Genomic DNA, 49,496 nt, shown 5'->3' with positions numbered 1-49,496 from the left:
GAAGACCCGACCATGCCTCAGACCCCGTCGACAGTCGCCCTAGCGGCTTGACGAAAACCATAGAGGCACCCTCCCCTCCCCTGACGCCGAGTAGGCCGTTTGATCGCCCCTGCCTGACTCAGCAGCGATCAAACGGCCTATTCGGCGGAGAAGGTAAGGAGAGGGCAGCACAAAGCCCGGGGCACCAAGGCTCCCGGGCTGTGTGCTGAACGGCTGAGCCGATCAGATAGAGGAGGCTGCTCAGATGATGGAGGCGGCTCCGTTGCGGGCCTTCTCCAGGCGCTGGGCAACGTCCTCCCAGCTGACAACGTTCCACCAGGCCTTGACGTAGTCCGGCTTGACGTTCTGGTAGTCCAGGTAGAAGGCGTGCTCCCACATGTCCAGCTGCAGCAGCGGGATAGTGGCCACGGGGACACCGTTCTGCTGGTCGTACATCTGCTCGATCACCAGGTTGCCGGCAATGGGCTCGTAGGCCAGGATTGCCCAGCCGGAGCCCTGAATGGTGGTGGCAACGGCGGTGAACTGAGCCTGGAAGGCGTCAAAGGAGCCGAAGGCGTCGTCGATGGCGGAGGCCAGCTCGCCCTCGGGCTTGCCGCCACCGTCCGGGGACATGTTCTTCCAGAACACGGAGTGGTTGATGTGGCCACCCAGGTTGAACTGGAGGTCCTTGGAGAGCTTGGCGGCACCGGCGGAATCGCCGTTGGCGCGAGCCTCCTCCATCTTCTCCAGCGCGGTGTTGGCACCGGTCACGTAGGTGTTGTGGTGCTTGGAGTGGTGAAGCTCCATGATGCGCGCGGAGATGTGGGGCTCAAGAGCGGCGTAGTCGTAATCGAGCTCGGGGAGAACAAACTTCTCAGCCATAACAAAGCCTTCCTGTCTGAATCTGACTGTTCAATCCAAACGACTAGGGCCCCCGTAGGTCAAGGCCGTTCCGCCACCAGCGGAGGTTGCGTCACACAGGGTCAGAGCCGAGGAGCCCGCCGGGGGATGCACCGGATCCACGCCCATCCGTGGGCTTCCAGCAGCACGCCGTTGCGGAGGTCGATCTGGGTGTCCTCCTGCAGCAAGGTGGCCTTGGACTGGAAACCGGAGAGGGTTTCACCGGTCACGTACTGGCCCCAGTCGGAGAAGTTGGCCAGGCACAGCACCACGCTGCCGTCGGAGGAGGGGCGCTGGTAGCCCACCACGGGTTCGTTGCGGGTATCGAAGTCGATCACGGACTGACCGTCGAACTCCGGGGCTGCCGCGCGGACCTGGAGCATGCGGCGGATGGCCCCGTAGAGCCGCCCGGAAACGGAGAACAAGTCATGCCGGGAATCGATCAGGGCCTGCTCGACCCGCGGGCGGTGTGCCCATCGGGGGTCAAGCTCATGACCTGCCTCCAGGGACCATAGGGGGTCATCCAGAACCCCGAGTTCATCACCCAGCCACAGTTCCGGAACTCCACCCAGGGAGAAGGCCACGGCGTGGGCCAGCAGCACTCGGTCAGCACCTGGCCCGGGTTCGTGGCGGATCCCGGCCAGGGAGGCTGCCGTGCCGCACACGGCCGCACCGATCCGCCCGGAGCGTGACGGCACCGCCGGGTTGGTTGCAAAGGACCCCTGGTACCTACCCGAATAGAACTCCCCCAGGAACCGGCGGTGGGCATCCGGGTTCAGCCCGGCAGCGGTCACCACCTCATCGGAGAAGGACCACTGGAGAGCATCGTGGTTGCGCACCGGCTGCAGGTATCCCTTGCCGGCCAGTGGCGCTCCGTGGTTGCGGATCTCCTGCGCCAGCAAGGTGGCATCACGGGTGGCGATCGAACTCCAGATCAGAGCAGCCCGGTCCAGTCCCTCGGCCACCTGGATCCCGCCGTCCGTCACGCGGAGTTCAACGGGGTCATTGGATTCCAGGACCACGGACGGCGCCACGATCTGCAGGACGGTACCCAAGGTGCGCAGCACCTGCCGGCCCGCGGCCAGCACGTCCGGGGTCCCGGGCACGCCGCGCCACAGATGCCAGGGGGAGCCCACCCGCAGCACCTGGGCGCCCAGCCCTGCCACGTGCAGCATCTCCCCGGCCATGGCCACAAACACCCGCGGGTTGGTCCAGTCCAGGTCCCACTGGTGGGCGTGTTCGGAGGTCCGCACACGACGACGGTCGTGGGGATCCCCCGGCACCACACGTTCCCATGCCGGCCCTTGAGCCCACACGGAACGCTGAGCGGCGTCTCCCGTGGGGCCATCCGGCTGGATCCGGTAGAACTCCTCGAAGAACGAGTTGTGGCGGGCAGCGGCATTGGCCCACGGGTGATCCGGAGCAGTCCTGGAGAGCACCACGTCCAGCATCAGGGAGATGCCGTTCTCCTGCAGGCGTTGGCCCAGATCAGCCAGTTGCCCAATGCTTCCCATCTTGGGATTGGTTGAACGGTAGGAGGCCACGGAGAATCCGCCGTCGTCAAAGGACTCGGAGGCCAGGAACGGCGGCAGCAGACGCAAGTGGGTGACGCCCAAATCCTTGAGATACGGGATCCGCTGCTCAACACCCTGGAAGCCACCGGCCCACCGGTCCGCGTAGCAGGCACCCACCACCGCGTGGCGCGAGTCCCACCAGGGCGCCTGGTGCTCCCGGTCAGAGTCCATGCCGCGCAGGAAATCTGACCGCGCCAACCAGGAGCTGGCCAGCAGGGACCCCAGATCACCCACCACCAAAGCCAGTTCATCCGGGGCGATGTGCTGCCCGTAGAGCTGGAGCATGGAGCGAATAAGGGGCTCCAGATGCCGTTCCAAACGCCGATCGAATTCCGCGTGCTGAGCCTGTTGCCCCAACTCGATCTGCTGCATCCGCGCACGTGCCATGGAGATCAGGTCGTCCACGGAAGCGTGGTCGGAAGTCCCGGAGTCCACGGCGGACAACTGCGGGGCAAGAGAAGGCAGGGCGTGAATCGAATGCGGTCCGGACGGCAAGTCAGCACCGTCGGCCCCCGAGGCAGGCAGGAGGTGACCGAGGCTGAGCGGATCAGCTGTGGCCTCGAACTGCGCGTTCTGAGTGATGGTGACTCCCTGGATTCGGCCTGAAGCAGTCAAGAACTTCACGGCAAACCGAGCTCAGGATCGTCATTGACTCCGAGGAAAATTGCGTCTGGCAACACCGCCGCGCGTGAGTGGAGCAAATCGTGCCGGTCAGCAGCCAGTACCGAGGCTCATGATAGTGAAGCTCCCTGATTTTTGCAGGTCCTGGTCAAGGAGCCTTGTGGGACGGGTCTGTGGGTGGGGATTCTGTGGACTCAACAGCCCACGGAATCCTCACCCACAGATGATCCACAACCATCCACAGCCGTCTCCACAGAGTTCTCCACAGGCTGTGGGAAATGCTCAGGCGTCGGTGTACCCGTTGGCCTCCAGCCAGTCACGGGCAGCCTGCTGCGGATTGACCGAACCATCACCGGAAACGGACTGGTTGAGCTCAATCAGGTCCCGCGTGGTGAGCTTGGAGGAGAACTCGTTGAGGGCATCGGCTGCACCGTCAGGCAAGCGGTCCTCAGCAGCCAGGGGCAGAACCTGCTGAGCAATGAAGTTGTTCTCCGGATCCTCCAGAACCACCAGATCCTGCTGCTTGATGGCGGGGGTGGTGGTGAAGATGTTGGCCACGTCCACATCCCCACGGGTGAGAGCATCCACGGTCAGGGAGCCGCCGCCGTCGTTGATGGGTTCAAAGGACTGGGGCGTGCAGCCGTACTTGGACTCCAAACCGGGCAGACCGTAAGCACGTTCCTGGAACTCCGGCGGTCCGGCGATCACCAGCTGATCACAGACCTCGGCCATGTCCGCAATGCTGGTCAGGGAATACTCGTCCGCGGTCTGGCGGGTGACCACCATGGCGTCCTTGTTCTCTGCCTCAGAAGCCTCCAGTACGGTCAGCCCGTCCGGAAGGGCATCAGGGAGCGCATCCAGGATCTCCTCCCCGGAAGCTGCATCCGATTCCGGATCCACGTAGAGCAGCAGGTTCCCGGAGTAGTCCGGAACCAGGTCAATGGAACCGTCCTCCACCGCGCCGATGTATGCCTCACGCGCACCGATACCGGGCTCTGTGGAGGCCTCGATCCCGGCATCCCGCAGCACCCCTGCGTAGAGCTCCGCAATGATCTGCGATTCAGGGAAATCAGCTGACCCCACGGTCACGGTGCCGTCACCACCGCCGGAGGAATCGCCGTTCAAGGGGTCCGAACTGCCGCAGGCGCTCAAGGTCAAGACGCCCACTGCGGCAAGGGGCAGGGCCGCGCGGCGCCACACGGAGAGTCGGGGGCGGGAGGAGTTCTGGAGGGTGGCTTTCATGTTGTGCTCCTGAGGTGATTGCTGTGTGGTCAGTGTGCGGTGGTTCGCAGTCCAGGGGAGGTGACAGCGCGTTGCAGCGCCGCCAGAACGGCATCCGTGGCCAGTGCCAGAACGGCAACCAGCAGCACGGAACCGAGCATGCGGGAGTAGTCACGAACGGCCAGCCCGTCAATCAGATAACGGCCCAGCCCGCCCAGATTGATGTAGGCGGCAACAGTGGCAGTGGCAATCACCTGCAAGGCAGCATTGCGGATTCCGCCCATGGCCACAGGCAGGGCCAGCGGGACCTCCACACGGGTCAGGACCTGCGTGGGGGTCATGCCCTGGGCCTTGGCGGCATCCCGTACGGCCGGGGAAACCTCTGCCACACCGGCGTATGTTGCCGTCAGGATGGGCGGCACCGCCAGGATCACCAGGGCCAGAAGCGGCGGCACCAGGCCCAGTCCCATCAGCAGGGAGAACAGCGTCAGCAGACCCAGGGTGGGCAGCGCACGCAAGGCACCGGCCACCCCGATCACAGCCCCGGACCCGCGGCCCGTGTGCCCCACCAACATCCCCAACGGCACAGCGACGACGATCGCCACCACCATCACAATGCCCGAATACGCCATGTGTTCCAGGGCGCGCGCTGGAATGGCACCTGATCCGGACCAGTTGGTGGGATCCGTCAGCCATTGCCACATTCCGCTCAGCAGGTTCATGCCCCACCTCCCGTTGCAGCAATCCGCCGGGCGGATTCATCCGGATCCGGTGCAGTAGACGGCTGAGGGCCAGATGACGAGGTTCGCCGGGCGTCGTCGTGAGATGAATCCGCGGTGAGGCGCCCGGGGCGCTGCCACCGCGTGAGGTAGAGGCCCAGCAGCCGCAGCAACTGGTCCAGGCCAACGGCCAAGATCACCGTGAGCACCACACCCACCAGGATCTCCTCGGCAATGCTGCGGCGCAGACCGTCCGTGAACAACGTGCCCAAGGACTGAATGCCGATCACAGCGCCCACGGAGACCATGGAAATGTTGGCCACCAGCGCGGTCCGCACACCAGCCAACATGACGGGCACGGCCAGGGGAAGTTCCACGGCCCAGAAGCGCTGCCACTTGGTGTAACCCACCGCGGTGGCCGCCTGCAGAACGGAGCGGTCCACGGCGGCAAAGGCATCCGTGCAGGACCGGACCAGAATCGCGATCACGTAAATGGTGAGAGCCACGATCACGTTGATGATGGAGGTGATCCGAGTGCCCAGAACCACCGGAAGCAGCACAAAGAGTGTCAGGGAGGGGATCGTGTAGAGCAGAGCGGCGCCGTTGACCATCAGCGGGCGGATCAGACGTGAACCAGCCGCCAGACGGGCCAACGGAACCGAGATCAGCAGACCCAACACCACCGGCACCACGGACTGCATCAGATGGGTCCCGGTCAGACGCAGGACCAAATCCAGATTCTCCGGCAGCCACGTCATGAGCGGGACTCCCGTGCGGCCTCAATGGCGGTCATGATCTCCTGAGGCCGCAGCACCCCGCGCAATCTGCCGCGTTCATCCACTGCAACGGCCAGCCCGGACGGTGAGGACAGCGCCGCATCCAGAGCTTGGCGCAGGGAACCACCGGGACGGTACAAGGAGCCACCCACCCGGTGTGTGACCTGACCACCGGCAGGTTCTCCCCCTGAGGGCGGAATCCACCCCACGGGAGCTCCTGCCGCATCCACCTCCAAGGTCCACCCGTTGGCAACGGCGGCACTGGGACCTGTCTGGTGTGCAGCGGTGGAGCCACGGGAACCGCCGGAGCCGCCCGAGCCCATGGTTGGGGTGCCCAGCTCGGCAACCCGGCCCTGCGGGTCCAGGGTGAGCACGCCGGAGAGCGGGATGTCGCGGGAATCAAAGGACAGCGCCCGGAAGCCACGGTCCCGGCCCACAAAGTCGGAGACGAACTGATCGGCCGGTTCCCGCAGAACTTCCTCCGGAGTCGCGTACTGCGCCAACCGGCCACCGGTGGCAAACACGGCCACCCGGTCCCCCAGCAGAACGGCCTCATCCATGTCATGGGTGACAAAAACAATGGTCTTGTTCAAACGCTGCTTGAGATCCAGCAACTCGTTCTGCAGATCGGCACGCACCACGGGATCCACCGCGGAGAACGGTTCATCCATCAGAAGGATGGGCGGATCCGCTGCGAGCGCCCGGGCCACTCCCACGCGCTGCTGCTGGCCCCCGGACAGTTGCGCGGGGTAGCGCGAGCCCAGGGAGCGGTCCAGGCCAATAGTCTCCAGCAGCTCCTCAGCCCGCCGTTTGGAGTCACGTTTGGACTCCCCCAGCAACCGCGGAACAGTGCTGATGTTCTCCAGCACCGTGCGGTGTGGCATCAGTCCGGAAGCCTGCATGACGTAACCCATGGACCGGCGCAGCGCGGCCTCAGGCACGGAGGTGACATCCTGCCCGTTGACCTGGATCTGACCGCTGGTGGGCTCCACCATCCGGTTGATCATCCGCAGTGACGTTGTCTTGCCGCATCCTGATGGGCCCACGAACACCGTGAGGGACCCAACTGGTACGTCAAGATTGAGGTCATCCACGGCGGTGGTGCCGTCCGGGTAGACCTTGCGTACGTCGCGGAAGCTGATGGCGTTTTTGCCCATGGCAGGTTTTCCTGACCTCGATTGACTGGATCAGCCTATGCCATGCCTCGGACACCATCAGGTCACTTAACATTCGGCCCGGCTTGGGAGACGTATTCTTAGCGCATGATTTTGCACCACATGGAACTTTGCCACGGGGAGTTGGCCCTGTGAGCGGCGGTTTGATCGCCCTGCTCGACGACGTCGCAGCACTCGCCCGGGCATCTGCTGCCTCCCTTGACGACATCGGCGCCGCAGCTGGACGTGCCAGCGCCAAGGCGGCGGGCGTCGTCGTTGATGACACCGCGGTCACCCCGCAGTACGTCCGCGATGTGGACCCCCAACGCGAGCTGCCGATCATCTGGCGGATCGCCAAGGGATCCCTGTTCAACAAGCTGGTGATCATCCTCCCGATCGCCCTGCTGCTGAGCCAGTTCGCGCCGTGGGCGCTGACCCCCATCCTGATGCTGGGCGGTACTTACCTGTGCTTTGAGGGTGCGGAGAAGATCTGGGGTGCCATCTCCGGGCACGACAAACACATTGAGCCCGTGGTGGCGACCGACGACGCCGAGGCCGACGGCAAATCTGCCGAGGACAAAATGGTGGGCGGTGCCATCCGCACCGACCTGATCCTCTCAGCGGAAATCATGGTCATCTCCCTGAACGAGGTGGCCTCCGAGCCGATCTTCAACCGTGCCATCATTTTGGTGGTGGTGGCCATCGGCATCACCATCCTGGTGTACGGCGTGGTGGCTGCTCTGATCCGCATGGATGACATCGGCCTCAAGCTCGCCTCACGGAAGTCGGCCGGGGCCCAGAAGTTCGGGGAGTTCCTGGTGGCGGCCATGCCCAAGGTGCTGCAGGTCATTTCCGTGGTCGGCACCGTGGCCATGCTGTGGGTGGGTGGCCACATCATCCTGGTGGGCCTGCACGAACTCGGCTGGCACCCCATCTACAACTTTGTGCATCACGCCGCTGAGGCCGCCGCCCACGCCGTTCCGGTGTTGGCGGGGGCTGTGGCGTGGATCGTCAACACCTTCTTCTCCGCAGTGTTGGGTCTGGTGTGGGGCGCCGCCGTGGTGCTGGTGCTGGAAGGCGTGAAGGCACTGACCGGCCGCGGCAAGGACAAGTTGACCACCCGCCACCCGGCCTCCGGTCCTACCGGACGCCATGAGGCCACGGAACCGCAACCCCACCGCCACTGATCCCCCCACCTTCTCCGCCGAGTAGGCCGTTTGATCGCTGCTGACTGGGTCAGGGGCGATCAAAAGGCCTACTCGGCGGGGGAGGTCACCCATGGGCTGGGGAGGAGGTCACGCTCGGACGGAGGGGTGAGTCACTCCTGCTCGGCGAACTGCGTCTGGTAGAGCTCTGCGTAACGGCCGCCAGCGGCCAACAGCTCGGCGTGCGGGCCACGTTCCACCACCCGGCCACCTTCAATCACCAGGATCTGGTCCGCCTTGCGCACCGTGGACAGGCGGTGGGCAATCACCAGCGCGGTGCGCCCACTCATGGCCTCATCCAAGGCGGCTTGCACATGGGCCTCGTTGGTGGAGTCCAGCGCGGAGGTGGCCTCGTCCAGGATCACCACACGCGGGGCTGCCAGCAGCAGACGCGCGATGGTCAACCGCTGCCGTTCACCACCGGAGAGTCGGTAGCCACGTTCACCGATCACGGTGTCCAGGCCATCCGGCAGCTCCCCCACCACGTGGTCCATGCGGGCGCGGCGCAACGCGGACCACATGTGGTCGTCGGTGGCCTGCGGGTTGACCAGCGCCATGTTGGCTCTGATGGACTCGTGGAACAGGTGCCCGTCCTGGGTGACCATGCCCACGGTGTGGCGCAGCTGCTCGAAGGAGACGTCCCGCAGATCCACCCCACCCAGGCGCACGGCACCGGTGGTGGCGTCGTAGAGCCTGGGCACCAGGGAGGCGATGGTGGACTTGCCGGCACCGGAGGATCCCACCAGCGCCACGGTCTGACCCGGCTCCACGGTGAAGTCCACTCCGTGCAGAACCTGCTCGTTGGCGCGGTTGTCCAACACGGAAACATCCTCCAGGGAGGCCAGGGAGACGTCTTCGGCTGAGGGGTAGGTGAAGGCGACGTCGTCGAACTGCAGGGAGAGCGGGCCGCCCGGAATCGGGGCGGGATCCGCGCGTTCGGTGAGCAGGGGTTTGAGGTCCAGGACCTCGAACACACGCTCAAAACTGACCAGGGCGCTCATGATGTCCAGGCGGGCGTTGGCCAGCATGGTCAGCGGCGTGTAGAGCTGGCTGAGCAGCATGGCCAGGGTGACCACCTGACCGGCATCCAGGTTGCCCAGGATCGCCTGCACACCACCCACGCCGTACACCAGGGCCAGGGCGAGTGCGGACACCAAGGTCAAGGCCGTGACAAAAGTGGCCTGGAGCATGGCCACCCGCACGCCGATGGTCTTGACCCGGCCGGCGCGGGAGGCGAACTCGCCGGACTCGGAGCGGGGGTCACCAAAGAGCTTGACCAGGGTGGCGCCACCGGCGGAAAACCGCTCGGTCATCTGCGTGGACATGTCCGCGTTGTACTGGGCGGCTTCCCGCTGCAAATTGGCCAGTCGACCACCCACCAGGCGGGCAGGCACCAGGAAGATGGGCAAGAGCAGCAGGGACAACAACGTGACCTGCCAGGAGATGGTGAGCATCACACCGATGGTCAGCAGCACGGAGACCAGGTTGGAGACCACACCGGAGAGCGTGTTGGAAAAGGCTCGCTGAGCGCCGATGACGTCGTTGTTCAGCCTGGAGACCAGAGCGCCGGTCCGGGTGCGCGTGAAGAAGGCGATCGGCAAGGTCTGCACATGGTTGTAGACCGCCGTGCGCAGATCCAGGATCAAACCCTCACCAATGGTGGAGGACAACCAGCGGTTCAGAATCCCGAGTCCCGCGGTGGCAATGGCCACGACGGCAATGAGCACCGCGAGCCACACCACCAGATCCACCGGCCCGCCACCGGTGATGGCGTTGACCACGTCACCGGCCAGGATGGGGGTGATCACCCCCAGACCGGAGACCCCGATGGAGACCACCAGGAAAATCAACATCATCCGCCGGTGCGGGGCAGCAAAACGGAAGATTCGCGCCACGGTTTCCCGGGACACTCGACTGCCTTTGAATTCTTGTCCCCGGGTGGCGTTGTAGAGCAACGCCATGGGGGAATTGTGCATACTCACGCAGCCACTCTAGGGCTGCCCACAGGGGTCATCAGCCCGCTTTCGCAGTCGGCCGGGGAGGAAGTGGGGTGAGAATGATTACGGCAGGACTCAGCCGTTTTGAGGCTCGCCTGAGGTGGTGGCCTCCGCCAGGGACCGGCAGATTGCAGCCAGATGGCCCACCTGTTCGGCGGAGAGCTTGTCAAAGATGACCTTGCGGACGTGAGCCACGTGCGCCGGTGTCGCTTGTTCAACACACTCCATGCCGGCGTCCGTGAGGGTGGCCACCACAACACGCTTGTCACCGCCGTCGCCGTAGCGCTCCACCAGGTCGCGCGCCTCCAAACGGGTCACGATCCTGGACAGGCGGGACTGCGCGGTGAAGGTGGCAGCAGCCAGATCGGACATCCGGCGCTTGCGGTCGGGGGCCTCGGAAAGAATGGCCAGCACAAGGTATTCGGCAAAGCTCAATGATGAGTCTTCGATGAGCTGGCGCTCAATGGTTCCCGGCGTTTTGAACATGACTGAGATGAGACCCAACCATGCCTCACGCTCTTCTGGACTCAGCCACTGGGTTTCTGACATGAATGTAATCATACTGCCGAATATCTGTGTTCGACACGTCAACCAAGGCCCCCATCGGTACTTGCAGGAGCAATTGACAGCCTACTTCCCTTACCTGGCGGGGAACTCGATTCTGCGCACACCGCACGCGGGTATTGCCAGCTCCGGCGTGTCGCGGCGTGGCGCATCTCTGCCAGAATGTGGCCCATGGACGATCAGGGAACCTGGCCCACACCCCTGCCCCCGGAAGGCAGCACGGCCGAACGCGATTTCGACCGGCAGGTCATGGACGAATTGCGCTCCGACCCTCAAGCCCTCCGGCAAATCGGCGGCGTCAAGGGCAACGTGTGGATCGTCCTGGCACCTGTGATCGCCGTGATTTTACTGATTCCGGCGTGGATGCAGTGGCGTGCCACAGGCTCAGGGCTGTGGCTTGCGGTGATCGCCGCAATTCTGGTGGTGGCCACACTGGTTTGGGTCTCCCGCGTCAAGACCGTCATGGGCCAGGCCCGGCAGGTCCTGGGCTCACACCTGGTGGGTTCGGTGGGTTACGGGATCGGCGTGGTGCGCAGCATCCACTTCCCGGACTCCACCAACGACGACGACGCTGCAGCCGACCTCAGCTCAGACACTGATCTGGCCCAGGATGCCAGCCCACGCCCTGATGCCGAGCCGGATCCGCTGGTCTCCCGTGACGTGCACGCCTCCCAGGAAGAAGACCTTCCCGCAGACGTGCCCACCGTTGAGGTGGAACTGACCATGGCGGTCTCCCCCGTTCAGGGCAAGGGCTTCACGGCCACCCTGATCCAGCGCTACGCCACGGTGGATGCCCTCCGACTGGAAGCCGGCCAACACGGACCGGTGCGCTATCTGCGTAGGGATCCGGAGAACACCACGGCTGTGGAGACGCGCCTGGAGCCGGAAGCCGTGCAGAAGATCTACCGCGCAGCCGCCTTGAACTGACCTTGACCTGAACCAGCCTCAGGGCCGGGCCAGCGCCTGTTCCACCCGACGCCGCAGTTCCGGATGCAGATAGGGCTCCGCGGCCACCATCTCCGGCAGCAAAGACTGCTGCGTGGTGGCAGCACGGAAGGACTGGGACACGGTGATCCCGTGATCAGGGCGGAACTCCACGGTCAGATCCATCCCGGCCTTGACCTCACCGGCCTCCAGAACCCGCAGGTAGGCGCCGGTACGGGCACGCTGCGTGAAGGTCTTGACCCAACCCTGATGTTGCATCACGGCCGCAAACGTTCGGCATGGCGTGCGAGCGCCCGTGACCTGCAACCGGACCTCCCCAATGCGCCAGATCTCCCCCAGCAGGGCGGAGTCGACGTCGTAATCACCGATGGTGAGGTTCTCCCCAAAGGTGCCGGGAGGGATGGTGAGCCCCAGCTCCGATTCCCAGTGGTCCAACTCTTCCCGAGCGAAGGCATACACGGCTTGGTGTTCACCGCCGTGGTGGCGGTCATCCCCGATGTAGTCGCCAATCACACCCGATCCGGGGCCATCCCCGCGCATTCCGGGGTCACGGATCTCCACGGCGTGGTCCACCGGCCCCTTGTGAATGCCCGTGTCCAGACTGTTGGGCGCGGGATTCTGCTGCCTGCTGCCGGTGTTGACGCTCATGACCGTGCCGGATGACATCAGAGCCTCTTGGTGATCTTGGGGGAATCGCTGACCTTGACGGAATCACCCGACTGATCTGAGTCAGTGGGATCGGTGGCAGCGGAATCAACAGGCCGGGAGGCCCCGGAGTCTTTGCCGCCGGCCGCGGTGGAGGCGGAGCCCTGAGAACTGCGCCCACCCCGCGAGGCCGAGTTGCGCAACGCAGCCCGGGCGTTCTTGGCCTTGTCAGCAAAGGGATTCGACTTGACCGGCCCTTGTGCAGGGGCAGCCTCCGCATGACCTGAAGCGCTCACTGCAGCAGGCTGCTTGCCGCCAACCTTGCCCCGGTTGCGCTCAGCGACGGCGGAGGAGGAGGCTGCGGCGTCGTCGATCTGAACCACCGCAATGCCCACCACGTTCAGTGCCAAGCCCAGCAGACCCACCAGCCAGGCAAAAACCGTCCAGCCGATGCTGGCACACAGCAGGGCAAAGAAGATCAGGGCAAGTGAGGTCACCAGTGCGGGGGTCAGGCGGCGGAAGTCGAACTTCATGAATCCATTCCACCACACCCATGTGGACCAGATCCGGTGAAGGGCCGTGACTGGCCGGGAGGTTCGCCCTGGGCAGTACCGTGGAGGGCATGACCCTGGATGACCGTGTGCTTGACCTTGCCCGCTCCGCACGCACGGTGGCTGTGCTCTCCGGTGCCGGTGTTTCCGCGGAGTCAGGTGTTCCCACCTTCCGCACCCCGGAGACCGGGCTGTGGGCACGCTACTCCCCGCAGGAGCTGGCCACCCCGGAAGCTTGGGAGGCAGATCCAGAGGTGGTGTGGTCCTGGTACGTCCAGCGCGCCCGCATGGTGCGCGGCGTTCAACCCAACCCGGGGCATGTGGCCCTGACCACCTGGGCTCAGCGGGCCGCCGTGACCATCAGCACCCAGAACGTGGACGATCTCCACGAGCGCGCTGGTTCCCCGGTGTTGGCCCACCTGCATGGCTCCCTGTTCGACTTCCGGTGTGAACACTGTGGGCGGCCCGCGGATCAGTGGCAGATTGCGCAGTTGCGTCTGGATGCGCCGGTGGACCCGGACCCACAGCCGCTGGCACCACCTGAATGCCTGGAGTGTGACTCCCGGATCCGCCCCGGTGTGGTGTGGTTCGGGGAGGCGCTTCCCATGGATGCCTTCCAAGCTGCCGAGGAAGCCATGGCCGGGGCTGATCTGGTGCTGGTGGTGGGCACCTCCGGAATCGTGCAGCCGGCTGCCTCCCTCCCCCTGACCGCCCTGGGACTCGGGGTTCCGGTGGTGGAGATCAACCCGGAGCCCACCGAGTTCTCTGCCTACGCCGATTACGAGGTGCGGTTGCCCTCCGGCCAGGCACTGCCCCGGATGGTTGCCGCACTGTGAGGCCGTAGCTGCACTGTGAGGCCGTAGCTGCACTGTGTGAGACGGTTGCCGCACTGTGTGAGGCGGCTGCCGCTGCGTGAACACCCAGCCAGCTTGTGAACCTCATCAGGTAACGGTTGACTGGGTGCAAGGTTCACAACCTGCGGCTCAACCTGCCGCCTGATAGGAGCATTCATGACCGCCTCACCCGTTTCGACCATGAACGATGACCACACCATTCCCCAGCTGGGTTTCGGCACGTGGCAGGTGGAACCGGACGTGGCGCAGGCTTCCGTGGCCGCAGCTCTGGAAACGGGGTACCGGCACATTGACACCGCCGCGATCTACGGCAACGAGGAAGGCGTGGGTCGCGCTCTTGCTGAGTCCGGCCTGGACCGGCAGGAGATCTTCCTGACCACCAAGCTGTGGAACCAGGACCAGGGTTACGACTCCGCCTTGAAGGCCATGGACCAGTCCTTGCAGCGGCTGGGAACCGATTACGTGGACCTCTACCTGATTCACTGGCCCTGCCCCGCCAACGGTCTCTACCGGGACAGCTGGGAAGCCCTGGTTGAACTGCGCAACAGTGGGCGGGCCCGGTCCATCGGAGTCTCCAACTTCCCGGCCCACCTGGTGGAGGAGCTGGTGAACAGCGGCGTGACCCCTGCCGTCAACCAGATCGAGCTGCACCCCTACTTCCCGCAGGTGGAGTTGCGCGCTGCCAATGCTTCCCACGGTGTGCTCACGGAGGCATGGTCGCCGCTGGGCCAGGGTGGGGAGGTCCTCACGGATCCCACGGTCACGGAGATTGCTGAGGAAGTGGGTGCCACCCCCGCTCAGACCGTGCTGGCGTGGCAGTTGGCCATCGGCAACATCGTGTTCCCCAAGTCCGTCACCCCGGAGCGCATCCGGGAGAACTGGGGTGCGTTGCAGGTGACCCTGGACGAGGAACAGTTGGAGCGTCTGACCGAGCTCGGGCGTGACAACGGCCGCCTGGGCCCGGATCCCATGGAGTTCAACTGAGTCGGTGTCCACTGACAGGGTCTTTCACGCTTCGGTACTACGAAACGTGAACCACTCGTAAGCTGTCGGGGGTGGTGTCTTCACGGCACCACCCCCTCCGCATCCCATTTCCAGGACCCGCCATCCGGGGCCCACACCACATCGGAGCGCCCCTCATGGCACCCAGCACCACCTCCTCCTCCGCTTCAACACCGGAGCCCACGACGCCGCACGAACCGGCCACCGAGCACACGGAGTTGCCCTGGGACAGCAGTTCCACGGGTCGTCGTCGTGCAGCTCCGGAGCAGGAGAACGGGCGGCGCGGCCCCACGTGGCTGCGCATCCTGTTGCCCGCCTTCGCCTTGCTGGCCTGGGTTGTGGTGATTGGTTTGGGTGGCCCGTTCTTTGGCCGCATCAGCGAGGTGGTGGAGTCCAGCCAGTCCTCGTTCCTGCCGGAGACGGCGGAGTCCACCCAGGTTTCCAACCGGGCGGACGACTTTGTGGAGGACCCCTTTGTCCCGGGTGTTGCCGTGATGCAGCGCGACGGCGGTCTGACGGAGGATGACCGGGACTGGGCTGAGAACCTCAGCGAATCCCTGGTGGATGCAGGACTCGCGGAGGAGACCGCCTCCCCGCCGGTGGAGTCCGAGGACGGCAAGGCCCTGCAAGTCTTTGTCCCCATGAATGAGAACACCTATGACGAGCAGGTTTCCGACCTCCGTACGGAAATGCAGGACACCGCACCGGAGGGCCTGAACACGTACGTCACCGGCCCGGCGGGATTCGCCACTGAGCTGGCCGAGGGCTTTGCGGGCATTGACGGGATCTTGCTGCTGGTGGCACTGGCTGTGGTGTTCGTGATCCTGGTGATCGTCTACCGCTCCCCGCTGCTGCCGGTGATTGTGCTGATCACGGCCATGGCGGCCCTGTGCGCAGCCATCATTGTGGTCTACCTAACGGCGCAGGCCGGGCTGATCCAGATTGACGGCCAGGTCCAGGGCATTCTGTTCATCCTGGTGGTGGGTGCCGCCACGGACTACTGCCTGCTCTACACGGCCCGGTACCGGGAAGCGTTGAGGGAGGACCGCAGCAAGGCCACCGCCACCCGCACTGCCATTCGCGGCACCATTGAACCGGTCCTGGCCTCCGGCTCCACCGTGATCGCCGGGTTGTTGTGCCTGCTGTTCTCCGACCTGGGCTCCACCAAGGCGCTGGGACCGGCGGCCGCCACGGGCATTGCGTTCTCCATGCTGGCGGCACTGACGTTCCTCCCGGCCGTGCTCTACGTACTGGGGCGGGCAGGGTTCTGGCCCTCGCGCCCCAAGTACGATCCCAACCGGCCCGACGCCGTGCGCGTGGTGGACCCCGGTGGTGTGGACGGCCTTCCCACGGTCACGGGCAAGGGCCTGTGGGCCGGCATCGGCCGGTTTGTGGCCCGCCGGTTCCGGGTGGTGTGGATTGTTGCCACCATTGCTCTGGTGGCCATGGCGGCCTTTGCCCCAACCCTGCAGGCCTCCGGCCTCAAGCAGTCAGAAACCTTGATCGGGGACTCCCCTGCCTCCGATGGCCAGGACGCCCTGTCCGCGCACTTCCCGGGTGGCACGGGCTCACCCATCACCGTGATCGCACCGGATGGCACCCAGGACCAGGTGGCTGAACGGGCCGAAGAGCTGGAGGTGACCGACTCCGTGGCGGTGACCGCCAACGATTCGCCGTCCGGCTCCCTGCCTCTGGGCACTGCTGCTGAAGAGCAGGCGCAGCAGTTCCAGGGTGCACCTGATGGCGCCAACCCGTTTGCCGGCGTGGAGCCCACAGTTTCTGACGGTGACGTCCAGATTCAGATCACCACCACGGTGGCACCTGACGCGGATGAAGCCCAGGAAGCCGTGACTCAGTTGCGCACGGAGCTCAAGGACGTGGATTCCAGCATCATTGTGGGCGGGGAAACGGCCAGCAGCATGGACACCCAGGCCGCTTCCATCCACGACCGCAACCTGATCATCCCCATCATCCTGGTGGTGGTGACCATCATCCTGATGCTGTTGCTGCGCTCCGTTCTGGCACCGGTACTGCTGATCATCCTGACGGTGATCTCCTTTGCCTCCGCCCTGGGTGTTTCAGCACTGCTGTTCAACCATGTGTTCAACTTCCCCGGATCTGACGCCTCCGTACCCCTGTACGCCTTCGTGTTCCTGGTGGCCTTGGGCATCGACTACAACATCTTCCTGATGTCGCGGGTGCGGGAAGAGTCCTTGGAGCACGGAACACGGGCCGGGATCCTGCGGGGCCTGGTGCTCACCGGTGGTGTAATCACCTCGGCGGGTGTGGTGTTGGCCGCCACCTTTGCCGCCCTGGCCGTGATCCCCATTGTGTTCATGGTCCAGCTGGCGTTCATCGTGGCCTTTGGCGTGCTGCTGGATGCGTTGCTGGTCCGCTCCCTGCTGGTGCCGGCCCTGACCTACGACATGGGCCGGATCATCTGGTGGCCCTTCCACCGTAGGATCGACCGCTGAGACCCCCCTCCCCCTCATACGCCGAGTAGGCCTTTTGATCGCCCCTGGGTCAGTCAGCAGCGATCAAAAGGCCTACTCGGCGTATGAGGGTGGGATCAGGCGGCGTTGTGCCGGATGACGGGGATCTCCTCGGTGACGGGGCCGTCGTCGTAATCCCTGGCGGTGACGGAAAGGTCCGCGGTGGTCTGGGGCGCCGGCTGGTGGGTTTGCGCGTAGGCCACGCTGCGGTCGGGGCTGCGGTAGTTGAGCTTGCGTTCGCTCTGGTTCAGGTCCCACCCGAAGGTCTGCGCCATGGCGGGCACGGCCCGGTTGGCCACACCGCACCCCAACGCGATGCCTGCCCAAGCCACGGGTGCTGCGGCCAGAACATCCAGCAGGTAGGCCGAGGAACCGACCAATGTGGCAGCGGCAACCAGCAGCGTCACGCCGCCACCAATGGCCAACAGCAGAGTGGCCTTGGCGTGATGACGTGCAGTCACCAGCAGGGCCAAGGTGATCACCACCGCGCCGCACACCGCACCGGCGGGCATGGACGACGCCGTCTCAGCAGCAGTCAACGTTTCCCCCGGGATCACCGGCGCCGGCCGGGACACGATCTGCTGGGTCATGAAGCACACCGTGGAAGCGACGACGGCGATCACCGCAAAACCGGCAGCATCCCGAGCGGACCGGCGGATGACCACCAACCAGGCGGTCAAAGCGGCGATCACGGCAAAAATCATGGGTGCACTGAACGCGCCGTGCACAAAGTTGGCAGCGGCCAACATCATGGAAGAACGCACGGGTTCGAGTGCTGCGAGGACCTGCGATTCAGCGGCACCGACCTGCGGGGTGAAGCTGATGATCCGTCCCACCGTTCCGATTGCCAGGATGACAATCAGCGGGATGATGACCCAGTGCTCCAGCTGCGGCAGTCGCCACGTCGTGCGGTCCGGCGAGGGGGAAGTGTTCTGCGCCGGGGAAGACATTCTTCGATTGTGGCATCAGTTGCGAAAATCTCTAAACGCCACGTCGAAGTTGAACAACAAACGGGAATATTTTCAGGCAGCTTCCAGGGTCACTCACCGGCGGGAGGCTGGGCCGAGGGCTCCACGGATGGCTCACCGGTGCCCACATGTGGTGGTGACACGGTCTCTGACGTGGCTTCTTGTGGGATCTCAAGGGAAGCAGGATCCGTTGGGACGGCAGGTTCGGCCGGGGCTTCTGGTGGTGCCGGGACGACTGACTGTGCCGGGGCAGCTGATTCGTCCGGGACTGCCAGACGTGAATCCAACGGCACCCAGGCACTGGGCTCGGCTTGTGGTGGGGGCTGCGGGGCAGGCACCCACTGGAGACCGTCGCTGAGGATGAGCTCATCCGGGTCCAACGACGACGTCTCCGGATGGGTGGGCCACGGCATGGTCGAGTTCCCCACCGGCTCGGAGAACTCCGGTTGCGAGTTCTCCGGCTGCGGGGTCTCGAAATGCGCGCTCGGCATCTGCGGAATCAGGGGCTGGGGAACATGCGCCTGGGGAAACTCCACCGGTTGCGGATCTTCCGGTTGCGGGACCACGGATTGAAGCACCTGGGGCTGCGGCAAGACAGGCTGCGGCACACCGAGCGGGGGCACGTCGGACTGAGGCAACGCTGACGGCGGCTCCACCAGGAATTCACCCAGCACCGGGGATGCGTGGTCATCCTGTGCCACTGCAGAGAACGGCATGGCCCGCGGCGTCAGCAGCTCGGTACTGAGTTCAGTCCCTCCCACCGATGACTCCTGCGCAAGCACCACGCCATCCTCAGATGGTGTGGGAGACGTGACATCCGAAGTGGCTGGATCAGGCACCAGACCACCCGGGACCTGCAGGGGGACGCGGGGTACCTCCACCACCGTGGCAGGCACCACCACCAGATCACCCACCGCAAGGCTCACCGGTGTCGCGCTGGAGACGGCCAAGGGGGCCAACGGAGGTTGACCCACCAACCGCGTGGGATCCACCACCGCCACCGGATCCCGCAGCGGGGGAAAGGCCACCGCCCGGTCCATGCCGGCCAGCTCGAGCTGCGGCAGGTCCAGCTGCCCGGCCTGGAAGGCGGCCACAGCCCCCGAGGGCATGGCGACCTGAACAGTTCCCACCACCACGGCGTCGGGAAGTACCGGTCCTGCAAGCGGCACCGCAGGGTGGGCGGACCATCCGGGCTTGCTCTGGTTGGAGAATGCAGATCCCACGCCGCGGCCCATCTGCCGAACGGCAGACCCGGCCCGCAGGACTCCGGCGGGGCTGGGCAACACATAGGTGCGTGTCCCGGCCTTGCCGGGTTCAGGCGGTGCCGGGGCAGCAACCCACCCGCTGTCCCCAGCTGCAGGGTTCTGCCCCTGTGTGACGCCGGTGCTCGGCCACGCAGTGACGGTGGGTTGAGATGTGGATCCAAGCGCGGCCACCAGGGCGTCCCGCGAAGAGGAGTCCTGGGAACCCACAGGGTCGGTGCGCGTGGTTTCTGCGGTGGTGCTGGGGGCAACGGTTGTGATCATGCCAGCCACCACGGCGCCGGCTGCCGCCGTGACGTAAACGGGAACTCCTGTGGAGGAAACCGGCATGCGGGGTCGCCAGATGGTGGTTGCCTGCGGATCACGGTGACGTCCGCGACCCCTGATCAACCCACGCGTCCGGCCGTTGCCGTTCACATCGCCCCCTCAAGCTCATGCCCCGGTGGCGCGTGATGTGGCGTGAGATCCATCCACAGCCCCGTGGCACCCCCATGAATCCGCTCCCAGCGGACCCGAATCCCCATGTTGACCGGATCGACTCTCATCCCGCATCAGCATCCGTGACGGATCCGGTCAATCACCGGGATGGGGGACAGGTTGCCGAAACAACATGTTGTCTGTCCACCATTTTAGTGACGCATCACCTCACAACACAAGGGTGATGGCCACTGAACGGTGGTTGCCCGACCGACGGATTCACCCCGGCGTCACCGTGACGTCATCGTGTGGACACTCAGGAGGCTGCGCTTTAGCCTAGCGAGACACTCAGACCGTGATCCACGTCATGAACTTGGCGCGGCCCCGGGCAGCCAAGGAGCAGCGCATGTCCACCTACACCTCCCCCACCTCCGTGGCAGGCCACACGGCCAACACCAGCGCGGTGGTTCGTATCACCATCGTGGCAGCCATCGGCGGATTCCTGTTCGGTTACGACTCCGCGGTCATCAACGGTGCCACGGGCGCCATGCGGGAATACTTTGGCGTGGGCCCCACCGCCCTGGGCAGTGCCGTGGCCTCCGCGCTGTTGGGCGCGGCAGCCGGCGCGGCCTTGGGCGGGCGCCTGGCGGACAAGTTGGGGCGCGTGCGCGTGATGCGCATTGCCGCGATCCTGTTCCTGCTCTCCTCCATCTTCTGCGCCATCGATCCATTCTTCGGCCCAGACATGGGTGGCTTCTACTGGTTGGTCTTCTGGCGCGTGGTGGGCGGTGTGGGTGTGGGTGTGGCCTCCATCATTGCCCCGGCCTACATTGCAGAAATCGCCCCGGCGGACATCCGTGGCCGCTTGGGCTCCCTGCAGCAGATGGGCATTGTGCTGGGCATCTTTGCCTCCCAGATCACCAACCGCATCATCGTTGGTTTTGCCGGTTCGGCCGAATCCTCCTGGTTGTTCGGTCTGGACGCCTGGCGCTGGATGTTCCTGCTGGAAGCCGTACCGGCCATCATTTACCTGGTGGGCGCCTACACCATCCCCGAGTCCCCCCGGTGGTTGGTCCAACAGGGACGCCGGGACGAGGCCATGACGGTGATGGTCCGCCTCCAGGGGCAGGCCCCCGCGGAGCACCGCATGTCCGTGATCGAGCGGACCCTGGACAAGGAGCACAACCCCCGCCTGTCCGATCTTGCGGGCAAAGCTTTTGGGCTCAAACCGATTGTGTGGATCGGCATCGGCCTGGCCGCCTTGCAGCAACTGGTGGGCATCAACGTGATCTTCTACTACTCCAACCAGCTCTGGCAGTCGGTGGGGTTCCAGGAAGGCGATGCCTTCACCATTTCCACCATCACCTCCGTGACCAACGTGGTGGTGACCATTGTGGCGATCCTGCTGGTGGACAAGATCGGGCGCAAACGCCTGTTGTTGATCGGTTCCATCGGCATGGCACTGACCCTGGGCACCATGGCTGCAGTGTTCGCCACGGCCACGGTCACTGATGCCGGGCCGGTCCTGGGTGACACCGCCGGGTTGATCGCCCTGGTTGCCGCCAACCTCTACGTGGTGTTCTTCGGTATCTCCTGGGGACCCGTGATGTGGGTCCTGTTGGGGGAGATGTTCCCCAACAAGATCCGCGGCGCCGCCCTGGCCGTGGCCGGTTTCATCCAGTGGATCGCCAACTGGTTGGTGACCGTGACCTTCCCCATCATCTCGGAAGCGTCCCTGGTGTTCGCCTACGGCCTCTACGCGTTCTTTGCCCTGGTCTCCGTGTTCTTTGTGGTCAAGGCCGTGCGAGAAACCAAGGGTGTGGAGCTGGAGGACATGCACGACTGAGCCGGGAATCACGCACCAGGTGGAGCCTCTACCATGGACGCATGACCTCGCATCCAGACCGCATGGGGGCTTGCCTGGAAACCCCGGCACTGAGCCAGTTTTCACGGCGCGGCTTGCTCAAAGGCCTGGGGCTGGGCGTGGGTGCGGCAGCCGGTGCCACCTTGAGTGCATGTGCGTCGTCGAACTCCGACGGCGCCGCGGGTGCCTCCCCCGGACAATCCTCCCCCTCCCCTCAACCCGTTGCCGTGGCCACCACGGACACGTACACCGTGGGGGACCCCGTTGTGGTCAAGTACGGCACGGAGTCACAGCGCCAGTACGGGCAACTGTGGATCCCACAACCGCTGCCCACATCAGCCCCGGTGGCCGTGGTGATGATGATCCACGGAGGTGGCTGGATGGCCACCTCCAATCTCAACTACATGTAATCGCTGTCAAAGTCCTTGGCCGCGCACGGTGCTGTTGCGTGGAACGTGGAGTACCGGGGCGTGGACGGCGGCGGTGGCTGGCCGCAGACCTTCGAGGACATCGCCGCCGCCATGGACCTGGTCCCCACCTGGGGGAAAAGATCGGCAACCCCGTGGACACCGGGCGGTTCTTCATCAGGGGCACAGCGCAGGCGGCAACTTGGCGGCGTGGGCGGCCTCCCGGGGCACCAACAACACTGGAGAACCCGGCGGGGCCCCGGCGCTGGGCGTCAAGGCATGTTTCCCCATGGCCGGGGTTTATGACCTCACTCTGGCGGAGGACAACAAGGACCGGTACATGATTCCGCTGATGGGCGGGGAGCCGGAGACCTACCCGGACCGCTACGCCATGGCCTCCCCGATCAAGCACCTGCCCACGCACCATCACTTTGTGTGTTTCCACGGGCAGAACGATTCCGTGGTGCCGGTGGCGCAGGCGCAGACTTATCTGAGTGCCGCTCAAAGTGCCGGCGACAATGCCGAGGGCGTCATTCTCCCGGATGCCTCCCACAACTCCTGGACCACGGAGAAGTCCCACCCGTGGCAGGTGGCCCATGACCGCATCCTGGCCACCATGGCAGGACAGTGACCGCTCTCCACCCCGCGACCTGAGCGCGGTGCTCAGGCACCCGCCGTCATGACGGCGTCCAGCAATTTCTGCTGACCCACCGCATAGGCGTAGGTCTCCGGTTTGGTCCACGCAAGATGATCCGTGTCCAGCAGAATCAGTGTCTCCGCAGGGTTCCCCTTGCTCTTCCCCATGGCGGCGTAGTTGTACGTCTGGGCAATGGGGACCACGGAATCCGTGGTGCCGTGGCAGCAGGTGAACTTGACCTGGTCCGGAATGTTGTCGATCGGGGATGCAAGGTCGTAGTTCACGGGAACCTGAGCCGGTGTGCCACCCATCAGATTGACCATTTGACGGTGCCCGCTCTGTTGCGCGTAGACCAGGTCATACACCCCGGCGAAAGCCACACAAGCTGATGGACGCAGCACGGGCCAGCCGCCGGGTTGCTGGGAGCCCCTGACGTGCCGTGAGGCAGCCCATGCGGCCAGATGCCCACCGGCACTGTGCCCGCTGAGAACGAACCGTTTGCGATCAATCTCCCGCCCAATGTGTTGGGCCAGGCGCGGTACGTGGTCCATGGCTGCCGCGACGTCGGTGAACGTGTTGGGCCACCCTCCCCCGCCGCCGATCCCGCGGTACTCGACGTTCCAGGCGACCACCCCGTAGGAGGCCATGTTCCGTGCGATCGCGCGCATGTAGTTCAGCGTGGAACTGTTCTTCCAACTGCCCCCGTGCAGCAGCATGACCACGGGAACTTTGACGTTCTTGGGCAGCTCCTGCGGCACGTACAGTTCGCCGTACTGCCGAGCAGCGTCCTGGCCGTAGGGCAGCATGACTGCCTCAGCGACGTCGTACCTGGTCCCCGTTTGGATCTTCAGCGGCGGGTCAGTGGGCTGAACCGTGGGTTTGGGTGACGACGACGCCGTGGGTGACTCCGCTGTCTCCTGGCCATCCGCTGCGGGGGAACCACAACCCACCAGCGCCATGCTGGCGGCCATTCCCACCCCGCTGAGCAGGTCACGGCGTCGGAAGGCATGCGAAGACGGGTTGTTGGGCGGGGAGACGGTGCGGGGCGCACGAGGGGACATTCACGTACCTGGCTTTGGTGACTTGGGGAACCCCAGTGTCCTCAGCTGCGCAGGGGATTGTCCACTTCATCCCTAGCCATGCCCGCAATCCACCACACCATGACGGCGGCGACCGCTGGAACTATGGCCGCGATCACAAAAATGACCGGGATGGGCATGACCGTGGCCAGGGGGCCGACCAAGGCCATGGAGACCGGCAGCAACAACAGGGAGACGAAAAAGTCCAAGCTGGAGACCCGGCCCAACATCCGGCCGGGAACGCGCCGCTGCAGCAGGGTCCCCCACAGCACCTGGCCGATGCCATCGGATGCGCCCACAATCACCAGGATGACCACCATGACGGCCCAGGAGTGGGTGTAGCCCACGATCGCCAGCGGCAGGGTGCCGAAACCCCAGACCAGCACGATCAACGTCAGATACCGCCGCGGGTAGGACAATCCGGCAGTGATCATGGCTCCGATGGCGGAGGAGACACCGGTGACGGCCAGCAGCAAACCGAACTCCGCTTCACCGGCCCCAAAATTGTCCCGAACCACAAACGGCAGCAGAACTTCCAGAGGACCCAGGAAGAAGAAGATGGCCACCACCGCAAACACCAAGGTGCCCAGCAACCAGGGTGTGCGCACCGTGTAGTGCACACCCTCCATCAGGTCGGCCACCACCTTGGCGAACGGTCCCCGGGGTGCTGCCGCAGGCTCCACCGGAGCACCGGAGCCGGCCACCTCCACGCCGATTCCCGTGATGTTGATGGGCCCGGTGTGAACAGGCGGTTCCGTGGAATCGGTGTGGGGCGCCTTGTCCGCATCAGCAGCTTCCCCGGCTTCAGCAACTTCAGTTCGACGCCGTTTCTCCACCTGCTCCAGGGACGGCACCTCGAGCCCCAGAAGGGCGGCCACGGAGAACACCCCGCACAGTGCCACGGCGGCGAATCCGGCCCATGGACCCCAGGCGGCCACCAACAGGCCTGCCATGGCGGGCCCGGCAGCCGTTTGCAGCAGGGGACGCGCGGATCCTTCCACCCCGTTGGCGGCCAGCAGTTTCTCCGCGGGCAACAACCGGGGCAGGGAGGCTGAATAGGACGGGTAGAACATGCCCACCCCGGCAAAAATGATGAACGCGGCAGCCGCCAACTGCCACAGCGCCAACTGTTGGGTGGCACTGAGATAGGTCACCAGGCAGACCACCACCGTGTTGGTTGCGCACACCGCCAAGAGCACACGATGTGGTGGCAGACTGTCCGCTGCCACCCCGCCCACCAGGGCAAACACCACCAGACCACCAGCGCCCACAGCAGTGACACCGGACAGGGCGGCGGGGCCGCCGTCGTTGGCCATGACTTGGAAAATGATGGTGACGGCCCAGGTCCCCTGGCCCAACACCATGGCCAACATGGCCAGGGCCAGCCGCGGATACCCGGCGTGAGAAAAGGGAGCCACGGCGCGCCCGGCAGCACGAGCAGTTGCTGCCCCCGCTGCTGAGATCCTGCGTTTTCCGTGACTCACGGCTAGGCAGTCTATGGGTCAGACACAGCACCCACGCAAACCGTTGAAGCTCACACCGCGGGCCGTTGCCCTCAGCTGCGCCATTGCTCTTAACCGCAGGGTTGCTTGCAGCTACAGGGTTGCCATCAGCTACGGGGTTGCTCCGGGCGCACGAACGGGAAGGCCAGGACATCGCGAATGGTGGTGCCCGTGAGCACCATGACCAACCGATCCAAGCCGATCCCCAGACCACCTGTGGGTGGCATGCCGAGTTCCAGGGCGTTGAGGAAATCGTGGTCGATCTCCATGGCCTCCGGGTCCCCCGCGGCTGCCTTGAGGGACTGTTGGGTGATCCTGCGCCGCTGCTCCACGGGGTCGGTCATCTCCGAATAGGCCGTGCCGAGCTCCATGCCGCCCACCACCAGGTCCCAGCGCTCCACCAGCCCGGGTTTGGTGCGGTGAGGAGCGGTCAGCGGGGAGGTTTCCTCCGGGAAGTCACAGTAGAAGGTGGGTTCCAAGGTGTTGGGCTCCACCAGTTCCCCATAGAGCTCCTCCAGCACGGCCCCGGCGCCCATGCCCGGGCCCACGGGCACGTTGTGCTGGCGGGCCAGGTTCAGAAGAACGTCAATGTCCGTGTCCACGGAGACTTCCTGCCCCACGGCCTCGGACACAGCTTCTGTGACGGTACGCACCCGCCAGGTGCCGGAGATGTCGATGGTGCGTGGGGCGTCGTCGTCGTGTCCGGCAGAAGCCTGTCCGGAGGAGGCGTGAACGTCCACCAGGGGCAGTTCGGGGCGACCGTAGAGGGCGGTGGCGGCGGCCTTGACCATGGCCTCCGTCAGATGCCGCATGGTGGTGTAGTCCGCCCACGGAATGTAGGCCTCCAGGGCCGTGAACTCGGGGTTAAGGGTGGCATCGGCACCCTCGTTGCGGAAGTTGCGGGCCACCTCGAACAACGGCCCGTAACCACCCACCAGGAGTCACTTGAGGTAGAGCTCGGGCGCGATCCGCAAGCTCAGGCCCATGCCGTAGGCGTTGATCCAGGTGCGGAACGGGCGGACCGACGCCCCACCGTGCACCGTGTTGAGCACAGGGGTCTCCACCTCCCGCAGTCCGGCATCCAGCGGGAACTGGCGCACGGTTTGAATCACGGTGGTGCGTTGATGCAGCAACTCGAGCCGGTCCGGGTGGACCACCAGATCCATGGAGCGGTGCCGCAACCGGGATTCGGGGTCCTCAAAGCCGGTGAACGGGACGGGTCGCAGGGACTTTGCGGCCACGGTCACGCCGTGAGCCATCACTGACGGCGTGCCGTTGCGGGAATGCCCCACCACGCCGTCCACCACAACAATGTCCCCCAGATCCAGGGCGTGGGTGAGCAGGTTGAAGTGGTGCTCCCCCATGGCCTCACGCTCCATGACCACCTGGAGTTGCTGACCGGCCTCGGTCAACGTCAGGAACTGGACCCCGCCGTGATCACGGCGGCTGCGAACACGGCCGGAAAACCGCAACTGCCTGCCCGGACCCCCCAGCGCGTCCTGCGCCACGGACAACGGTTGGACCTCCAACAGACCCACCGGCCACGGCGGCGCACCGGCCTGGGCCAGCGCCTGGGCGTGCTCCCTGCGGTGCAGCTCCTCCGGGGTGCGGCGGGGTCCGAGTTCGTTCAGCAGCTCGTGGTCAGCCTGTGGGTCCAGGGCACGCTGCTCGATCAGGCGCACTTGTTCCTGCTGCTGCGCTGTGAGCCGGTGGCCGTCATGGCCGTGGACGCCACGGGCTCCGGCCGGCCACAGGCTCGGCACGAATCCTTCGGCCACACCCGCAGCCAGCGCCACGCAGGGCAGTGTCAACAGGTTCTCGTACACGGCATAACGGGGCACCCAGTCCGGGCGGAACTTGTCATTGAACCGGTAGAGCTTCTCCATCTGGAAGAACCTGTCCACCCACCCCAGCAGCCCGGAGTTGAACCGGGTCATCACCCCGGCACCCAGGCGGTCCGCATCCGCAAACACACTGCGGAACATGGCAAAGTTCAGGGACACCTTGGACACGCCCAGCTGCTCGGCCTGGCGCATGAGCTCCGCAATCATGAACTCGGAAACTCCGTTGGGGGCCTGCGGGCTGCGCCGCATCACGTCCAGAGACAGCCCGCGCCGCCCCCACGGCACAGAGGACAACAACCCCCACCGGCTCCCCACCGGCATCACGGGCCACGACGACGACGCAGCGCCCGTCCCCCGGGTCTCCCCACCTGTTCAGCGCCATGGAGAACCCACGGTCAGGTTCCCCGCCACGCTAGCGGTCCGCCAACACACCAAGGTGCGCCAGTTCGCCAGATTCCAGGTCCCGATGGTGCTCCACGGTGGCTGTCAAGCCATCCCGGCGAGCACGCCGCACGGCCCGGCGCACTTCCGTCATGTCCGTTGAACCCAGGGTGAAACGGTCCGCGTGCAGCACGGCTTCATCCTCCATAGAGGTCACCGCCAGACCCGCACCTTCGGCGTCCCGGTTGGCGTAAGCGCGTGCACCGGCTTCACTGGCTGAAACCACACCCAGCAGATATCCGTAGGTCCGGGCGTGGGCCTTCCACTCGGCAATGGCATGGGGCCACGCAGCATGATCACCCACAGGGTCCCCTGAGGCCAGGCTCACGGAGCCGATGGTCCGAAACGTCACCGCGGCACGCCCGTCCGGGGAAAACACAGCCTCCTTGTCCCGGCGGGTGGCAAACCATCCCAAGGAGTCCAGATCTCCGTGCCCGGCCAGCAGTTCACGGAGCTTGATCTCACCGTCACCGGTCCACTGCGCAGAACGTCGGCCTGCACGCAACAGAGTCCATACGGTGATCACCAGTACCAGGGCCAACAAGATGGCAATGATCTCCTGCACCCAAGGTGGGACGGCGTCGATGTGGCGCCACCCTCCCTGATGCGACCCCATGGCCGCCCAGAAGACCCGCCCCAGCTCATTGAACTGCGTCCATCCGGCTTGTGTGGTGGCCACGATCAAGGCCTGTGTGAGCACCAGCGCCACGGCCAACCCTGCCGTACCGATCACGGCAGCCACCCAGATGGCCCCGGGTCTTGTGCGCGCGGGGAAGGCCTTCCAGGAGCGGACGGCTGCCACCAGGGTCAGACCACCCACCACAATGCCGGTGGCCTCAATGATCATGTGCACGGCGTACGGGAACATGCCGTGGGTACTGGCGTTCCAGATCCAGTTGTCCGTCAGGATCAGCAAGGACACGGTCGTGCCGAACACGCTGAAGACCATCACAGCCACCAGAGCCAGGCGCATGCGTCGCATCAGGGCGGCAGCCACCAGGGCCACCAGGATCACGGACACCAGGGACGGTGTGACCGGAATGTTGAGAGCTCCGAACACAATCACCGGCACCACGGTCAGGGGTCCTGTGATGCGCAGGATCCACAGCGCCACGGCCACCACGGCGGCAAGGGTCCAGACCCATGTCAGAACACGCGCCAGGCGTTCCCCCGCAGGGTCGTACCCACCTGGGGATTTGGGTCGGGACGCAAGTGGCACGGGAGTCCTTCCGATCAGGGTGCCTTGATGCCCAAGCAGGTGTTTGTGGGTTCACAAACACTGGTCAATATTGTCCTATCCGCGGAAACCGAGAAAACCCGAGACGCTTTCCGGAAGTTCGCAGATCAAGTGCTCCGTAGTACCTGGAGGTGCCTGGTTTGTTGCCGAGCGTCAACCAACCCCGGCAAACTGGGTACATAATTTTGGGGGCCGATCGGCAAACGTGCCGGGCCGCTGCTTGCTTTCACTCCGGGACCATCCAGCCCCCCAGACATCTAGGACCTCATGTTCACCATCACCGGGTTGCCAATTCTGATCACCTCTGCGGTGCTGTTTGGGGTGTTTCTCCTGGTGGCATTGCTGGTGCTGCCCCGCAGACGTGGTCCCGGCATTCGCAAGTACCTGGAGCAAGCTGTGGTGCTGATGCTGGTGATGTTCCTGGCCCTGTCCACCGTCTTCCTGTACCTGAACCGGGACAACAACTGGTACGGGGCGTGGGGTGATCTGTGGGCCAACAACGACATCGGCCACATCACCTCCAATGATTACGGGGCAACGCTGGCCCAAAGCGCCAATTTCCAGGAAAAGACCGGAGGGAATCTGACCAATCTCCAGCGCAATCCCCAATCCAACCCGGCACTGGGGACCGTGAATTCCCAGGATGATTCCGGGCAGTGGTTGTCCGTGAAGATCTCCCCCACCTCAGGCAGCAAAACCCAACTGACAGTGGATGCTCTGGTGTGGGTTGCCCCCCAAATACGTGGAAACACCGGACCGTTCCTATCCGGTGGTGGTGGGGTTCCCCGGAGTGCCGGGATCCACCAGCACCTACCGGGATGAGATGAAGATCAATGAACTGGTCATGCACGACGTGAAGAACAACGCCATGCAGGCCCCCATCATGGTCTTCCCCCAGGTGTTCCCCAACAACGCTGACACCGAGTGCGTGGATGGCAAGTCCGGACAGTGGGAAACCTGGATCACCACGGACCTGCGCAGCTGGATCACCACCAATTTGCGCACCATCAGCGACCGCAAAGCCTGGGCCACCACCGGTTACAGTGCCGGCGGTTGGTGCTCAGCCATGGTTTCCATGCGCCACCCGGACCAGTACGGCTGGGGCATTTCCCTGGCCGGGTATTTTGCCCCCGAATACTCCAAGGACCAGCAGCAGGACGATCCCAAGGATCCCAAGTACCAGCTGGACAAGGTGGCTCAGGAGCAGAAGCCTGACATCGGCCTGTGGGCTTTTGCCGCCGGTCAGGACCAGCCCGCCGTGGATGCTTTGAACAAATTCAAGCCGTCCGTGGCCGCCCCCACCTCCCTGGTGACCAGTTTCTCCCAGACCGGTGGGCACCGCACCCCGGTGTGGATTCAACCCCAGCAGGACTCCTTGGCCTGGTTGGGGCAGGTCTCCCCCTGGTTCGCCCCTGAGTCCGCGTGACCTCCTTCCTGCCGGCCAGTGCCGCAGCTGGTCTGGCGGGTTTTGATCCCGCCACGTTCCTGATCGCACTGGGAGCATTGGGGGCCGGAGTACGGCGACGCTCCGTGCTCACGTTCACCGGGATCGTGGTGGGTGGCACCGCCCTGTGGGGTTTGCTGCTCTCCGGAGTGCTCGGGCCACGGATCCGAGACGTCCACTGGCTCCATCTGGCCCGCTCCGGGGACCTGGCCGCCTGGATCGAGCTGGCGCTGGCCGCAGTGATCCTGGCCTGGGGCCTGTTGCGGCTGCGTAAGTCACACCGCCGACGTCGTGCCCGTGGTCAACTCCCCCAGGAAACCTCTGAGACCGAGGGCGGCATGAACCGAGGTCTTGCGGTGATCGGCCTGGGGTTCGTGGCTGTTGTGGTGGGCGATCCTGCCTTTGACGTGCAGGTGGTCCAGGCCGGTCATGCGCCTCTGGCCCTGAATGTGGCCGGGTGGTTGATCTGGGCCGCACTCTCCCAGTTTCCGCTGGTGATCCTGGCCGCGGCGGTGGGTCTGGGACGCTACCGCCGCCTGGCTGAGATCATGCGTGCCGGGTGGCTGCGGGCAGCTCCGACAGCCAGTGCCCTGGCCACCGCGTTGATCCTGGCTGCTGCCCTGGTGCTGGCCGTGGATGCACTCGACCGGCTGTTGTTCGGGCATTTCCTGTGGAACCCGTGAGGTTCCACAACTGCCGCAAGCCCACGTCAGCTTGGTACGCCATCAGCACGTGATGGCGTACCAAACTGTCACCGGCTTTCACACTCAGCGGTTGCCCGTGCCCACACTGGCCAGGCACACCTCACGGGCCACGGCCCATGCGCGGTGATGGATGTCCACCCAGTCGTTGTGCTCCACCCCGTCCATCAGCACCACTCGTCCTGCGTTGCCAGTGTTTGCGTGCTTGCTGATGTAGTCCCGCAGCGTGGAAACCGGCACCACTGTGTCTGCCTTGCCGTGCAGCACGTTGACCGGGATGTCCATGGGCAACCGGTCAATCGGTGACAGTGCCCTGTAAAGCTCGGGTAGCTCCTCCGGACGACCACCCATCACGTCCACCACCCATTGGTCGTTGTCCTCGTTCACGGCTTTCTCAAAGTCCAGGACCCCCGCCAACGGGGTGGTGCTGCGGACACTCAGGCGGGCGTCGTCGTGCGTGTTGCGGCCACCAGGCATGGAGGCGGGAAGCTGGTCACGGGCCGCCACCCAGGCGGCCAGGTGCCCACCGGCACTGTGGCCCGTCAGATGCACCCGGTCCAGGTCAGGGCGGAAATCTGCGTGTTCCCCCAGCCTGGCCACATGGTCCAGGGCATCGGAGACGTCCTGGAAGGTCATGGGCCAACCACCCGGTGACGGGATCCCGCGGTAGGTGGGTAGCCACACCGCCACCCCGTAACGGGCAAGGTCACGGGCGGCGGCCTCACAGTAAAGGGGCCCTGACTTGTCCGTCCATCCTCCGCCGTGGATGAACATGATCACGGGGTAGGTGGGTTGCGGATCTGCACCACTCCAATGCTGTGGGTCCGGCAGGAACAGCTGCCCGGTCTGACGTTCTGGGTCCGCACCCCATTGGATCCAGGTTTCAGCGGGCGTACCGGCGCGCGGACGCCCGGCCACCACACGGGCATTGGCGGAACCGGTGCCCATGACCGAGCTGCCGGCCAACCCGGTTCCGGCCAGGCCCACCAGGGCGCCGAGTGTGATCAGGGTGCGCCGCGTCAGCCTCATCAGCGGTTGCCCACACAGTCCAGGAAAGCCATGCGTGCCTGCGCCCACGGTTCCCCCAGGACGTCAGACCAGTCGTCGTGGCCGATCCCTGGCAGCACCTCCACCATTCCGGGGTTTCCCGTGGCCTCCAAGTCGTCCAAGAAGCCTTGGACCGCTTCCAGCGGTATGACCTCATCGGCTGAACCGTGCAGGGCATTGACCGGGATCTCCAGGGGTAGGCGGTCGGCGGGGGAGGCCCAGTCGTAACGCTGTGGATCCTCCTGCGGTGTGACCCCACCCATCAGGTCGCGCACAAGGTTTCCACCATCCAGTTCCTCCGCCAGGGCAAGGTCGTAGAGTCCCGCCATGGAGGTCACGCTGCGGGCGTTGATGCCGGGATCCGCCCCCGGGGCACCGCTGGGCAGCTTGTTACGAGTGGCCGCCCACGTGGCCAAATGACCCCCGGCACTGTGTCCCAGCAGGTGAACCTGCTCCAGATCCGGGGTGAAGCGCCCAAGATCGGCCAGTTGCGGTACGTAGTCCACGGCATCGGAGACGTCCTGGAACGTCTCCGGCCAGCCACCGGGACCTTGCAGCCCGCGGTAGGTGGGGACCCACACGGCCAGGCCATAGCGCGCAAGGTCAATGGCAATATCAGCCATGTAGCTGGGGTCTGAGGTGTCACTCCACGATCCTCCGTGGATCACCACGGCCACCGGGTAGGTGGGGGTCAAGGACCCACCGGACCAGGCAGCAGGGTCCGGTACAAAAAGCCATCCCGTCTGACGTTGATCGTCCTGGCCCCAGGTCACCCGACCCCGATCCACGGGTTCCCCTGCACGCCGGTGGCCGGCCACCACACGCGCCACGGCACTTCTGCTGGGCACCGGGGTGGTCACCGTCAGTGCCACGGCCCCGCCCACCACAAGGCTGCCCGCACCCCGCAGGAGGTTTCGGCGTGTGACTGTCATGGGCCGGTGATCACGGGGCGCTGAGCGGGATCGCGGTCCTCACGCCCCCAGTCAGACCATGAGCCGTCGTAGACCGTGACGTCCTTGGCCCCTGCCACCACAGCGGCCAGTGCGCCCACACAGGCTGTGATCCCGGAACCGCAGCTGAAGGCCATGCGCTCACGGTTGGCCCCGGCCTCCGTGAACTTGCCCTGGAGCTCTTCGCGGCTCAGCAGGTGCCCGTCCGGCGCCAGATCCGTGAACGGCACGTTGACCGAACCAGGCATGTGCCCACCGCGCATTCCCTCCCGGGGCTCAGGTGCCGTGCCCTGGAACCGGCCGGCACTGCGCACATCAACGACGACGTCCGTGGGGTTCTGCAGCCGGGCCGCCACCTCGGCGTCGTCAATGAATGCGCCGTCGGCAATGGAGACAACCGGTGCCGGCACGGACTGAGGTGTCAGATCCAGTGGCCCCTCCGGGTGACCGGCGGCCAACCACGCGGGGAGACCACCGTCCAGGACGTACGGAAATCCCACTCCGGCGGCCCGCAGCATCCACCAGGCACGGGCGGAGGAAAACATTCCGGCACGGTCATATGCCACCACCACGGAGTCCTGGCCGATGCCCAAGGCCCCGAGCCGCTGCGCAAAGTCACCGGCGGCCGGCATGGTGTGGGGCAGCTGCGCGTCTGCGGACATCTCCCCGTCAAGGTCGAATCGGCGAGCGCCAGGGATCCCTGTGTCCGCTCCGCGGTGGTCCATGGCGGAGGCGTCAACCACCACCACACGGTCCAGATTGGCGGCCAACCAGTTGACGTCAACGGTGGGACCGGCCGGAAGATCCAGGGACGTGGTGTGCTCAGAGACGGTGGTCATGGCACCGATCATTCCATCAGCACAGGTCTGGTGCCATGCGCCATTGCTGCGGTGGTGGGTTCTCAGAGGTGTTGCCGTGCATGTTCCCGGATGCTGTGCTCCAGCCGGTCCAGGGCGGGCAACGGGGTTTTCCAGCGTTGCAGGTACAACGTCACGGTTTCATCCGTCAGCCCGGGCACGCGGGCGAATGCGGAATCCACTGCGGCAAACGGTGAATCGGCCATCTGCAGTTGCGGGACCATGCCCCAGCCCAGGCCGTCAGCCACCGCGCGGATGAATGCTTCTGAGGACGGCACCCGGTGTTGGGGTGCGTTGCTGCCGCCGGGAACATTGCGCAGTTGGGAGTCCTGGAGGTCGTCCTTGTGGTTGAACACCACCACAGGCGTGCGGCTCGAATCCATGTGGGAGCCCAAACTCTCCAGCAGGACCGGGCTGATGCAGGGCTCGTAGACCATCCGGCCCAGTGGGATGCTGCGGCATCCGGTCACGGTGCGCTCCGAGGTCGTGATGGCCGCAGCCACTGCCCCTGCCTGGAGCAGCTTGCGGGAATGGTCCTGGTCCTCCACGCTCAAGCGCATCAGCACTGGTGGCCGGCCGGTCACGGTGGACGGTCCACCCAACTGGGCCATGACCGGGCGGAACCAGGTGGCCAGGGAGTCCGCATTCACCGCCACGGGCAATTGCCACGGGGCGGTCTGCGGGTCGTCACCGCCCTCCGTGACTCCCAAGTGCTCCAAGGTGTCTGCGTGCAGAGCCAGGACCTGCCGGGCCAATCGCAGGACTTCTTGACCCGGCTCCGTCAACTGCACGGGCACCACCCGCTGCACCAGGACGTGACCGGTCTGGGCCTCCAGCGCCTTGATGCGCTGGCTCACCGCGGGTGCCGTGATGTGCAACTGGGCAGCCGCGCGGTCAAAAGTCCCCAGGTCCACCACCGCGGCCAGGGTGCGCAGTTGTTCCATGTCCACCGTGAACTCCCTCCGTGTTGCCTGGAGAACTGGACGAAGCCCCGCAACAGTCGCACACTACTACCGCCACTGCAGGCCACCGGCGGAGTCGCAAGCTCAACCGGTGGTCACCGCAGCGCACCAGGACCAACAACCGCTTGGCCCACAAGACACAAAGAGGGCCACAGGTAGCCGAGACCTGGGCTGCCGTCTGGGCGGATCTGATGACAATTCAGATTCCAGCCGCGGACAAAATCATCCGCACAGTGGTGGTTTACCTGTTCATCGCTCTGTTGATCCGGGTGGCCGGCAAGCGCCGCATGGCCCAGATGAACTCCCTGGACCTGGTGGTTGTCCTGTTGCTCTCCAACGTGGTCCAGAACGCGATCATCGGCCCGGACAATTCACTGCTGGGTGGACTGGTGGGCGCAGTTGTCCTGGTGCTGACCAACTTCCTGCTGGAACGTGCCACTCACCGATCGCCTGCCCTGAGCCGCCTCCTGGAGGGGCCGTCCACGCAGTTGGTCACGGACGGGAGCCTGGACCGCGGGGCCATGCTCCGCCTTGGTCTCAGCCGCCAGGAGGTCGATGCCGCACTGCGCCATCAAGGTGCAGACACCCTCACGGAGGTGCAATCGGCCACCCTCTCCCCTGGAGGTGGCGTGGTGGTGACCCTGCGGCCTGAAGACCAGAACGCCAGCATCGGCGACCTTGAACGTGCCGTGGCTCAGCTGAACAGCAAACTGCACCAGCTGCTCATCCAGCAGGGGCGTGCATCATGACCACCGCGCGCAGTGCCCGCGCAGCATCCTGGTTCCTGGAGGGCAGCCGACCGTCGGCCGCCTACGTGGGGCCGCACCAACGCCCTGACCGCACGGAACAAACGCATCCGTGGTGGAAGGTCATGTGCCTGACCGGCGTGGACTACTTCTCCACCCTGGGCTACCAGCCAAGCATCGCCATCCTGGCAGCAGGTCTGATCTCCCCCTTGGCCACGCTGGTCCTGGTGGCGGTGACCCTGCTGGGGGCGCTGCCCGTCTACCGGTGGGTGGCCGCGGTCTCCCCACGCGGGGCCGGCTCCATCCACATGCTGGAACGCCTGCTGCCACGGTGGACGGTCAAGATCACGGTGTTGGTGCTGCTGGGCTTCACCTGCACGGACTTCATCATCACCATCACTTTGTCCTCCGCAGATGCGGCCGTTCACATGGTGGAGAATCCGTATCTGCCGGACACGGCTTCCCAGTGGCAGTTCTGGATCACCATTGGGTTGTTGCTGCTGCTGGCGGCGGTGTTCCTGGGCGGGTTCTCGGAAGCCATCCGCGTTGCCCTGTTCCTGGTTCCCCTCTACCTGGCCGTCAACCTGGTGGTGATCGTGGCCGGTGGAGTGCAGCTGTTCCAGCACCCGGACCTGCTGGGTTCCTGGTGGTCTGCGGCCATGGCCTCGCATGCCTCACCGTGGGCCGCAGTCGTCGTCGCACTGCTGGTGTTCCCCAAGCTGGCCCTGGGGCTGTCCGGTTTTGAAACCGGGGTGACCGTGATGCCGCAGCTCAGCGGCTCGGCCGGGCACCGCACAGGAAACCGGGGCAAGCACCCGGGCCGTCGGCTGCCGGGTGCCATGTCAACCGGCACCCGCGCCAAGGTGGTGGGCTCCCACCGTCTGCTGACGGTTCCGGCAGGCATCATGGCGTTCTTCCTGATGACCTCCTCCGTGGTGTGCACGGTGCTGATCCCGCAGGACGCTTTTGCAGAAGGTGGCCCCGCCAACGGACGCGCACTGGCCTATCTGGCCCACCAGATGTTGGGTGAAGGTTTTGGCACGGTCTATGACATCTCCACGGTGCTGATCCTCTGGTTTGCAGGTGCCTCCGCCATGGCCGGCATGCTCAACCTGATTCCCCGCTATCTGCCGCGCTACAGCATGGCCCCGGAATGGACCCGTGCCACCCGCCCCCTGGTGGTGGCGGTGCTGCTGGCTGGCTTGGTGGTGCCCTGGATCTTTGACGCCAACGTGGATGCCCAGGGCAATGCTTATGCCACAGGTGTGCTGGCCCTGATCACCTCAGCCGCGGTGGCGGTGACTCTGTCTGCCCGGGCGCATGGCCGCCCCCGGACCGCCCTGGCCTTTGCCGCTGTGCCACTGGTGTTCATCTACACGTTCGTGGACAACATCATCACCCGCCCGGATGGTCTGCACATCGCCCTGGTGTTCGTGGCCGTGCTGCTCATCATTTCCTTCGCCTCCCGCGTGTGGCGGGCTTCCGAACCCCGGGTGGACACCGTGACCTGGGACCAGCAGGCCCTGAGCTGGGTGCATGAAGCGGTGGGCCTGTCCGTGCGCCTGATTGCGCAGAAGCCGGAGGGCACCAGCGCCGGTGACTACTCGGAGAAGCTGCTGGACGAGTAGCGATGGCACGGCCTGATCGAAGGCCCAGAGGTGCTGTTTGTGGAGGTCAACGTCCGCGACCCATCCGATTTTGAGGACAAACTGCGCGTGACCGCCAAGCACGTGGATGGCCACCGGATGTTGCACGTGGACGGGTCATCCGTGGCCACCTGTTTGGCCGCGCTGTTCCTGGACATTGGCGAGCGCACGGGCCAGGTACCCCACGTCTACCTGGAGTGGTCTGAAGGAGAGGTCCTGCGCCGGGCCATTCACGACGACGACGCCCGCCCCGTGGTGCACGTGATGTGATGCCTTGCCGGGCTTCTGAGCCACCATGCCGCGCTCATTAAGCTCAGCTTTTGAAGGCAAAGAATCTTTAGCTGTACCGCAGTTTGATGCGGGCGTAAGTTCTTGGCCCATGGGAATTTTCTTCACCGGCATGTTGGCAGGCCTGGCCTTGATCGTGGCCATCGGCGCTCAGAACGCGTGGGTTCTGCGGCAAGGCATTCGACGGGAGCACGTGGCGATCGTCGTCGCGGTGTGTGCGCTGGCCGATGCCCTGTTGATCACGGTGGGAACACTGGGGATCGGGACGCTGGTGGAGCGCTTTCCCGGTGTGCTGGTGGCCCTGCGGTGGGGTGGTGCGGCCTACTTGATCTGGTTTGCAGTCCAGTCCTTCCGTTCGGCCTTTTCCGATCAGTCGCTGAACCAGGCAGATGCCCCCGCTGCCACCAAGTCAGCGGGACGCGTGCTGGCCACCACCCTGGCCCTGACTTTCCTGAACCCGCACGTCTACCTGGACACCGTGGTCATGCTGGGCAACTTGGCCAATCAGCAGGGAGATCTGCAGTGGATGTTCTCAGCGGGTGCGGCCACCGGTTCGGTGGTGTGGTTCTCCGTCCTGGGCATTGGCGCCCGGGCCCTGGCGCGGCCGTTGAACCGGCCGGGGACGTGGAAGGTGATTGACGTCGGCGTGGGTGTGGTCATGCTGCTCATTGCCGCCAAGATGGTCTTCATGGGCTGAGCGCACCCAAAGCTCTGCCGGAGCCCTCCCGCATGATGAGGGCATGAATCAACACGCTGATCCCCTGGCACCTGTGGAACGCACCTGGGAGGGCCTGGTTTTTGCCGGGCTCAGCGTGGACGGGTTCATTGCGCGGGCAGATCACGACATCGCCTGGCTGGAGGATCTGCCCGCAGCCCCGCATGCCCCGGCACAGGCGCACCCCCAGATCCCGGACTTTGACGATGTCCTGGCCACCTGCGACCACATGGTCATGGGCCGCGCCACCTATCAGAAGGTGCGCAGTATGGGCTTCTGGCCCTATGAACCGCTGCAGGTGATCGTGTTGAGCTCCACCCTGCCGGAAGATCGGGCCGATGGAGTTCTGGTGGTGGATGCCTCCGGCGCTGAGCCGGTGATCACCCCGGGCACCGCCAGCGGTGCGCAGATCCAGCTGGGTGGTTTCTGGATCCTGGAGGCAGCTGACAAGAGCGAGGCTCTGGATCTGGGTGCTCAGGCCTCCGCAGCCTGCCACCAGCCGGTGGAGGTCCGCCAGATGCAGGGCTGAGCGCCCGTCTCGGACCTGTCAGATCATGGGGACGTACGGTTTCAGCCCTGAAACCGTACGTCCCCCCATGATCTGGAACACCTATGACGCTGCACAGGGCGGGCACAGGTTGACCCCGCGTCAGCCACAGAGTGCAGCCATAGCTTGAGGATCAACACGGCCCCCGGCCTGGACCAACAGGACCGGAGGTGACCAACAATCCTCAGGAGCTCAACCCATGCTGTTCGGCAAGAAGACCCCGGAAACCACCTACCGCGATCCGTTTGGGATCCAGATGCACATGGTGGACGGCAAGCACGTCTATGAAGGCCGTGAGCTGCCCCGCCAGGATGACGAGGTGGTGGATCAAGGCCTGGGCTTTGACCTCCAGACTCTGGTCAACCGCCGCAGCGTGGTGTCCGTGATGGGCCTGGGTGCCGTGTCCCTGGGGTTGGCCGCTTGCGCCCCGAACTCGGGGGACTCGGCGTCGTCGTCGGCTTCTGCCACCGGCTCTGCGAGCGCAACGGCGGAGACCATTGAGGTGGACTCAGAGATCCCGGATGAGACTGCAGGCCCTTACCCCGGTGACGGCTCCAACGGCGCGGACGTGCTGGAACAGTCCGGTGTGGTGCGCAGTGACATCCGCTCCAGTTTCAACGGGGCCAGCGGTACGGCTGAGGGTGTGCCCATGACCCTGGAGCTGACCATTGCGGACATGGCTAACGGCAACAATCCCATGACCGGAGCAGCCATGTACGTGTGGCACTGCAACCGGGACGGCGAGTACTCCATGTACTCGGAAAACGTTGTGGACCAGAACTACCTGCGCGGCGTTCAGGTGGTGGATGGTCAGGGCAAGGTCACCTTCACCAGCATTTTCCCGGCCTGCTACTCCGGACGCTGGCCGCACATCCACTTTGAAGTCTACCCGGACCAGGCCTCCATCACGGACTCCACCAACGCCATTGCCACCTCCCAGGTTGCCCTGCCGCAGGACGTCTGTGACACGGTCTATGCCACCTCCGGTCATGAATCCTCGGTCACCAATCTGGCGCAGCTTTCCCTGGACACGGACAACGTTTTTGGCGACGACGGCGGGGCCACCCAGCTAGCCACAGCCACCGGCTCGGTGAGTTCCGGCTACAAGGTGTCCTTGACGGCACGCGTGGACACCAACACCGAGCCCACGGGTGGATCCATGCCGGCTGGCGGCGGCGGTCCCATGGGCGGTGCTCCGGCAGGTGCACCCGGGGCCTGAGTCCTGTTGCACGTCAGCCCCTGGACCGTGTCTGGAATCCATCTGATTCCTGACACTGTCCAGGGGTTTTGCATATGAATGAGGTTCCGGGGTTTGCCGGGCCGGACCCGGATCAAGACTGGGGCTGAACGGACTTCCACCTGGGCGCACCGTCTGATGAACTACCCCAAACGAGTCCAAGGAGGGGTGTGGTGTAGCGATCCCACGAGCCCGTCCTGGAACGCACCGGGGTGAAACCGGCAGGCCCCCGCGCAGTGCTGCGGGACTGGGCACCCACCTAAGGCGTCAACGGGTTGATCGGTCTGGTGTTCTCCGCCTCCGGCCCCATTGCGGTCACCTTGGCCGTGGGGGCAACGGGCGGATTGACGGCTGCGGAGCTTGCCTCCTGGGTGTTCGGAATCTTTCTCTCCGCAGGCCTTGCCACGTTGGTGATGTCCCTGCTCTACCGCCAGCCGTTCGGGTTTGCATGGTCCATCCCCGGCACCGTGCTGCTGGGACCGTCTCTGCAGCACCTCAGTTTTGCCCAGGTGGTGGGGGCATTTTTCACCTGCGGTGTGCTGGTCATGGCATTGGGTGCCACTGGCGTGGTGCGCCGGGCCATGGCGGTGATTCCCATGCCCATCATCATGGCCATGGTGGCAGCGGTGTTCCTGCGCTTCGGCACGGACATTGTGGCCGCCTCAACGGATGCCCCCGGTATTGCGTTGCCCATGGTGGCAGCATTTGTGGTGTTCTCAGCCGTGCCGGTCCTGGGCCGGTACGTGCCTCCCGTGTTGGCCACGTTGGTGGTGGGGGTGGCTGCGGTGGTGCTCAGCGGTCAGTTCCGATTCGACCCCGCAGGGCCGGTCACCGCTCAACCGATGTTCACCGTCCCGGAGTTCACCCTCTCCGCACAGTTGGAACTGGTGATCCCTCTGGCCATCACGGTGCTGGTGGTCCAGAACGGGCAGGGCATTGCGGTTCTGCGTGCTGCCGGGCATCAACCACCCATCAACATGTTTGCCGTGACCTCAGGGGTCTTCTCCCTGGTGAATGCCTCCGTGGGTGCGGTCAGCGCCTGCGTCACGGGGCCCACCAACGCGTTGCTGACCGCCTCCGGTGAACGCCACCGCCAGTACACGGCGGCTGTGACGTACGGAGTGTTGTCCCTGATCTGCGCGGTGTTCGCCCCGGCGTTCACCCGTTTCATGTTGGCCACCCCGGAGGCCTTCATCCTGGCCCTGGGTGGCCTGGCCATGATCAGAGCTCTGCAGAACGCGTTTGTGGGGGCCTTCTCCAAGCCGTTCACCTTTGGTGCCCTGGTCACGTTTGTGGTGACCGTCTCCGGGCTGGATCTGTTCAACATCCACGCAGCCTTCTGGGGGATTGTGATCGGTTACGTGGTCTCCCGGTTGATGGAACCCGCAGACCACCTGGGTCTGCGCAACTGACCAGGCCCAACCACGCCCCATGGACCGCTGCGTAGCGAGTTCTGCCGCCCATCAGAGCTGATGGACGGCAGAACTCACTGCTCAATCGGCTGGATCCGCTGGGGTCAGGCCTTCTGGGTGCGTGCGGCGTCGTCGTGCAGCATCCACATGTCCGGGCCAAAGATCTCGTACCGGATGTTCTGACCGGGCACACCGGCATCCACCAGGGCGGAACGGGCCTCCTGCATGAACTCCAGGCGCCCGCACAGGTAGACGTGGGAGTCCGGGGAGACACCCAGGGCGGAGAAATCCGGGCGGCCGGTGTGCTCCCCCTCCTCCGACTTGGTGGTCCAGCGCTCCAAGGTGCCGTTGGCCAGCTTGGACATGGCCTCGGTCTGCTCCGCCAGCAGCGGGGCGTCGGCATCTGTGGGGTCAACACGAATGGCACGCACCTCACGGGTGGAGCCATCGGCAGCCAGCTTGTCCAGGAAGGCCACCATGGGGGTCACGCCAATGCCCGCGGAGAGGAACACCAGGGGCGCTTCCGAATCCGTGAGCACCACGTCCCCGTACGGGTTGGAGATGGGCAGTTCGGCACCAACCTCCAGGGCGTGCAGCACAGGGCTGACCTCTCCGTCCATGTCCTTCTTGACCGCAATCCGGCGTGCACCCTCCGGGCCGGGGATCAGCGTGAACTGACGCGGCTGGTCAACGCCGTCGGACATGCGCGTCTGCAGGCTCACGTACTGGCCAGCAACCGCGGGGGTCTGCGGGGTATCATCTGCCGGTTCAAAAGTCAGCACCACGGTGTCCCCACCGGTCTCCGTGCGCTCGGCCAAACGGTAGGGCGCAAACATGACGTCATTGGCCTGACTTGCGTAGAGCCCGCGCTCCAACTTCAACAGGGCCTCAGCCATGAGCCAGTAGACCTCATCCCAGGCCTCAGCGATCTCCGGGGTCAAGGCATCCCCCAGGTCATCGGCAATGGCGCCCAAAAGGTGATCGTGCACAATCGGGTACTGCTCCTCCACAATGCCCAGGGAGGTGTGCTTGTGCGCCACCCTGGAAAGCATCTCGTCCGGGTAGGAGTCCGAGTGGGTCAGCAGGTGCTGGGCGAATGCGATCACGGAACCGGCCAGGGTCAGCGGCTGGGCGCCGGACTTCTGGTTGGCGCGGCTGAACACACCGTTGATCAGCTCCGGGTGAGCCTGGAACATGGAGTTGTAGAACTTGGGTGCGATCTCCGGCAAGCGCTCCACGATCACCGGCGCGGTGGCCTCGATCAGCGGTTTGGACTTCTCCGAGAGCATGGATCCTTCTTCCTCGGGCTCACACCCGGCGTCTTGGTGACAGGCCGTCATTGGCCAGCCGGATTGGACGCTACGACTCCCCACCCTCCCCCTCCTTGACCATGGTCAAGATTGGTCTCAGTTGCCGTGTTTTGTTGCCCAGGACAGTTTCAGGGCACTGGAACGGGAGCCGTGCGCACCGTCGTCGTGAGACTCAGACGCCCCAGGACTGCGGCCAGGAACACCAGCGCAACCCCCACGGCCATGATCACGGCGGTGGCCGTGATGCTCAGCGGAGAGACCACCACGCCCAGTCCCAGCACGGGTGCCTGGATGACGACGGCGGAGCCCACTGCCGTGGTGAGCAGCACCGCCAGGGGCTTGGTCAGCGTGAGGCGGCGAGCGCGGTCCATGGTGTTCAACGGCATGCCCACCAGATCCAGATTCCGCCAAAGCTGCGCACGATCCGTGACGGAGGCACTGTGGTCGATCAGGACAGCGCAGGCCACCGTGAGGAACCCGTAGAGCACGGTCACCACGGCACCGGTGCGCATGTCCGTGACCAAATGACCCAGGGTGGGGTCCCCCTCCGCAGTTGAGATCAAGGCCAGGCCTCCACCCACGGTCACGGCCACAAAGCCCAGGAGCACCACGGACTGCAGTTGCCTCCAGGAACCAGCGGGGTCGGCCAGGATCATGCGGGCAGCCACCAGGTGGTGTGCAGAGGTTGCGCGGCGGTGCATCCGTCCGGCGGCCTTGGCCACAATCCATGGACCTGCCCAGGTCATGGCCAGCATGGGGAGGCCAAAGATCACAGCACTCAGGGACACGGCCGCCAGGATTTCCGGCAACCCCACCAAGTGACGCCAGAACACGGCAATCGCCCCCACGGTCAGTGCGGCCACCAGAATGCGCGCCCAGTGCATGGTGGGGACGTTCCTGCGGGTGCGCACAGCCAGAGGTTCAATGGAGATCCGGCGCAGCCCCAGTGCGGAACTCCAGGCAGCCAGACCCACCAACACCGCACCGGCAGCCAACACCGCGTACAGAGGCAATGTCACGACCTGAGTCCCCACACGCTGTCCGTCCACGGAGAGCAGACCCAGCACGGGGATCAGACAGGCGTAGAGCAGTCCGCCCACCATCACGCCCACCAGGGCCTGCAGCGCGGCGGCCCCCACCACCAGGCACCGCAGCGTCCACCGGGAGGCACCCAACAGCCGCAATCCAGCCAGCCGGGAGTCCTTGCGGCGGGTGGACATCCTGGCGGCGGCCGCGGCCAAATTGATCAGCGGCAGCGCCAGGATGCACAGCGCCATGGTGGCCAGTGCACGGTAAACCACGGTCATGGTGGGATCCGCGTAGTCCACGGTCCAGTACGTACGCACACCTGACATCACGGACAGAAGAAGGCCACTCACCAGCGCATATGCCGCCACCGGCATACCCCAGGCTCGGTGATCGCGGGCGGATTTGCGCAAGAACAGGCGCAGCACGGCAGTGGAGACCACCGGTGCTCGGTGGGCCTGAATGGTGGAGTGGGTGCAGGCGCAGGCAGTCATGACCGCACCGTTTCGGCATGGACGTGGGTGGAGGATCCTGCCGTTGCTGAACCGTGGCCGCCGCCAACTGCGTGAGTGTCACCCACGATTTTTCCGTCACGCAAGTGGACCGTGCGTTCGCACTGTTCGGCCACCGTGTGGTCATGGGTGACCAGAACCAGGGTGGCCCCACGCTCACGGGTGGATTCCAACAGGGCGGTGAGAACCTCCGCGGAGGTCACCGAATCCAGGGCGCCGGTGGGCTCGTCCGCAAAGATCACTTCAGGCCCACACACCTGAGCACGCGCAATGGCCACGCGTTGTGCCTGTCCGCCGGAGATCTCCCCCAGCCGGCGTTCTTCCAGTCCTTCCAGTCCCAGGCGCTCAAGCCATGCCGATGCGGACTGGTGGGCGCTGCCACGGTCCACGCCGCACAGCATCAGGGGCAGCGCCACGTTCTCCACCACCGTGAGTTCATCCAGCATGAGCCCGGCTTGGAACACGAATCCAAAGTGCCGCAACCGCAGGTCCGCCCGCGCCTCCGGGCGCATCACATGAACGGGATCCGGGCCGTTGGCATTGTGGAAGTAGATTTCCCCGGACTGCGGGATCTCAATGCCGGCCAGCGCATGCAGCAACGTGGTCTTGCCGGAACCAGAGGGTCCCATGACGGCCAGTGACTGACCGCGCGGGATGGTGATGGACAAGCCGTCCAGTGCCACCGTGGGCCGGGTCCCGGTGGTTGATCCGTAGTGCTGGGTGAGATTCAGGGCTTGAAGGATCGGGTAGGTCATGCACCCAGGATGCGCCGCTCACCCCGTGTTGAACATCAGTCCACAGGATGGTCTCTGACCACCCGTTCTGCCTATTCAGCAGCCTTTTGTGGACTGCGAGGCACCTGGGTCATCCTCCGGAATGACCCACCGCACTCACCAGGATGATCGGCTCATACTCGGGACGTCTCCCGTCAGTGCAGCGCTCATGAGTCGAGTCACCGCACCTTCCGTCACGGGGACCGGGTTCGACGACGGCACGGCACTCATCACCCGCTGCACAGCCTCCGGGATGTCGGTCTCCCTCATGCCCAGATCTGCCAATCGGGTGGGCGCCCCCACCTGGTCCAGGAGTTCCGCCAGCATGATCACGGCAGCATGGGAATCAGGTGCCGGGGCATCAACGTCGTCGTCGTGGTGGGTGCCGGGGCTTGTTGGTGCTCTGGTCGGTGGTGCGGTCCTCGTGAGTGCTGTGGTTGTTGTGGGTCCGGGTCTGTGCCAGAGCGTCGGCCAGGCGCGCGGAGGCCACCGGTGCACCCGGTGCGTTGAGGGCCAGGACGTGAGGCAGGACCACCGCGTGGGTCTGGGCGTGCGGGAGGTTGAAGGCCCCGCCCAGGGTGTGGCAGATCTTGTGGTGCAGTCCGGATCCGGCGGAGGCAAAGGACACCGCCTCCAGGTAACACCCGTCGAGCGCCTGCTCGCGGGCGGAACGGTCCGCGGGATCCTCCACGATTCCCGGCAATGCTGTGGCCAACGCACGGGCACCCTCCAGGGCCAACGCCTGGTTGATGGGATCAGCCCGGGGCGCCCACAAGGAATCCACGCAGTGGGCCGAGGCGTTGATGCCGGAGCTCACAGAGATCTCCAGCGGGAGGTTTGTGAAGAGTTCGGAGTCGTAGACCACCGTGGCGGGCAGGACGTGCGGTGCGGTGCCCGTGGTCTTGATGTGGTTCTCGGTGATGCCCCACATGTCTGTGGCCTCGGAGCCGGCGTACGTGGTGGGGACGGCAATCAAGGGCAGGTGAGAGGTCAAAGCAATCGCTTTGCCCAGGCCAATGGCGGAGCCGCCACCAATGGCCACCAGAAGGTCCGCCTGCCCCTCCTGGGCGGCCCCGCGAGCGCGATCAGCAAGCTCCACCGGGACGTGCTGGGCCACCTCTGTCCATCGAACGGACACGCAGTCACACGGCACCAGGCGCAAGCCTGTGGATGCGTCACGTGCACTGGTGATCACCATGACCCTGCGGGCACCCAGGCGTTGGATTTCATGAATCAGATGTTCGGTCGCCAGCCCGGTGCCGAACACCACCCGTTGCCCCAGGGTGAGGTGGTTGAACACCAGGGGCACACCATCATTTCCGCTCACCAGCGCCGCCTTTGCCGTGGTTCTGCTTACTTTTCGCTACATCAACATGTTCAATCTAGCGCCACCGCTGCTGCTGTGGGTCACAACAGTCCCCACCCCGTGCAGAAAGTTATCCACAGGTGTGGAGAACATTGTGCACATCGTGAACCAGGTGCTGAAATCTTTCCGAACATCCGCGTGATCTGGCTGTCCACAGGCTTGTTCACACGTGTGGAATTACACGGATGGGAGTTGTCCACCGCTGTGGATGAACCCTGTGGACAGGGCTCATTGCCGGGGCGGCCGAGCGCGCTTGTGCCGAGCCAACAGGACTCCCATGGTTGCCGTGCCGGCCACCAGGCCACCCAGGTGTCCCTGCCATGAAATTCCCGGAACCAGGAACCCAAAGGCCACGTTGATGCCGATCAGCACCAGAATGCTGGTCAGATTCGATCGATGGTGTTTGGGTCCCCACAGCGTCACGGCCAACACCGCGCCGAACAGGCCAAAGATGGCCCCGGAGGCACCCACTGTGAGCGTGGTGGGTGGGGAGAGCAGGATCACCGCCGCGGACCCACCCAACAGGGAGATTCCGTAGACCAGCAGGAACCGCATCCGGCCCAGTTCCCCTTCCAACATGCGGCCAAAAATCCACAGGGTGTACATGTTCAGGGCCAGGTGCGCGGGATTGGTCATGGAGTGCACAAAGCCGCTGGTCACAATGCGCCAGGGTTCATCAAAAGCAACCACCGGAGCCAGGCCCAGCCAGTAGATGGCCTGCACGTTGACCAGCTGCAGCAACCACATCAGGGCATAGACCGCCACATTCACGCCGATCAAAGACCACGTGACCAGCATGGGATTGCTGTTGGCCAGCCTTCCGCCCAGCGGGGTCCGCACAGCGCGCTGGCCGGCCTGCGCCGATTTCACACACACGGGACAGTGCACACCCACCGCTGCCTGCACCTGGCAGTCCCCGCACACGGGGCGTCCACACCGCTGGCATCGGACACCGGTGACCCGCTCCGGATGCTGGGCGCACGGCTGCAACGCGGAGAACTCACCCCCGTTCGGCTCCGGCTGCTGCGGGTGGTTTGCGCCGTAGCTGGGCTGATCCATGCCTGGTCCTCACATTGCGCCTGGTGCTCAACACTTCTGGACTCCTGAGCCTAGAGCCGAGCTCTGACAGACGACTGAGGGCCCCGCCATTGGCGGGGCCCCCGAGATCACGCTGAGTGAGCAGCAGCTCAGATGGTCACAACTGCTCAGATGGTCACAACTGCTCGATGTCGATCGACTCGATCACGCAGTCCTCCACCGGGCGGTCCATGCCACCGGTGGTCACGGTGTTGAGCTCGTCAACCACCTTGCGGGAGGCATCGTCAGCAACTTCACCAAAGATGGTGTGCTTGCCGTTGAGCCACTCGGTGTTGGTGGTGGTGATGAAGAACTGGGAGCCGTTGGTCCCGCGGCCACCGCGCTTTCCGGCGTTGGCCATGGCCAGCAGGTAGGGCTTGTTGAACGAAAGCTCGGGGTGAATTTCGTCGTCGAACATGTAACCGGGGCCGCCCACACCCTGGCCCAGGGGGTCACCGCCCTGGATCATGAAGTCCTCGATGATGCGGTGGAAGATGACGTCCTTGTAGAGGGGACCTTCACCCTTTTCACCGGTCTGAGGGTTGACCCATTCCTGGGAACCGTCAGCCAGGCCGGTGAAGTTCTTCACGGTCTTGGGGGCGTGGTTGCCGAACAGGTTCACCACGATGTCGCCGTGGTTGGTGTGGATGGTCGCCTTGGCAGTTGCGTTAGCAGTCATGGGGCTCAGTATGGCACGTACGGGCCACCCCTTGGCATGCGATGTTGCAGTTGTGAACTCACGACGACGACGCTGCCGGTTCCGTTCAGCGCACAGTGAAAATCCGCGTGTGGTAGGGGTTTCACGCCGTAGAAGTGCACTGTCGATCGTGCTTGGCACCGGGCATGCCCGTATGCTGGGGCAGGAGACTCGTAACCCTAGGAGGGAGCTTCCATGAGCTTGTTCAAGTCCAAGGCCCAGAAGAAGGCCAATTCGCAGCAGAACGCCGTCGAAAACCGCATTGTTGACGCCGGTGACTGGATCGCCAAGGAAATTGGCGCCATTGCCCCCGCCCTGCAGAAGGGCGCAAAGTCCGGCGCAGCCACGCTGGCCGGCGGCGTGCACAACGCCGGTCCGTACGTGCAGGACGGCCTGGGCCGCGCACAGGATGCGGCTGGCAAGGCCCGCAAGGGTGCTGCCCCCGCACTGGCTGCCGTGAGCGCTGCCACCGATCAGGCTGTGTCCCGCGTGAAGAACACGGACCAGGCTGAGCGTGCTTCCAAGGCTTTCCACGACGGCAAGGATGCCGCATCCGCGCGTTACAACGCCGCCGCAGCCCAGCTGGCCGGCAAGTTCGCCAACGCGGACACCCCGGAGCAGCTGGAAGCCATTGTTGCCCGCCTGACCGGCGATAAGAAGGCTGTGGCCAAGGCACAGAAGGCTGCCGCCAAGGTTGCCAAGGATTACGCCAAGCAGCAGAAAAAGGCTGAGAAGTCCGGCAAGGGATGGCTGATCTTTGGTCTGGTTGTGGCTGGTGCCGTGGCCGGTGCCGCTGCTTTCAAGGCTTCCCGCCCCGTGCAGGATCCCTGGAAGACCCCGGCGTCCACCTCCCCGCGCGTGACCGCATCCCCCGTTGACCCCAACACCACCGTGGCCGCAGGCTCCGGCGTGAAGGTGGACGACGCCAAGGAGGCCTCCTCCCCCGTGGACGCCGCCAAGTCCGTGGCTGAGGATGCCAAGCACACCGCGCAGGACATCAAGGAGCAGATCCAGGGCAAGGACAACAACCAGGCCTGATCTTGCGTTCCTGAGCTGACGCAACAAAACCAGCGGCCCCGCACCTCTTTGTGAGGTGTGGGGCCGCTGGGTTTTGGTATCCGGGTCACCTTTCAAGGCTCTTCCTACCTGAGGTGGGGGTGAGTGAGCCCGCCGCCGATGAGCAGCATGCGTAGCCGGTAGTGCTCGCGGTTGCGGAAGCCTCGGGCGACGCGTCGGTGGAGCTCGATCAGGCCGTTGAATCTCCTATGTATGTCAAGCAGCCGCCGCAGGTGTGATCGTGGCGTTGAGTTGCCTGTAGATCTGACG

The 49,496-nt window shown here is 65.0% G+C and carries 45 protein-coding genes and 1 pseudogene; 19 read left to right on the top strand and 27 right to left on the bottom strand.

What is annotated here, in order from left to right:
* Nucleotides 1-240 precede the first annotated feature (240 nt).
* From GTW58_RS10240 to GTW58_RS10215, 6 genes are all read right to left on the bottom strand, one after another.
* Nucleotides 241-861, bottom strand: coding sequence for a superoxide dismutase (locus GTW58_RS10240; RefSeq protein WP_047692541.1), 621 nt, complete (start codon nt 859-861; stop codon nt 241-243).
* 101 nt (nt 862-962) lie between these two features.
* Nucleotides 963-3,068, bottom strand: coding sequence for an alpha-amylase family glycosyl hydrolase (locus GTW58_RS10235; RefSeq protein WP_157980529.1), 2,106 nt, complete (start codon nt 3,066-3,068; stop codon nt 963-965).
* A gap of 288 nt (nt 3,069-3,356) precedes the next feature.
* Nucleotides 3,357-4,316, bottom strand: coding sequence for an ABC transporter substrate-binding protein (locus tag GTW58_RS10230; RefSeq protein ID WP_119933368.1), 960 nt, complete (start codon nt 4,314-4,316; stop codon nt 3,357-3,359).
* Between the two features lie 29 nt (nt 4,317-4,345).
* The gene (locus GTW58_RS10225; protein ID WP_119933367.1) at nt 4,346-5,017 is read right to left on the bottom strand and encodes an ABC transporter permease; all 672 of its coding nucleotides are present in this window, start codon (nt 5,015-5,017) and stop codon (nt 4,346-4,348) included.
* Nucleotides 5,014-5,772 (bottom strand): ABC transporter permease, encoded by a 759-nt coding sequence (locus tag GTW58_RS10220; RefSeq protein ID WP_047689860.1) that lies wholly within the window; start codon nt 5,770-5,772, stop codon nt 5,014-5,016. Before GTW58_RS10220 ends, GTW58_RS10225 begins: the two co-directional genes overlap by 4 nt.
* Nucleotides 5,769-6,947 (bottom strand): ABC transporter ATP-binding protein, encoded by a 1,179-nt coding sequence (locus tag GTW58_RS10215; RefSeq protein ID WP_047689862.1) that lies wholly within the window; start codon nt 6,945-6,947, stop codon nt 5,769-5,771. Before GTW58_RS10215 ends, GTW58_RS10220 begins: the two co-directional genes overlap by 4 nt.
* Before the next feature lie 149 nt (nt 6,948-7,096).
* Here GTW58_RS10215 and GTW58_RS10210 point away from each other — a divergent pair, with 149 nt between their 5' ends.
* On the top strand, nt 7,097-8,131 hold the full coding sequence (locus GTW58_RS10210) for a DUF808 domain-containing protein (protein ID WP_119933366.1): 1,035 nt from the start codon (nt 7,097-7,099) through the stop codon (nt 8,129-8,131).
* A gap of 131 nt (nt 8,132-8,262) precedes the next feature.
* On the opposite strand, the gene GTW58_RS10205 is transcribed toward GTW58_RS10210, so the two are convergent.
* Nucleotides 8,263-10,125, bottom strand: a complete 1,863-nt coding sequence (locus GTW58_RS10205) for an ABC transporter ATP-binding protein (RefSeq protein WP_047689865.1) — start codon at nt 10,123-10,125, stop codon at nt 8,263-8,265.
* Nucleotides 10,126-10,221: 96 nt separating this feature from the next.
* Complete coding sequence (locus GTW58_RS10200; RefSeq protein WP_119933365.1) at nt 10,222-10,695, bottom strand: MarR family winged helix-turn-helix transcriptional regulator; 474 nt, start codon at nt 10,693-10,695, stop codon at nt 10,222-10,224.
* Nucleotides 10,696-10,881: 186 nt separating this feature from the next.
* On the opposite strand from GTW58_RS10200, the gene GTW58_RS10195 reads away from it, so the two are divergent.
* Nucleotides 10,882-11,637, top strand: coding sequence for a hypothetical protein (locus tag GTW58_RS10195; RefSeq protein ID WP_047689870.1), 756 nt, complete (start codon nt 10,882-10,884; stop codon nt 11,635-11,637).
* Between the two features lie 18 nt (nt 11,638-11,655).
* Here the strand turns inward: GTW58_RS10195 and GTW58_RS10190 are convergent, their stop codons facing one another.
* Together GTW58_RS10190 and GTW58_RS10185 are read right to left on the bottom strand one after the other, a co-directional pair.
* Nucleotides 11,656-12,321: an MOSC domain-containing protein gene (locus tag GTW58_RS10190; RefSeq protein WP_119933364.1), complete on the bottom strand. Its 666-nt coding sequence runs from the start codon at nt 12,319-12,321 to the stop codon at nt 11,656-11,658.
* Nucleotides 12,321-12,833: a hypothetical protein gene (locus GTW58_RS10185; protein WP_047689875.1), complete on the bottom strand. Its 513-nt coding sequence runs from the start codon at nt 12,831-12,833 to the stop codon at nt 12,321-12,323. The genes GTW58_RS10190 and GTW58_RS10185 overlap by 1 nt, the downstream gene beginning before the upstream one ends.
* Nucleotides 12,834-12,922: 89 nt before the next feature.
* Between GTW58_RS10185 and GTW58_RS10180 the strand changes: the two genes are divergently transcribed.
* From GTW58_RS10180 to GTW58_RS10170, 3 genes are all read left to right on the top strand, one after another.
* Nucleotides 12,923-13,687 (top strand): SIR2 family NAD-dependent protein deacylase, encoded by a 765-nt coding sequence (locus tag GTW58_RS10180; RefSeq protein WP_047689879.1) that lies wholly within the window; start codon nt 12,923-12,925, stop codon nt 13,685-13,687.
* Nucleotides 13,688-13,861: 174 nt separating this feature from the next.
* Nucleotides 13,862-14,689, top strand: coding sequence for an aldo/keto reductase (locus GTW58_RS10175; RefSeq protein ID WP_047689882.1), 828 nt, complete (start codon nt 13,862-13,864; stop codon nt 14,687-14,689).
* Nucleotides 14,690-14,844: 155 nt separating this feature from the next.
* Nucleotides 14,845-17,181, top strand: coding sequence for an MMPL family transporter (locus GTW58_RS10170; protein ID WP_119933363.1), 2,337 nt, complete (start codon nt 14,845-14,847; stop codon nt 17,179-17,181).
* Between the two features lie 95 nt (nt 17,182-17,276).
* On the opposite strand, the gene GTW58_RS10165 is transcribed toward GTW58_RS10170, so the two are convergent.
* A complete protein-coding gene (locus GTW58_RS10165) occupies nt 17,277-18,149 on the bottom strand; it encodes a hypothetical protein (protein WP_052209495.1) in 873 nt (290 codons plus the stop codon).
* 89 nt (nt 18,150-18,238) lie between these two features.
* The gene (locus GTW58_RS10160; protein WP_157980528.1) at nt 18,239-19,759 is read right to left on the bottom strand and encodes a hypothetical protein; all 1,521 of its coding nucleotides are present in this window, start codon (nt 19,757-19,759) and stop codon (nt 18,239-18,241) included.
* Nucleotides 19,760-20,252: 493 nt separating this feature from the next.
* Between GTW58_RS10160 and GTW58_RS10155 the strand changes: the two genes are divergently transcribed.
* The 3 genes from GTW58_RS10155 to GTW58_RS15025 are packed head-to-tail and all read left to right on the top strand — an operon-like array spanning nt 20,253 to nt 22,748.
* A complete protein-coding gene (locus tag GTW58_RS10155) occupies nt 20,253-21,692 on the top strand; it encodes a sugar porter family MFS transporter (protein ID WP_119933372.1) in 1,440 nt (479 codons plus the stop codon).
* A gap of 41 nt (nt 21,693-21,733) precedes the next feature.
* Nucleotides 21,734-22,120: a twin-arginine translocation signal domain-containing protein gene (locus tag GTW58_RS10150; protein ID WP_119933361.1), complete on the top strand. Its 387-nt coding sequence runs from the start codon at nt 21,734-21,736 to the stop codon at nt 22,118-22,120.
* Nucleotides 22,083-22,748 (top strand): alpha/beta hydrolase family protein, encoded by a 666-nt coding sequence (locus tag GTW58_RS15025; RefSeq protein ID WP_342453310.1) that lies wholly within the window; start codon nt 22,083-22,085, stop codon nt 22,746-22,748. Before GTW58_RS10150 ends, GTW58_RS15025 begins: the two co-directional genes overlap by 38 nt.
* Before the next feature lie 32 nt (nt 22,749-22,780).
* On the opposite strand, the gene GTW58_RS10140 is transcribed toward GTW58_RS15025, so the two are convergent.
* From GTW58_RS10140 to GTW58_RS15020, 4 genes and pseudogenes are all read right to left on the bottom strand, one after another.
* Entirely contained in the window at nt 22,781-23,815 is a 1,035-nt protein-coding gene (locus GTW58_RS10140; protein ID WP_119933359.1) for an alpha/beta hydrolase family protein, read from the bottom strand.
* 41 nt (nt 23,816-23,856) lie between these two features.
* The gene (locus GTW58_RS10135) at nt 23,857-25,317 is read right to left on the bottom strand and encodes an MFS transporter (protein ID WP_232818088.1); all 1,461 of its coding nucleotides are present in this window, start codon (nt 25,315-25,317) and stop codon (nt 23,857-23,859) included.
* A 125-nt stretch (nt 25,318-25,442) separates the two neighbouring features.
* A pseudogene (gene lysX, locus GTW58_RS14670) lies at nt 25,443-27,428 on the bottom strand (bifunctional lysylphosphatidylglycerol synthetase/lysine--tRNA ligase LysX).
* Nucleotides 27,429-27,591: 163 nt separating this feature from the next.
* Nucleotides 27,592-28,839 (bottom strand): phosphatidylglycerol lysyltransferase domain-containing protein, encoded by a 1,248-nt coding sequence (locus tag GTW58_RS15020; protein ID WP_157980525.1) that lies wholly within the window; start codon nt 28,837-28,839, stop codon nt 27,592-27,594.
* Between the two features lie 285 nt (nt 28,840-29,124).
* Here GTW58_RS15020 and GTW58_RS10115 point away from each other — a divergent pair, with 285 nt between their 5' ends.
* Genes GTW58_RS10115 through GTW58_RS10105 form a run of 3 tightly spaced genes read left to right on the top strand, consistent with a single transcriptional unit; the run spans nt 29,125 to nt 30,984 of the window.
* Nucleotides 29,125-29,679, top strand: coding sequence for a hypothetical protein (locus GTW58_RS10115; protein WP_119933354.1), 555 nt, complete (start codon nt 29,125-29,127; stop codon nt 29,677-29,679).
* Nucleotides 29,600-30,283, top strand: a complete 684-nt coding sequence (locus tag GTW58_RS10110; protein ID WP_157980524.1) for an alpha/beta hydrolase-fold protein — start codon at nt 29,600-29,602, stop codon at nt 30,281-30,283. The genes GTW58_RS10115 and GTW58_RS10110 overlap by 80 nt, the downstream gene beginning before the upstream one ends.
* Nucleotides 30,280-30,984, top strand: coding sequence for a hypothetical protein (locus GTW58_RS10105; RefSeq protein WP_119933352.1), 705 nt, complete (start codon nt 30,280-30,282; stop codon nt 30,982-30,984). The genes GTW58_RS10110 and GTW58_RS10105 overlap by 4 nt, the downstream gene beginning before the upstream one ends.
* Before the next feature lie 84 nt (nt 30,985-31,068).
* On the opposite strand, the gene GTW58_RS10100 is transcribed toward GTW58_RS10105, so the two are convergent.
* The 4 genes from GTW58_RS10100 to GTW58_RS10085 form a co-directional block, all read right to left on the bottom strand.
* A complete protein-coding gene (locus GTW58_RS10100) occupies nt 31,069-32,031 on the bottom strand; it encodes an alpha/beta hydrolase family protein (protein WP_119933351.1) in 963 nt (320 codons plus the stop codon).
* The gene (locus GTW58_RS10095) at nt 32,031-32,981 is read right to left on the bottom strand and encodes an alpha/beta hydrolase family protein (RefSeq protein WP_052209795.1); all 951 of its coding nucleotides are present in this window, start codon (nt 32,979-32,981) and stop codon (nt 32,031-32,033) included. Before GTW58_RS10095 ends, GTW58_RS10100 begins: the two co-directional genes overlap by 1 nt.
* Complete coding sequence (locus GTW58_RS10090) at nt 32,978-33,838, bottom strand: sulfurtransferase (protein WP_119933350.1); 861 nt, start codon at nt 33,836-33,838, stop codon at nt 32,978-32,980. The genes GTW58_RS10095 and GTW58_RS10090 overlap by 4 nt, the downstream gene beginning before the upstream one ends.
* A gap of 62 nt (nt 33,839-33,900) precedes the next feature.
* Nucleotides 33,901-34,800, bottom strand: coding sequence for an ArgP/LysG family DNA-binding transcriptional regulator (locus GTW58_RS10085; protein ID WP_119933371.1), 900 nt, complete (start codon nt 34,798-34,800; stop codon nt 33,901-33,903).
* Nucleotides 34,801-35,009: 209 nt separating this feature from the next.
* On the opposite strand from GTW58_RS10085, the gene GTW58_RS10080 reads away from it, so the two are divergent.
* The 7 genes from GTW58_RS10080 to GTW58_RS10055 all read left to right on the top strand — a co-directional run bounded on the left by GTW58_RS10080 (nt 35,010) and on the right by GTW58_RS10055 (nt 41,409).
* Nucleotides 35,010-35,567: a DUF421 domain-containing protein gene (locus tag GTW58_RS10080; protein WP_119933349.1), complete on the top strand. Its 558-nt coding sequence runs from the start codon at nt 35,010-35,012 to the stop codon at nt 35,565-35,567.
* On the top strand, nt 35,564-37,192 hold the full coding sequence (locus GTW58_RS10075) for an APC family permease (protein ID WP_232818087.1): 1,629 nt from the start codon (nt 35,564-35,566) through the stop codon (nt 37,190-37,192). The genes GTW58_RS10080 and GTW58_RS10075 overlap by 4 nt, the downstream gene beginning before the upstream one ends.
* 30 nt (nt 37,193-37,222) lie before the next feature.
* On the top strand, nt 37,223-37,480 hold the full coding sequence (locus tag GTW58_RS14665) for a hypothetical protein (RefSeq protein ID WP_245195195.1): 258 nt from the start codon (nt 37,223-37,225) through the stop codon (nt 37,478-37,480).
* Between the two features lie 109 nt (nt 37,481-37,589).
* Nucleotides 37,590-38,195 carry a LysE/ArgO family amino acid transporter gene (locus GTW58_RS10070; protein ID WP_232818085.1) on the top strand — a complete coding sequence of 202 codons (606 nt, stop codon included), beginning with the start codon at nt 37,590-37,592 and terminating at the stop codon, nt 38,193-38,195.
* 43 nt (nt 38,196-38,238) lie between these two features.
* Nucleotides 38,239-38,742, top strand: a complete 504-nt coding sequence (locus GTW58_RS10065; protein ID WP_119933348.1) for a YciI family protein — start codon at nt 38,239-38,241, stop codon at nt 38,740-38,742.
* Between the two features lie 274 nt (nt 38,743-39,016).
* On the top strand, nt 39,017-39,979 hold the full coding sequence (locus GTW58_RS10060; RefSeq protein ID WP_232818089.1) for an intradiol ring-cleavage dioxygenase: 963 nt from the start codon (nt 39,017-39,019) through the stop codon (nt 39,977-39,979).
* A gap of 293 nt (nt 39,980-40,272) precedes the next feature.
* Complete coding sequence (locus GTW58_RS10055; protein WP_119933346.1) at nt 40,273-41,409, top strand: benzoate/H(+) symporter BenE family transporter; 1,137 nt, start codon at nt 40,273-40,275, stop codon at nt 41,407-41,409.
* A 104-nt stretch (nt 41,410-41,513) separates the two neighbouring features.
* Here the strand turns inward: GTW58_RS10055 and GTW58_RS10050 are convergent, their stop codons facing one another.
* The 7 genes from GTW58_RS10050 to GTW58_RS10020 all read right to left on the bottom strand — a co-directional run bounded on the left by GTW58_RS10050 (nt 41,514) and on the right by GTW58_RS10020 (nt 48,152).
* A complete protein-coding gene (locus tag GTW58_RS10050; protein WP_119933345.1) occupies nt 41,514-42,698 on the bottom strand; it encodes a globin domain-containing protein in 1,185 nt (394 codons plus the stop codon).
* 149 nt (nt 42,699-42,847) lie between these two features.
* The gene (locus GTW58_RS10045) at nt 42,848-44,239 is read right to left on the bottom strand and encodes an FtsX-like permease family protein (RefSeq protein WP_119933344.1); all 1,392 of its coding nucleotides are present in this window, start codon (nt 44,237-44,239) and stop codon (nt 42,848-42,850) included.
* Entirely contained in the window at nt 44,236-45,012 is a 777-nt protein-coding gene (locus GTW58_RS10040; protein WP_052209789.1) for an ABC transporter ATP-binding protein, read from the bottom strand. Before GTW58_RS10040 ends, GTW58_RS10045 begins: the two co-directional genes overlap by 4 nt.
* A 135-nt stretch (nt 45,013-45,147) precedes the next feature.
* On the bottom strand, nt 45,148-45,357 hold the full coding sequence (locus tag GTW58_RS10035) for a hypothetical protein (RefSeq protein ID WP_483413987.1): 210 nt from the start codon (nt 45,355-45,357) through the stop codon (nt 45,148-45,150).
* Nucleotides 45,358-45,391: 34 nt separating this feature from the next.
* Nucleotides 45,392-46,357: a maleylacetate reductase gene (locus GTW58_RS10030; RefSeq protein WP_342453309.1), complete on the bottom strand. Its 966-nt coding sequence runs from the start codon at nt 46,355-46,357 to the stop codon at nt 45,392-45,394.
* 267 nt (nt 46,358-46,624) lie between these two features.
* Nucleotides 46,625-47,455: a rhomboid family intramembrane serine protease gene (locus GTW58_RS10025; RefSeq protein ID WP_119933341.1), complete on the bottom strand. Its 831-nt coding sequence runs from the start codon at nt 47,453-47,455 to the stop codon at nt 46,625-46,627.
* Nucleotides 47,456-47,609: 154 nt separating this feature from the next.
* Complete coding sequence (locus tag GTW58_RS10020; RefSeq protein WP_119933340.1) at nt 47,610-48,152, bottom strand: peptidylprolyl isomerase; 543 nt, start codon at nt 48,150-48,152, stop codon at nt 47,610-47,612.
* Between the two features lie 213 nt (nt 48,153-48,365).
* On the opposite strand from GTW58_RS10020, the gene GTW58_RS10015 reads away from it, so the two are divergent.
* Nucleotides 48,366-49,208, top strand: a complete 843-nt coding sequence (locus tag GTW58_RS10015; protein ID WP_119933339.1) for a hypothetical protein — start codon at nt 48,366-48,368, stop codon at nt 49,206-49,208.
* Nucleotides 49,209-49,496 lie beyond the last annotated feature (288 nt).

Source organism: Kocuria subflava, from assembly GCF_012163155.1.
Lineage (GTDB): Bacteria > Actinomycetota > Actinomycetes > Actinomycetales > Micrococcaceae > Kocuria > Kocuria subflava.
The sequence above is the reverse complement of the archived record's forward strand: the minus strand, read 5'-3'. Positions and strand labels throughout refer to the sequence as shown.

Excerpts from the sequence above, each read along its gene's own strand:
- GTW58_RS10240 (WP_047692541.1), bottom strand. The coding sequence starts at position 861 with ATGGCTGAGAAGTTTGTTCTCCCCGAGCTCGATTACGACTACGCCGCT.
- GTW58_RS10230 (WP_119933368.1), bottom strand. The coding sequence starts at position 4,316 with ATGAAAGCCACCCTCCAGAACTCCTCCCGCCCCCGACTCTCCGTGTGG.
- GTW58_RS10225 (WP_119933367.1), bottom strand. The coding sequence starts at position 5,017 with ATGAACCTGCTGAGCGGAATGTGGCAATGGCTGACGGATCCCACCAAC.
- GTW58_RS10220 (WP_047689860.1), bottom strand. The coding sequence starts at position 5,772 with ATGACGTGGCTGCCGGAGAATCTGGATTTGGTCCTGCGTCTGACCGGG.
- GTW58_RS10215 (WP_047689862.1), bottom strand. The coding sequence starts at position 6,947 with ATGGGCAAAAACGCCATCAGCTTCCGCGACGTACGCAAGGTCTACCCG.
- GTW58_RS10205 (WP_047689865.1), bottom strand. The coding sequence starts at position 10,125 with ATGCACAATTCCCCCATGGCGTTGCTCTACAACGCCACCCGGGGACAA.
- GTW58_RS10200 (WP_119933365.1), bottom strand. The coding sequence starts at position 10,695 with ATGTCAGAAACCCAGTGGCTGAGTCCAGAAGAGCGTGAGGCATGGTTG.
- GTW58_RS10195 (WP_047689870.1), top strand. The coding sequence starts at position 10,882 with ATGGACGATCAGGGAACCTGGCCCACACCCCTGCCCCCGGAAGGCAGC.
- GTW58_RS10190 (WP_119933364.1), bottom strand. The coding sequence starts at position 12,321 with ATGTCATCCGGCACGGTCATGAGCGTCAACACCGGCAGCAGGCAGCAG.
- GTW58_RS10185 (WP_047689875.1), bottom strand. The coding sequence starts at position 12,833 with ATGAAGTTCGACTTCCGCCGCCTGACCCCCGCACTGGTGACCTCACTT.
- GTW58_RS10180 (WP_047689879.1), top strand. The coding sequence starts at position 12,923 with ATGACCCTGGATGACCGTGTGCTTGACCTTGCCCGCTCCGCACGCACG.
- GTW58_RS10175 (WP_047689882.1), top strand. The coding sequence starts at position 13,862 with ATGACCGCCTCACCCGTTTCGACCATGAACGATGACCACACCATTCCC.
- GTW58_RS10170 (WP_119933363.1), top strand. The coding sequence starts at position 14,845 with ATGGCACCCAGCACCACCTCCTCCTCCGCTTCAACACCGGAGCCCACG.
- GTW58_RS10165 (WP_052209495.1), bottom strand. The coding sequence starts at position 18,149 with ATGTCTTCCCCGGCGCAGAACACTTCCCCCTCGCCGGACCGCACGACG.
- GTW58_RS10160 (WP_157980528.1), bottom strand. The coding sequence starts at position 19,759 with ATGCCGGTTTCCTCCACAGGAGTTCCCGTTTACGTCACGGCGGCAGCC.
- GTW58_RS10155 (WP_119933372.1), top strand. The coding sequence starts at position 20,253 with ATGTCCACCTACACCTCCCCCACCTCCGTGGCAGGCCACACGGCCAAC.
- GTW58_RS10150 (WP_119933361.1), top strand. The coding sequence starts at position 21,734 with ATGACCTCGCATCCAGACCGCATGGGGGCTTGCCTGGAAACCCCGGCA.
- GTW58_RS10140 (WP_119933359.1), bottom strand. The coding sequence starts at position 23,815 with ATGTCCCCTCGTGCGCCCCGCACCGTCTCCCCGCCCAACAACCCGTCT.
- GTW58_RS10115 (WP_119933354.1), top strand. The coding sequence starts at position 29,125 with ATGTTCACCATCACCGGGTTGCCAATTCTGATCACCTCTGCGGTGCTG.
- GTW58_RS10100 (WP_119933351.1), bottom strand. The coding sequence starts at position 32,031 with ATGAGGCTGACGCGGCGCACCCTGATCACACTCGGCGCCCTGGTGGGC.
- GTW58_RS10095 (WP_052209795.1), bottom strand. The coding sequence starts at position 32,981 with ATGACAGTCACACGCCGAAACCTCCTGCGGGGTGCGGGCAGCCTTGTG.
- GTW58_RS10090 (WP_119933350.1), bottom strand. The coding sequence starts at position 33,838 with ATGACCACCGTCTCTGAGCACACCACGTCCCTGGATCTTCCGGCCGGT.
- GTW58_RS10085 (WP_119933371.1), bottom strand. The coding sequence starts at position 34,800 with ATGGAACAACTGCGCACCCTGGCCGCGGTGGTGGACCTGGGGACTTTT.
- GTW58_RS10080 (WP_119933349.1), top strand. The coding sequence starts at position 35,010 with ATGACAATTCAGATTCCAGCCGCGGACAAAATCATCCGCACAGTGGTG.
- GTW58_RS10075 (WP_232818087.1), top strand. The coding sequence starts at position 35,564 with ATGACCACCGCGCGCAGTGCCCGCGCAGCATCCTGGTTCCTGGAGGGC.
- GTW58_RS10070 (WP_232818085.1), top strand. The coding sequence starts at position 37,590 with ATGGGAATTTTCTTCACCGGCATGTTGGCAGGCCTGGCCTTGATCGTG.
- GTW58_RS10065 (WP_119933348.1), top strand. The coding sequence starts at position 38,239 with ATGAATCAACACGCTGATCCCCTGGCACCTGTGGAACGCACCTGGGAG.
- GTW58_RS10060 (WP_232818089.1), top strand. The coding sequence starts at position 39,017 with ATGCACATGGTGGACGGCAAGCACGTCTATGAAGGCCGTGAGCTGCCC.
- GTW58_RS10050 (WP_119933345.1), bottom strand. The coding sequence starts at position 42,698 with ATGCTCTCGGAGAAGTCCAAACCGCTGATCGAGGCCACCGCGCCGGTG.
- GTW58_RS10045 (WP_119933344.1), bottom strand. The coding sequence starts at position 44,239 with ATGACTGCCTGCGCCTGCACCCACTCCACCATTCAGGCCCACCGAGCA.
- GTW58_RS10040 (WP_052209789.1), bottom strand. The coding sequence starts at position 45,012 with ATGACCTACCCGATCCTTCAAGCCCTGAATCTCACCCAGCACTACGGA.
- GTW58_RS10035 (WP_483413987.1), bottom strand. The coding sequence starts at position 45,357 with ATGCTGGCGGAACTCCTGGACCAGGTGGGGGCGCCCACCCGATTGGCA.
- GTW58_RS10025 (WP_119933341.1), bottom strand. The coding sequence starts at position 47,455 with ATGGATCAGCCCAGCTACGGCGCAAACCACCCGCAGCAGCCGGAGCCG.
- GTW58_RS10020 (WP_119933340.1), bottom strand. The coding sequence starts at position 48,152 with ATGACTGCTAACGCAACTGCCAAGGCGACCATCCACACCAACCACGGC.
- GTW58_RS10015 (WP_119933339.1), top strand. The coding sequence starts at position 48,366 with ATGAGCTTGTTCAAGTCCAAGGCCCAGAAGAAGGCCAATTCGCAGCAG.